General features: G+C 72.8%; 43 protein-coding genes and 1 pseudogene (2 of these 44 only partly in view). 16 read left to right on the top strand and 28 right to left on the bottom strand.

The features are described from left to right. A protein-coding gene (locus tag AB0I42_RS06150) for an MFS transporter (protein WP_357534656.1) crosses the window boundary here: on the top strand, positions 1–1,435 show its 3' portion. The gene continues 131 nt to the left of window position 1, outside the view; 1,435 of the gene's 1,566 nt are visible here — the last part of the coding sequence; its start codon lies off the left edge, out of view; its stop codon occupies positions 1,433–1,435. 170 nt (positions 1,436–1,605) lie between these two features. Here AB0I42_RS06150 and AB0I42_RS06155 read toward each other — a convergent pair whose 3' ends face one another. Both AB0I42_RS06155 and AB0I42_RS06160 read right to left on the bottom strand, forming a co-directional pair. Continuing rightward, positions 1,606–2,649 carry an NAD-dependent epimerase/dehydratase family protein gene (locus AB0I42_RS06155; RefSeq protein WP_357534658.1) on the bottom strand — a complete coding sequence of 348 codons (1,044 nt, stop codon included), beginning with the start codon at positions 2,647–2,649 and terminating at the stop codon, positions 1,606–1,608. Between the two features lie 61 nt (positions 2,650–2,710). Beyond that, positions 2,711–3,316 (bottom strand): TetR/AcrR family transcriptional regulator, encoded by a 606-nt coding sequence (locus AB0I42_RS06160; protein WP_357534660.1) that lies wholly within the window; start codon positions 3,314–3,316, stop codon positions 2,711–2,713. Between the two features lie 86 nt (positions 3,317–3,402). On the opposite strand from AB0I42_RS06160, the gene AB0I42_RS06165 reads away from it, so the two are divergent. Genes AB0I42_RS06165 through AB0I42_RS06175 form a run of 3 tightly spaced genes read left to right on the top strand, consistent with a single transcriptional unit; the run spans position 3,403 to position 6,222 of the window. After that, a complete protein-coding gene (locus AB0I42_RS06165; RefSeq protein ID WP_357534661.1) occupies positions 3,403–4,140 on the top strand; it encodes a DUF2306 domain-containing protein in 738 nt (245 codons plus the stop codon). After that, on the top strand, positions 4,137–5,348 hold the full coding sequence (locus tag AB0I42_RS06170; protein ID WP_357534663.1) for a serine hydrolase domain-containing protein: 1,212 nt from the start codon (positions 4,137–4,139) through the stop codon (positions 5,346–5,348). Before AB0I42_RS06165 ends, AB0I42_RS06170 begins: the two co-directional genes overlap by 4 nt. 19 nt (positions 5,349–5,367) lie before the next feature. After that, on the top strand, positions 5,368–6,222 hold the full coding sequence (locus AB0I42_RS06175; protein WP_357534665.1) for an SDR family oxidoreductase: 855 nt from the start codon (positions 5,368–5,370) through the stop codon (positions 6,220–6,222). Here the strand turns inward: AB0I42_RS06175 and AB0I42_RS06180 are convergent. From AB0I42_RS06180 to AB0I42_RS06195, 4 genes are all read right to left on the bottom strand, one after another. Next, positions 6,192–6,725 (bottom strand): hypothetical protein, encoded by a 534-nt coding sequence (locus AB0I42_RS06180; RefSeq protein WP_357534667.1) that lies wholly within the window; start codon positions 6,723–6,725, stop codon positions 6,192–6,194. The two genes, AB0I42_RS06175 and AB0I42_RS06180, sit on opposite strands and share 31 nt — an antisense overlap. 52 nt (positions 6,726–6,777) lie before the next feature. After that, complete coding sequence (locus AB0I42_RS06185; RefSeq protein WP_357534669.1) at positions 6,778–7,233, bottom strand: DUF4276 family protein; 456 nt, start codon at positions 7,231–7,233, stop codon at positions 6,778–6,780. 142 nt (positions 7,234–7,375) lie between these two features. After that, positions 7,376–8,584, bottom strand: a complete 1,209-nt coding sequence (locus AB0I42_RS06190) for an AAA family ATPase (RefSeq protein ID WP_357534670.1) — start codon at positions 8,582–8,584, stop codon at positions 7,376–7,378. Positions 8,585–8,756: 172 nt separating this feature from the next. Then, complete coding sequence (locus AB0I42_RS06195; RefSeq protein ID WP_357534672.1) at positions 8,757–9,599, bottom strand: alpha/beta hydrolase; 843 nt, start codon at positions 9,597–9,599, stop codon at positions 8,757–8,759. Between the two features lie 159 nt (positions 9,600–9,758). On the opposite strand from AB0I42_RS06195, the gene AB0I42_RS06200 reads away from it, so the two are divergent. Both AB0I42_RS06200 and AB0I42_RS06205 read left to right on the top strand, forming a co-directional pair. Continuing rightward, a complete protein-coding gene (locus tag AB0I42_RS06200; protein ID WP_357534866.1) occupies positions 9,759–11,204 on the top strand; it encodes an MFS transporter in 1,446 nt (481 codons plus the stop codon). Between the two features lie 5 nt (positions 11,205–11,209). After that, positions 11,210–12,166 carry a cation diffusion facilitator family transporter gene (locus tag AB0I42_RS06205; protein WP_357534674.1) on the top strand — a complete coding sequence of 319 codons (957 nt, stop codon included), beginning with the start codon at positions 11,210–11,212 and terminating at the stop codon, positions 12,164–12,166. Between the two features lie 198 nt (positions 12,167–12,364). On the opposite strand, the gene ligA is transcribed toward AB0I42_RS06205, so the two are convergent. After that, on the bottom strand, positions 12,365–14,536 hold the full coding sequence (ligA, locus tag AB0I42_RS06210; RefSeq protein WP_357534676.1) for an NAD-dependent DNA ligase LigA: 2,172 nt from the start codon (positions 14,534–14,536) through the stop codon (positions 12,365–12,367). Between the two features lie 350 nt (positions 14,537–14,886). Between ligA and AB0I42_RS06215 the strand changes: the two genes are divergently transcribed. Then, entirely contained in the window at positions 14,887–15,834 is a 948-nt protein-coding gene (locus tag AB0I42_RS06215; protein ID WP_357534677.1) for a hypothetical protein, read from the top strand. Here AB0I42_RS06215 and AB0I42_RS06220 read toward each other — a convergent pair. Continuing rightward, entirely contained in the window at positions 15,804–16,694 is an 891-nt protein-coding gene (locus AB0I42_RS06220; RefSeq protein ID WP_357534679.1) for a DUF817 domain-containing protein, read from the bottom strand. The genes AB0I42_RS06215 and AB0I42_RS06220 overlap by 31 nt on opposite strands. 103 nt (positions 16,695–16,797) lie before the next feature. On the opposite strand from AB0I42_RS06220, the gene AB0I42_RS06225 reads away from it, so the two are divergent. Next, on the top strand, positions 16,798–20,118 hold the full coding sequence (locus AB0I42_RS06225; protein ID WP_357534681.1) for a BTAD domain-containing putative transcriptional regulator: 3,321 nt from the start codon (positions 16,798–16,800) through the stop codon (positions 20,116–20,118). Here AB0I42_RS06225 and AB0I42_RS06230 read toward each other — a convergent pair. Beyond that, complete coding sequence (locus AB0I42_RS06230) at positions 20,105–20,752, bottom strand: hemerythrin domain-containing protein (RefSeq protein WP_357534683.1); 648 nt, start codon at positions 20,750–20,752, stop codon at positions 20,105–20,107. The two genes, AB0I42_RS06225 and AB0I42_RS06230, sit on opposite strands and share 14 nt — an antisense overlap. A gap of 428 nt (positions 20,753–21,180) precedes the next feature. On the opposite strand from AB0I42_RS06230, the gene AB0I42_RS06235 reads away from it, so the two are divergent. Beyond that, positions 21,181–23,193 (top strand): peptidase M6, encoded by a 2,013-nt coding sequence (locus AB0I42_RS06235; RefSeq protein ID WP_357534684.1) that lies wholly within the window; start codon positions 21,181–21,183, stop codon positions 23,191–23,193. 62 nt (positions 23,194–23,255) lie between these two features. On the opposite strand, the gene AB0I42_RS06240 is transcribed toward AB0I42_RS06235, so the two are convergent. The 14 genes from AB0I42_RS06240 to AB0I42_RS06305 all read right to left on the bottom strand — a co-directional run bounded on the left by AB0I42_RS06240 (position 23,256) and on the right by AB0I42_RS06305 (position 39,661). Then, positions 23,256–24,470: an amidohydrolase family protein gene (locus AB0I42_RS06240; protein WP_357534686.1), complete on the bottom strand. Its 1,215-nt coding sequence runs from the start codon at positions 24,468–24,470 to the stop codon at positions 23,256–23,258. 120 nt (positions 24,471–24,590) lie between these two features. Continuing rightward, the gene (locus AB0I42_RS06245; RefSeq protein WP_357534687.1) at positions 24,591–25,265 is read right to left on the bottom strand and encodes a GntR family transcriptional regulator; all 675 of its coding nucleotides are present in this window, start codon (positions 25,263–25,265) and stop codon (positions 24,591–24,593) included. 76 nt (positions 25,266–25,341) lie between these two features. Beyond that, positions 25,342–26,343, bottom strand: a complete 1,002-nt coding sequence (locus tag AB0I42_RS06250) for a 4-hydroxyproline epimerase (protein ID WP_357534689.1) — start codon at positions 26,341–26,343, stop codon at positions 25,342–25,344. Between the two features lie 22 nt (positions 26,344–26,365). Further along, a complete protein-coding gene (locus AB0I42_RS06255) occupies positions 26,366–27,256 on the bottom strand; it encodes a dihydrodipicolinate synthase family protein (protein ID WP_357534690.1) in 891 nt (296 codons plus the stop codon). Between the two features lie 123 nt (positions 27,257–27,379). Further along, positions 27,380–28,846 carry an aldehyde dehydrogenase (NADP(+)) gene (locus AB0I42_RS06260; protein ID WP_357534692.1) on the bottom strand — a complete coding sequence of 489 codons (1,467 nt, stop codon included), beginning with the start codon at positions 28,844–28,846 and terminating at the stop codon, positions 27,380–27,382. A gap of 120 nt (positions 28,847–28,966) precedes the next feature. Beyond that, positions 28,967–30,364, bottom strand: coding sequence for an NAD(P)/FAD-dependent oxidoreductase (locus AB0I42_RS06265; protein WP_357534693.1), 1,398 nt, complete (start codon positions 30,362–30,364; stop codon positions 28,967–28,969). Further along, positions 30,345–30,617: a (2Fe-2S)-binding protein gene (locus tag AB0I42_RS06270; RefSeq protein ID WP_357534695.1), complete on the bottom strand. Its 273-nt coding sequence runs from the start codon at positions 30,615–30,617 to the stop codon at positions 30,345–30,347. The genes AB0I42_RS06265 and AB0I42_RS06270 overlap by 20 nt, the downstream gene beginning before the upstream one ends. A 144-nt stretch (positions 30,618–30,761) precedes the next feature. After that, the gene (locus AB0I42_RS06275; protein WP_357534696.1) at positions 30,762–31,895 is read right to left on the bottom strand and encodes an FAD-binding oxidoreductase; all 1,134 of its coding nucleotides are present in this window, start codon (positions 31,893–31,895) and stop codon (positions 30,762–30,764) included. After that, the gene (locus tag AB0I42_RS06280) at positions 31,895–34,048 is read right to left on the bottom strand and encodes an alpha-galactosidase (RefSeq protein WP_357534698.1); all 2,154 of its coding nucleotides are present in this window, start codon (positions 34,046–34,048) and stop codon (positions 31,895–31,897) included. Before AB0I42_RS06280 ends, AB0I42_RS06275 begins: the two co-directional genes overlap by 1 nt. Then, positions 34,038–35,192 (bottom strand): oligopeptide/dipeptide ABC transporter ATP-binding protein, encoded by a 1,155-nt coding sequence (locus AB0I42_RS06285; protein ID WP_357534700.1) that lies wholly within the window; start codon positions 35,190–35,192, stop codon positions 34,038–34,040. The genes AB0I42_RS06280 and AB0I42_RS06285 overlap by 11 nt, the downstream gene beginning before the upstream one ends. Further along, complete coding sequence (locus AB0I42_RS06290) at positions 35,189–36,211, bottom strand: ABC transporter ATP-binding protein (protein WP_357534702.1); 1,023 nt, start codon at positions 36,209–36,211, stop codon at positions 35,189–35,191. The genes AB0I42_RS06285 and AB0I42_RS06290 overlap by 4 nt, the downstream gene beginning before the upstream one ends. 4 nt (positions 36,212–36,215) lie before the next feature. Then, complete coding sequence (locus AB0I42_RS06295; protein WP_357534703.1) at positions 36,216–37,160, bottom strand: ABC transporter permease; 945 nt, start codon at positions 37,158–37,160, stop codon at positions 36,216–36,218. Continuing rightward, the gene (locus tag AB0I42_RS06300) at positions 37,157–38,161 is read right to left on the bottom strand and encodes an ABC transporter permease (RefSeq protein ID WP_357534705.1); all 1,005 of its coding nucleotides are present in this window, start codon (positions 38,159–38,161) and stop codon (positions 37,157–37,159) included. Before AB0I42_RS06300 ends, AB0I42_RS06295 begins: the two co-directional genes overlap by 4 nt. A gap of 6 nt (positions 38,162–38,167) precedes the next feature. Next, the gene (locus AB0I42_RS06305) at positions 38,168–39,661 is read right to left on the bottom strand and encodes an ABC transporter substrate-binding protein (protein ID WP_357534707.1); all 1,494 of its coding nucleotides are present in this window, start codon (positions 39,659–39,661) and stop codon (positions 38,168–38,170) included. 545 nt (positions 39,662–40,206) lie between these two features. On the opposite strand from AB0I42_RS06305, the gene AB0I42_RS06310 reads away from it, so the two are divergent. Together AB0I42_RS06310 and AB0I42_RS06315 are read left to right on the top strand one after the other, a co-directional pair. Continuing rightward, positions 40,207–42,294: a M6 family metalloprotease domain-containing protein gene (locus tag AB0I42_RS06310; RefSeq protein WP_357534709.1), complete on the top strand. Its 2,088-nt coding sequence runs from the start codon at positions 40,207–40,209 to the stop codon at positions 42,292–42,294. Positions 42,295–42,565: 271 nt separating this feature from the next. After that, positions 42,566–43,375: a hypothetical protein gene (locus tag AB0I42_RS06315; RefSeq protein ID WP_357534710.1), complete on the top strand. Its 810-nt coding sequence runs from the start codon at positions 42,566–42,568 to the stop codon at positions 43,373–43,375. An 81-nt stretch (positions 43,376–43,456) separates the two neighbouring features. On the opposite strand, the gene AB0I42_RS06320 is transcribed toward AB0I42_RS06315, so the two are convergent. Then, complete coding sequence (locus tag AB0I42_RS06320) at positions 43,457–45,274, bottom strand: acyltransferase family protein (protein ID WP_357534711.1); 1,818 nt, start codon at positions 45,272–45,274, stop codon at positions 43,457–43,459. A 1,120-nt stretch (positions 45,275–46,394) separates the two neighbouring features. Between AB0I42_RS06320 and AB0I42_RS06325 the strand changes: the two genes are divergently transcribed. Further along, positions 46,395–47,117 carry a hypothetical protein gene (locus tag AB0I42_RS06325; RefSeq protein ID WP_357534713.1) on the top strand — a complete coding sequence of 241 codons (723 nt, stop codon included), beginning with the start codon at positions 46,395–46,397 and terminating at the stop codon, positions 47,115–47,117. Positions 47,118–47,165: 48 nt separating this feature from the next. Here AB0I42_RS06325 and AB0I42_RS06330 read toward each other — a convergent pair whose 3' ends face one another. Continuing rightward, the gene (locus AB0I42_RS06330; protein ID WP_357534868.1) at positions 47,166–48,758 is read right to left on the bottom strand and encodes an MFS transporter; all 1,593 of its coding nucleotides are present in this window, start codon (positions 48,756–48,758) and stop codon (positions 47,166–47,168) included. A gap of 177 nt (positions 48,759–48,935) precedes the next feature. Here AB0I42_RS06330 and AB0I42_RS06335 point away from each other — a divergent pair, with 177 nt between their 5' ends. Next, complete coding sequence (locus AB0I42_RS06335) at positions 48,936–49,589, top strand: TetR family transcriptional regulator (protein WP_357534714.1); 654 nt, start codon at positions 48,936–48,938, stop codon at positions 49,587–49,589. Between the two features lie 86 nt (positions 49,590–49,675). Here AB0I42_RS06335 and AB0I42_RS06340 read toward each other — a convergent pair whose 3' ends face one another. Continuing rightward, positions 49,676–50,548: a LysR family transcriptional regulator gene (locus AB0I42_RS06340; protein WP_357534716.1), complete on the bottom strand. Its 873-nt coding sequence runs from the start codon at positions 50,546–50,548 to the stop codon at positions 49,676–49,678. A gap of 160 nt (positions 50,549–50,708) precedes the next feature. Between AB0I42_RS06340 and AB0I42_RS06345 the strand changes: the two genes are divergently transcribed. From AB0I42_RS06345 to AB0I42_RS06355, 3 genes and pseudogenes are all read left to right on the top strand, one after another. Further along, entirely contained in the window at positions 50,709–51,770 is a 1,062-nt protein-coding gene (locus AB0I42_RS06345; RefSeq protein ID WP_357534718.1) for a bile acid:sodium symporter family protein, read from the top strand. Between the two features lie 36 nt (positions 51,771–51,806). Then, positions 51,807–52,577: an MBL fold metallo-hydrolase gene (locus AB0I42_RS06350; protein WP_357534720.1), complete on the top strand. Its 771-nt coding sequence runs from the start codon at positions 51,807–51,809 to the stop codon at positions 52,575–52,577. 65 nt (positions 52,578–52,642) lie between these two features. Further along, positions 52,643–52,960, top strand: a pseudogene (locus AB0I42_RS06355) (VTT domain-containing protein); the annotation flags it as partial. A 33-nt stretch (positions 52,961–52,993) separates the two neighbouring features. Here AB0I42_RS06355 and AB0I42_RS06360 read toward each other — a convergent pair. Continuing rightward, positions 52,994–55,549 carry an alkaline phosphatase family protein gene (locus AB0I42_RS06360; protein ID WP_357534721.1) on the bottom strand — a complete coding sequence of 852 codons (2,556 nt, stop codon included), beginning with the start codon at positions 55,547–55,549 and terminating at the stop codon, positions 52,994–52,996. Positions 55,550–55,660: 111 nt separating this feature from the next. Then, positions 55,661–57,671, bottom strand: partial view of a DUF4132 domain-containing protein gene (locus AB0I42_RS06365; protein WP_357534723.1) — the 3' portion only. Its footprint extends 1,658 nt past the window's final position; the window shows 2,011 of its 3,669 coding nt (coding positions 1,659–3,669); its start codon lies off the right edge, out of view — the gene reads right to left on this strand; it ends in the stop codon at positions 55,661–55,663.

Below are 57,671 nucleotides of genomic sequence, written 5' to 3' on the forward strand. Positions count from 1 at the left end.
GCTCTTCTTCGCCCTGCCGACCCTCAGCGCGGACCTCGAGCCCAGCGCCACCCAGGTGTTGTGGATCGTGCACGTCTACGGGTTCCTCATCGCGGGATTCCTGGTCACCATGGGGCGGCTCAGCGACCGGCTCGGCCCCCGGCGGCTGCTGCTGCTCGGGTCGACCGCGTTCGCCGCCCTGTCCGCCGTCGCGGCCTTCTCCGTCAGCGCCGAGATGCTGATCGCGGCCCGGGCCCTGCTCGGCATCGCCGGGGCCACCCTGATGCCCTCGCTGTTCTCGCTGCTGCGCCTCATGTTCCACGACGAGGGGCAACGCCGCCTCGCCATCGCGATCATGTTCAGCGCCTTCTCCACCGGCGGGGCGGTCGGCCCGCTCCTCGGCGGGGCGCTGCTGGAGTTCTTCTGGTGGGGGTCGGTCTTCCTCATCAACGTGCCGCCGATGCTCCTGCTGCTGGCCGCCGGCACCAGACTGCTCCCCGAACACCGGGAGCGGACCGCCGTACGGCTCGACGCGGTGAGTGTGGCGCTGTCCGTGGCCGGGATGCTCGCCGTCGTCTACGGGTTGCAGGAACTCGCCGCCGGGCAGGAGAGCGGCGCTGGACCGGTCTGGCCGGACCTGGCCGTCGTCGCGGCCGGCGTCGCCGTCCTGGCCGCCTTCGTCCGCCGGCAGCGCCGGCTGCGCGACCCGCTGTTCGACCTCGCCCTGCTCACCAACCGCCGCACGGGCACCGCACTGGCGACCCTGCTGCTCGTCGGTGTCGGCGTCGTCGGCACGTTCTACCTCTTCACCCAGTACCTGCAATGGGTCGCCGGGCTCTCGCCGTTGCAGGCCGGCCTCTGGACCCTGCCGTACATCGTGGTGAACATCGCCGGGGCGATGCTCGCGCCCGCCCTCGCCGCCCGGTTCGGCCCCCCGACCGTCGTCGCGGCCGGGCTCGCCGTCACCGCCGTCGGGGCGGCCCTGCTCGTCCTCGCCGCCGGTACGGGCACCTCGCTCGTGCCGCTCGTCGCCGCGATCTCGGTCGTCGCCCTCGGGCAGGGGGCGGCGACGGCACTGGTCAGCGACCTGATCATCGGCGGCGCTCCGGCCCGGCAGGCCGGCTCGGCGGCCGCCGCCCAGGAGGTGGGCGGCGAGTTGGGCACCGCGCTCGGGGTGGCCGCCGGCGGTGCCGTCGGCCTGCTCGTCTACCGTGCCACGCTGGCCGGCACCGGCTCGGCGCAGGTGCCGGAACCGGCCGTCCAGGCGGCCGCGTCCAGCGTCCACGAGGGATTCGCCGCCGCCGCCGAGCTTCCCGGTCTGCTCGGACCGGTACGCGACGCCGTCACCCACGGGTTGCAGGCGTACGCCGGAGTGGCCGCCGTCCTGGTCACCGTGGCGGCCGGGCTCGTCATCGCCGTCCTCGTCGGGCGCGCCGGCCGGCCCGGGCGTGACTAGCGCCCGGTCCGGCGCCGGCCCCGCCCCCCGACCGAGAAAGCCGGGGCCAACCCCACGGCATCCCGCCCGGGCGCAGCCGCTCCCGCCTCGTCGGGAGGTCCCGGCGCATCCGCGCCCACGTCGCGCGGGTCAGGGGCGTAGGGGAGCGGTGGCGAAACGGCCGGCGCGGGTCAGGAGCGTAGGGGAGCGGTGGCGAAACCGGTCAGCCCGGTGCCGGGTTCGACGGCCGCCCGGAAGCCGAGTTCGGCGGCGGCCCGCGCCGGCGAGGCGACCACGTGGCGTACGTCGCCGGCCCGGAACTCACCGGTCACCTCGGGCGGGGGACCGCCGGTCGCCCGGGCGAGCGTGGCCGCGACCGCCCCGATCGTGGTCGGCGAGCCGGAGGCGACGTTGTACGCCCGGAACCCGGGCCGGCCGGCCGCGAGCGCGGCCACGTTGGCGTTCGCCACGTCGCCGACGTGTACGAAGTCGCGGCGCTGCCCGCCGTCCTCGAAGACCCGTGGCGCCCGTCCGGCGGCGAGCGCCGACCGGAAGATCGCCGCGACCCCGCTGTACGGCGTGTCCCGCGGCATCCCCGGACCGTACACGTTGTGGTAACGCAGTGCGACGACGGTGCCGGCGCAGGCTTCGGCCCAGGCGGCGCACAGGTTTTCCTGGGCGAGTTTCGTGGCGGCGTAGACGCTGCGGGGTTCGAGCCGGTCGTCCTCGTCGACGAGGGTCGGGGTGAGCGGGGCGGCGCAGCCCGGACAGGCGGGCTCGAAGCGGCCGGCGGCGAGGTCGCCGGTACGGCGGGGCGGGGGACGCACGGGACCGTGGTCGGCGCAGGTGTACCCGCCCTCGCCGTAGACGACCATGGAACTGGCGAGCACCATTCGCCGTACCCCGGCCCGGGCCATCTGGGCGAGCAGCACGGCGGTGCCGAGGTCGTTGCAGCCGACGTACTCGGGCAGGTCGTCGAGGTCGACGCCCAGGCCGACCATGGCGGCCTGGTGCACGACGGCGCCGACGCCGGTGAGCGCGTCGCGTACGGCGTCGACGTCGCGCAGGTCGGCGGTCCGGACCGGGACACCGGCGACGGTGGCCGGCGGGGCGCCACGGTGCGCGGCCGGGTGGCCGGCGTCGAGGGCGGTGACCTCGTGGCCGGCGGCGAGCAGTGCGTCGACGACGTGGCCGCCGATGAACCCGGCGGCACCGGTCACGAGGACTCGGGTCACCTCATGACGGTAGGCCGCCGGGCCTGCCCGGGCCGGCGGATCGCCGGACCCGGCGGTGTCGTCAGTGTGCGTCCTGCTCACGCACGAAGGTGCGCAGCGTGTCCATCGCGAGCCGTCGCGGGGTGTCGTCCAGTTCGAGGTGCGCGAGCCCGCCGGCGATGACGATGCAGGACAGGCCGTGCACGGTGGCCCAGATCGTCCGGGCCAGGATCCGCGGCGGTACGTCGTCCCGCAGGGCGCCGGCGAACTGGGCGGACTCGACGACATCGACGAGCACCTGGAACGGCTTGGTGTTGGACTCCTTCACGCCGTCCGGCCCGGGACGGAACATGATGCCGAAGATGGCGGGGTTCTCGGTGGCGAAGCTCAGGTAGGCGAGGCCCATCAGCAGGAGCTGGTCGGCCGCGTTGTCCGACTCGCCGGCGGCGGTCCGCAGGGCGGTGTCGAGTTGGGCGTACCCCCCGTCGGCGACGGCCGCGAGGAGCGCGTCGCGGTCGGCGAAGTGCCGGTACGGCGCCGCGGTGCTCACGCCGAGGCGGCGGGCCAGGTTGTTGAGGCTGAAGCCGGCCTCGCCGGTCTCGACCAGCAGTTGGCGGGCGCCGTCGACCAGGGCTTCGCGCAGCGACCCGTGGTGGTACGAGGCGCGGCTCCCGGAGCTGGACGACATGTTGACGACATTAACATCAGGGCTTATGTTGATAACTCTTACATTGTAAGAGTCTCATACATGCGTTCCGCTGCCGAGGAGGCAGGATGCCCGACGCCACCCTCACCGTCCCGCCACCGACCGGCACCCCCCGCCGCCGGCCCCGGTCCCGCACCGGCTGGGCCCTGGTCACCCTCACCTCGCTCGCCGTCGCCGGGTACTCGCTGGCGCTGTACGCCCAGGGCACCCTCGAAGCGATGGCCGAAGCCGAGATCGGGCTCGCCGACAACTACGCGGCGACGCCGGGGCCGGTCCAGGCCGCCTTCTTCGCGCACGTCGTCACCGGCGCGCTCGCCCTGCTGCTCGGCCCGTGGCAGTTCTCCCACCGGCTACGCGGGCGGCACCGGCCGGTCCACCGCGGGATCGGCCGCGCCTACCTGCTGTCGGTCGCCCTGGCCAGCCTGACCGCGCTGGTCATGGCCCCGTTCAACTCCGCCGGCATGGTCGGCTTCTTCGGGTTCGGCACGCTCGCCGTGCTCTGGGCGTTCACCGCCTGGCGCGGCTACCGGGCGGTCCGGCGCCGGGATTTCGCCGAGCACGAGGCGTGGATGATCCGCAACTACGCGCTGACGTACGCCGCGCCGGCACTGCGACTGTGGCTGGCCGTCCTGATCTTCGTGCAGGTTCCCTTCGCCACGCCCGGGACCGACTTCCAGGCCCTGTTCGACAACGCCTACTACGCCGTCCCGTTCCTCTGCTGGCTGCCGAACCTCGTCGTCGCCGAGTGGCTGGTGCGGCGACGTGGACTGCCGCCGGCCGGGAATCTGGCAAGATCGGGTGGGTGAGGACATCGAGTGCCGCCGGCCTGTCGGCGGACCGGCTCGGCCGCCTGCGCCGGGTCCTGACCGGGCACGTCGAACGCGGCACCGTTCCCGGTCTGGTCGCCCTGGTGAGCCGCCGCGACGAGGTCCACGTCGAGACGATCGGCACCACCGCCGTCGCCGGCGACACCCCGATGCGCCGCGACACCATCTTCCGGATCACCTCGATGACCAAACCGGTCACCGCCGTCGCCGCCATGATCCTGGTCGAGGAGTGCGTCCTGCGGCTGGACGACCCGGTCGACCGGTGGCTGCCCGAACTCGCCGACCGGCGGGTGCTCAACCGGGTCGACGGCCCGCTCGACGACACCGGGCCGGCGAACCGGCCGATCACTCCGCGCGACCTGCTCACCATGCGGATGGGCTTCGGGCACCCGATGGTGGCCCCGCTGTCGACGCCGATCATGCGCGCCGAGGACGACGCCGGCCTGCGGACCTTCGGCCCGCCGAAACCGTCCACATCGCACCCGCCCGACGCGTGGATGCGCGAACTGGGCGCGCTGCCGTTGCTGCGCCAGCCCGGCGAGGCGTGGCTCTACGACACCTCCTACCACGTGCTCGGCGTACTGATCGCGCGTGCCTGCGGGCAGCCGCTGGAGTCCTTCCTGCGCGAGCGGATCTTCGAACCGCTCGGCATGCCCGACACCGGCTTCAGCGTGCCCGCCGACCGGCTCGACCGCTTCGCCGAGTGCTACGAGGCCGGCGCCGACGAGCTCACCCCGCACGACACGGTGGCCGACAGCCAGTGGAGCCGCTTGCCGGCGTTCCCGGACGCCGCCGGCGGCCTGGTGTCCACCGTGGACGACTATCTGGCCTTCGCGCGGATGCTGCTCGGCAACGGCCGCTACCGCCGTGGCCCGCGCATCCTCTCCCGCCCGTCGGTCGAGACCATGACCGCCAACCACCTCACCCCGGAGCAACTGGCCGGAGCCCACGCCTTCCTCGGCGACAACCGCGGCTGGGGCTTCGGCGTGTCCATGGTCACCGCCCGCGACGACATCTCCGCCGGACCCGGCCGGTACGGATGGGACGGCGGCTACGGCACCTCGTGGGCCTCGGACCCGCGTGAGGAACTCATCGGCATCGTCCTCACCCAGCGCCTCGCCACCGCCGAGCCGTCGCCCGTACACGCCGACTTCTGGACCACCGCCTACGCGGCCATCGACGACTGACCACCATGGAGTCCCACCCGTGATCGACCCAGGTGTCGCCGGACGTGTCGCGCTGGTCACCGGCTCCAACAGCCCGCTCGGCATCGGCGCGGCGATCAGCCGGGCCCTCGCCGCCCAGGGCGCGACGATCGCGCTGGCCTTCCAGCCGACACCGGCCCCCGGACCGGCCGGCGCCGACACCGACGTACCCGGCCCGGGACGCTACGCGGCCGCCACCGCGAGCGACGGCCGGACCGTCCTCGACGAGGTACGCCGAACCGGCGTACCCGCCGAGATCTTCGTCGTCGACCTGGCCGACCCGACGGCCTGTGTCGCGCTGTTCGACCGGGTCGAGGCGGCGCTCGGCCCGGTCGAGATCCTGGTCAACAACGCCGCCCACAGCGCCCCCGACACGTTCGTCCCCGACCGTGACCAGCTGTTCCACCGCGACAGCCCGGTGCTCGACGCGGCCAGCCTCGACGCCCACCTCGCGGTCAACACCCGGGCGCCGGCCCTGCTGATGGCCGAGTTCCACCGCCGCCACCTGGAACGGGCGGCGGACTGGGGGCGGATCGTCAACATCAGCACCGACGCGGCGCCGCAGTTCGCCGGCGAGGTCTCGTACGGCGCCTCCAAGTACGCCCTGGAGAGCCTGAGCCGGTCGGCCGCGCAGGAACTCGGCCCGGCGGGCATCACCGTCAACACCGTCGCCCCCGGCCCGATCCAGAGCGGCTGGATCAGCGACGACATGCGCGAACTGTGCGCCGCGAACCCGCTGCGCCGCATCGGCGAGCCGGCCGACGTCGCCGACATCGTCGTGTTCCTCGCCTCGCACCAGGCCCGCTGGGTCTCCGGCCAGCTCATCTACGCCGGCGGCGGCAAGCGGATGTACTGACGGCCGGGCCGGTTCCGGGTCCGCCGCAGGTCCCGGGCCAGATGCGACCGGTGCAGGCCGCCGCGCCGCAACCGCCGCCAGTCGGCGACCGTGTCGTGCATCAACTGCAGGTGGAAGTAGTTGACGTGCTCCAGCACGGCGAACACCGCGAACCCGAGCCCCGGCCACGACGCCCGCCCGGGGTCGGTCGCCACCGCGTAGCCGGCGAGCGCCAGCCCGGCGGCGAGCAGCGGCACGTTGACCACCCGGACGACCCGGAAGAACGCCAGACCGGGCAGCCGGCGGACGGCCCGGCGCAGCTGCCGCAGCTTGGCCGCCCAGTACGCGGTGCCCTCGGCCAGCAGCAACACGAACAGTGCGAACCCGGCCAGGTTCGCGGCCGAGCCGGGCAACCCGAGTACGCCGAACCAGATCACCGCCTGCAGCGGGATGTTCGCCGCCTCGAACACGGCCAGCGACCGCAACCGACGCTCGATCGCCGCCCGCTGGCCATGGGGATCCACTTCTCGGACGCTACCGCCCGTCAACACCCCGGTTGGTGGGAACCACCGGCCGTTACCGTCGACTGTCGCTGAGGAGCCGGGCCATGTCACGCCACAGCTTGTCGAACGACGAAGCGTGCTCCCGCGCCATCCCCAGGTCGAACTTCGCGGTCAGTGCGGCCTGGTCGACCGACGGCTTGTAGGACCTTCCGTCGGTACGACGTGCGCTCAGCCAGCCCTTGCAGTCACGTATCGTCTCGAGGTTGTCCGGCCGGCGCAGGTCCGGTCCGAGACCGCGTAGCCCCGACAGCGACGGGGCGGCGGCCAGGAACCACGCCTCGAACTCACGATTCGCCAGAACCGCGGCGATCGTCACATCCGGCCGTGCCCGGTTCGCCCGCCTGACCAGTTCCGGTCCGAGTGTCGCCGGGCAGTCGTCGTCCGCGTCGAGCAGCACCAGCACCCCGGCGGACTGGCCAACCTGCTCGACCAGGGTTTCGACGGCCCGTTCGATGCCGTCCGGTCGCACCAGGTTGCCCCGGCCGAGCCGGTACGGGGGCGGGGAGTCGATCAGACCCCGGGATCGATCTCGGCAACCAGCCGGCGGAGCAGCACCGGTAGGGCGGCGACCTCGCCCTGACCCTCGACTATGGCGGCGATCCGGACCGCTGTCACCGGTCTTCCCCGGCCCGCAGATCGACCGGGTAGCCCACGGCGGACGGCAGCATCTGGCCGCTCCGGTGCAGTTCGCTGATGCTCATCAGCCCCTTGCCGACGATGTTGTGGCCGGCCGCGTCGACCTTGCCGATGCGGGTGGCGCCGCCGACGTTGGCGACCGCCCGGATGTGGTCCAAATGGGCGTACTCACTGTCGAGCAGGTCGGAACTTTGGCTGGTGACGATGACCTGGGCACGCATCGATGCGTCGTCCAGGGCCTCGTAGAGGGCTCCCAAGCCGGCGGGGTGCAGTGCGGTCTCCGGCTCCTCGATCGCGACGAGCGTCGCCAGGCCGACGGACGCCGGAACCTGGAACAGCGCCGCCAGGACACCCGCGGCCCGCAGCGTGCCCTCCGACAGGGACTCCCGGAGGAACGTCTGCACGCCGGCATCGGAGCGAAAGCGGGCCTGCACGGTCGAGTAGCGGCCTTCGCGCCGCTCGTCGATACCGAGCGCCCCCGGCACGAGCGCCGACAGGTGCGCGTCCACTCGTTCCTTGCCGGCGGGATCCTCATGCTCGAGCGCGGCCAGGACCCGACCAAGGCGTTCGCCGGCTCGGCCGAGTTCCGTGAGGATTCTCCGGCTACCGCCCTCCTCGTCCACCGCACGCAATGCGACCGAGTCGAGGTCGTAGAACAGCATCGCCCACAGCGCGGTCTGCAACCGGAGAAACGGGCTGTCTTCCTGGGCACTCGACACCGGCAGTTGCAGTCTCGACGTCGGTTCTTTGGACGAGCCCAAGGTGACTTCGCGGTCCGGCAGGCGGATCCTCGCGGTTTCCTGTGTGACGAGCAGCGGCAATTCCTCGCGCGGGTCGGCCGCGATCTCGAAGCCGTAGGTCGCTGGAAGGGCGAGGTCACCCGCACGTCGCGGTGGGATCGTCAGATCGAGCTGAATCTGGAATGACTCGACGCTTCCACTGGTCGATCTGTGTAGCAGGGCGTCGAGGCCGCCTCGGTCGGTTATCGCGGCGGCCGGCGCCTTGTACATCACCTCCCGCACGAAGCGCAGCGCGTCGAGGAAGTTCGACTTTCCCGATGCGTTCGGGCCGAGCAGGACGGTCAGTGGTCCGAGTTCCACGTCGCAGGCCGCGATGGAGCGGTAGTTGCGGACCCGTACCCGCCGTACGAACGGTTCCGTCCGGGCCGGGACGGACCCGGTCATGGAACGTCCACCAGCCGTGCCGTGGTCACGGAAGATCTCCTCGTCGTCGCCGAACCTGCCCGGGCGCCATGCCCGTCGCCGCTGAGCAGGTCGGTGACCCGTCAGAGCAGACCGTAACGATACGGCTCGACCGGCTCACGGGCTCCAACGCGCCGATCGCGTCGGGGCCGACTCAGGTGAAGCGCTTGACGAAGGCGAGGGCGGTGTCGGCGACCTCCCGCCAGCCACGGTCGATGGTCAGCGAGTGTCCCCGGTTGGCCAGTTCGACGATCTCGGTGAGGCTGCTGTTGCGTTTCTGCTTCTTGTACGACGCGTTCGCGATCGCCCACGGCACCGTGTTGTCCCGCTCGCCGGAGATGATCAGCAGCGGCCCGCGTTCGGGATTGCGGCTGTTGACCTTCGCCTCGGTCCACGGGTTGAGGTTGGCGGTCGCCGCCTGGAACAGCGGCACCCCGGAGGCCGGCACCGCGTACGTCTCGTACAGTTCCTTCGCCTCGTCCTCGTCGACGGCGTTCGCGAACGCGTACCGGAACTGCTCGTACGTCAACGGCACCGCCCGGTTGTAGTTCGCCGGGTTGCCTAGCACCGGTGACGACGACTTCAACGCCGAGATGGGCAGCGGCAGCACCCCGCGGAACGGGGCCGGGTCGATGGCGACCGAGACCGCGGCGACGCCCCGGCCGGCGAGCAGTTGGGTCAGCAGCCCGCCGAACGAGTGCCCGACCACCGCCGGCCGGCGGGTCAGCCGCCGGACCACGTCCTCGAAGTGGTCGGCGACCTGCTTCACGGACTTGTGCGCGAACACCTCCGGGTGGGCGTTGGCCTCCTCGACGGTGTTGGGGTCGTCGGGCCAGCCGGGGGTCAGCGCCGTGTAGCCGGCCTCCTCGAACACCACCCGCCAGCGGTCCCAACTGCTCGGCAGCAGCCACAACCCGTGGACGAACACCACCGGCGTACGCCCCGACGTGTTCGCCTCTTCGATCTGCCGCTCTTCGCGATCGGTGATGGCCGCCATGGACGTCCTCCCGTGAAGCCTGGCCCCGCACGCGGCTACCGGCCCGTACCCGTAACCTACGCCGACCCGCGCGTCGGGTGGGCCGGTTTCGGCGCGGGCCGCGAGGGAAAGCGCAGCGCCGCGCACCGATCCGCGGTGCGTGGCATGCGGAAGGGCACCATGGCCGCCCCGATACCGACCGACGCCCACCCGGACCGGGCTGCCGACCGGCGGCGCTGGCGGGCCCTCTCGGTCGGTTTGGTCGCGGCGTTCATGACCCTGCTCGACGTCAGCATCGTCAACGTCGCCATCCCGTCGATGCAGGCCGCGCTCCACGCCAGCCCCAGCGACCTGCAGTGGGTGCTGTCCGGGTACGCGCTCACGTTCGGCCTGGTCCTGGTGCCCGCCGGCCGCTTCGGTGACGCCCGCGGCCGGCGCGGCGCCTTCGTCGTCGGGCTGATCGGTTTCACGGCCGCCAGCGCCGCCGCCGGCCTCGCCCAGTCGGCGACGTGGCTGGTCGTCGCCCGGCTGATCCAGGGCGTCGCCGCGGGCGTGGTGAATCCACAGGTCACCGGCCTCATCCAGGAACTGTTCCGGGGGCCGGAGCGGGGCCGTCCGTTCGGGGTGCTCGGCGCGACCATCGGCGTCTCCACCGCGATCGGACCGCTGCTCGGCGGCGGCCTGATCCATCTGGCCGGCCCGCACGAGGGCTGGCGGTGGGTGTTCTACGTCAACGTGCCGGTCGGCATAGTCGCCGCGATCCTCGGCTGGCGGCTGATCCCGACCCGGCACGGCGCCGTACCGGGATGGCGGACCCTCGACCCGGTCGGCGTGGCACTGCTCGGGGTCGGCGTGGTCGCGCTGCTGCTGCCGCTGGTGCAGGAACAGCAGTGGCGGGGGCCGGTGAAGTGGCTGCTGCTGCCGGTCGCCGCCGCCGTGCTCTTCGCGTTCGTGCGCTGGGAGATTCACCACCGTCGCGCCGGCGGGACCCCGGTCTTCGAACTGTCGCTCTTCCGGCTGCGGTCGTACACGCTGGGTACGGTGATCGCCCTGCTCTACTTCGCCGGGTTCACCGCGATCTTCTTCGTGTTCACCCTCTACCTGCAGACCGGGCTGGGCTACAGCGCGTTGCTGGCCGGCCTCGCCGTCACCCCGTTCGCCCTCGGCTCGGCGGCCGGCGCCATCGTCGGCGGCCGGCTCGTGAACCGTTACGGGCGGCCGCTGGTCGCTGTCGGGCTGCTGCTGGTGGTGCTCGGCCTGGCCGGCACCATCGTCGCGCTCCACTTCGTACCCGGCCACGACGCCGCGCTGGCGACCACCGCGCCGCTGCTCGTCGCCGGCTGCGGCAGCGGGCTGGTGATCACCCCGAACCAGACGCTGACCCTGTCGCAGGTGCCGGTCGGCAACGCCGGCAGTGCCGCCGGAATGCTCCAGACCGGGCAGCGTATCGGCTCGGCCGTCGGCATCGCCGGCGTCGGCTCGGTCTTCTTCGCCCGGCTGGCCGCCACCGGGTTCGAGTGGTCGATCGCGTTCCGCGACGCGCTGGCCGCCGCCCTGTTCTTCATGCTGGTCGCGCTTGCCGCCGCACTGGCCGACACCCTCGTCGCCCGCCGGTCCAGGAGTTAGCCGGGATGGCCCGGCCGGGGGAGGGGACGGAGAGCGCCGGTACGGTGATCCTCGCCGGCCTGGCGAATCTCGGGGTGGCGGTGGCGAAGCTGGTCGCCGGGCTGGTCTCCGGGTCGGCGGCGATGCTGTCGGAGGCGGCGCACTCGTTCGCCGACACCGTCACCGAGGTCCTGCTCTACACCGCCGTACGGCGCGGCACCCGGGGCGCGGACAGCCGGCACCCGTTCGGGCACGGCAAGGAGAGCTACGTCTGGGCGTTCCTCGCCGCGGTCTTCACCTTCGTCGGCGGCGCCGGCTTCGCCATCACCCACGGGGTGAACAGCATCCGCAGCGGCACTCCGACCAGCGACTTCACCCTCAGCTACCTGGTGCTGGTCATCGCCTTCGTCCTGGAGGCGATCTCGCTGGGCCGGGCCGCGCTCCAGGTCCGCCGGGCCGCGAAGCCGTGGGGCGTCACGATGCGCCGCTACCTGAGCCGTACGGCCGACACCGCCGTGAAGGCCGTCTTCCTCGAGGACAGCGCGGCGCTGCTCGGCCTGGTCCTCGCGGCCGCGGGGCTCGGCCTGACCCAGGCGACCGGCAACGAACTCTGGGACGGCGTGGCGTCGATCGCGATCGGGCTGCTGCTGCTGGTCGTGGCGACCATCCTGGCCCGTAGCAACATCACCCTGCTGGTCGGGCACAGCGCCCCGGGCCGGCTGCGGTCGGCGATCAGCACCGAGCTTTCCGCGATCCCGGTCGTCGACCGGGTCTCCACCCTGTTGACGATGCAGCTCGGGCCGCATGAGATCCTGGTCGCGGCGAAGATCGACTTTGCCGACGTGGCGACCGGCGCCGAGATCGAGGCCGCCGCCGACGAGGCCGAGCGGCGGCTGCTCGACGTCCACCCCAGCATCCGGTATGTCTTCCTCGACCCGACCGGATCCCGGGTCTCCCGCCGCGACACCGAAGAGGGCGGCTGACCGGCCCCTGACGCGACGGCTGCCGTCGGACGGCGGCTGCCGTCCGACGCGGCTGGAAGATCGTCTGCTGTTCCGGCAGTCGACACGCCGGACCGGGAACGCCTGGAACGCAGACGATCAACGGGTGGTACCGGTCAACGAGCAGGTGCCGCGCCGCTCGCGGCGCGGCACCTGCTCGACAGCGGGTGGTACGGCCCGTCAGGGCACGGCCAGGATCTCGGCCACGGTCGCCGCGTCGCCGGCCCGGTGGGCGGCCAGCAACTCCGCGAACCGGTCGGCCGGCATGATCCGGACGCCGAGGCTCTCGGCCTTGTCGGCCTTGGAGCCGGCACCGTCGCCGACGACGACGAGGTCGGTGCGGGCCGACACCGAGCCCGACGACTTCCCGCCGAGCAGTTCGACGGCCTCGTTGCCCTCGTTGCGGGTCAGGCCCGGCACCGACCCGGTGACCACCACCGTCATCGGCTTGCCGTCCGGCTTGCCCAGCGGCAGCACCGGCGCACCGGCGTCGGCCGTCGCGTCGCCCTCCTCGGCGGCCTCGGCCGCGCCCGGCGTCCACTCCTTCACCCCGGGCTCGGCCATGTTGACGCCGCGCTCGCGCAGCTTCGCGATCACCGGCGCCAGGTCGACGAGTTCGGCGTGGATCGTGACCGCCCGCTCCGGACCCACCCCTTCGACCTGCTGGAGGTCCTCGACGCTCGCCCCGGTCAGCGCGTCCATCGTGCCGAAGTGCCGGGCCAGCCGGCGCGACATCGACCGGCCGGTCATCCGGACGCCGAGGCCGGTGAGCACCCGCGACAGCGGCTGCGACTTCGACGCGGCGATGTTGGCGACCAGCTTGCCGGCTGACGTCTCGCCCATCCGGTCGAGCTTGACCAGCGCCTCGACGTCGAGGTCGTAGAGGTCGGCGGGGTCGGTGACCAGGTCGGCGGCCACCACCAGGTCGATGATCTTGTCGCCGAGTCCCTCGATGTCCATCGAGTCGCGGGCGGCGTAGTACGACAGCGACTCCCGCGCCCCGCACGCCCGGCCCTGGGTGCACCGCCACCGCTTCTGCGAACGGTCGATCTCGCCGCCGCAGCGCGGGCAGTGCGTCGGCGGCTCGAACGCCACCGCGTCCGCCGGCCGCTCGTCGAGCTTGGCGCCGGTGATCTCCGGGATCACGTCGCCGGCCCGCCGGACGAACACGGTGTCGCCGGGCCACACGTTGCGGCGTACGAGATCGCCGAAGTTGTGCAGCGTCGCCGAGGTGACCGTGACCCCGCCGACCTGCACCGCCTCGAGCACGGCCACCGGAGTGATCACCCCGGTCCGGCCCACCTGCACGTCGATGCGCAGCAGCTTGGTGGTGCGGGTGTCGGCCGGGAACTTGTAGGCCACCCCCCAGCGCGGCGCCCGGCTCGACGAGCCCGCCGCGTCCCGGTCGGCCGGCTGGTCGGCCTTGATCACCGCGCCGTCGACCCCGTAACCGAGGCCGCCCCGCTTGGTGTTGATCACCTCGACGGCGGCGACGATCTCGTCCACCGTGGCGCAGACCGCACCGACCGGCGACGCCGCCGTGGTCGCCACCCCGAGACTCTCCATGTGCGCCATCGCGGCCGAGTGCGCGACCGGCTCCCCGAGGTCGAGCCCGTGCACCGAGTAGGCGAGGAAGGACAGCGGAGCGTCGTACGTCCGGTCCTGGGCCCGCAGCGTGCCCGCCGCGGCGCTGCGCGGATGGGCGAACGCCGGCTCCCCGGTGCCGGTCCGCATCACCTGCGCCTTGGCGAAGTCGTCGTCGGTCATGAAGACCTCGCCCCGGACCTCCAGCGTCAGCGGCTCGCCGAGCCGCTCCGGCAGGCCGGCGGCCCGCCGGGCCTGTCCGGTCACGTCCTCGCCGGCCCGCCCGTCACCGCGGGTGGCGACCTGGGTCAGCACCCCGTCGACGTAGCGGGCGGCGATCGCCAGCCCGTCGATCTTCGGCTCGACCGTGTAGCCGCCGGCCGGCCGGCCGAGCAGCTTGTCGAGGCGGGCCGCCCACTTGCGCAGGCCCTCTTCGTCGAAGACGTTGTCGAGGCTGAGCATCGGCGAGCTGTGCACGACGTCGCCGACGACCGCCGCACCGGCCGCCACCACCTCGGTCGGCGAGTCGGTCGCCTTCCACTGCGGGAACGCCGCCTCGGTCGCGGCCACCCGGGCCATCAGCGCGTCGTACGTCGCGTCGTCCATCGCCAGGTCCGAACCGCCGTAGTAGGCGGCGGCCGCCGACCGGATCTCCTCGATCACCTCGGCGTAGCGCTCCGGGCTCTCGAACGGCTCGGCCCGGGCCGCGTCGACCACCGGGTCGACGTGGTCGACCAGCGTGCTCACGGCCTCGCCGGAACTCTCCATCGGGTGCCCCTTCTCGCCTCGCGGCCCGACCAGCGGCCGCCGTTCCGACCGGTGAGCTGTCGCACCGGCGCAAATGTCCGCATCGGCGACCGACTGGGCCCGGCGAGGTGCCGCCCGGCCCGGATCACCGAACGCCTTGGAGGCTAGCCGAGCGGTCCGACAGTTAGGCCATCGACAAGCTGGGGGTTCGCGCCGGAACAGGGCGGCCCCGACGGCCGGCGGCGCGGCGGCGCACGCCGGTGGCGGGCGGCCTGGGGCACAATGACGCCGACGACCGGGCCGGTGGGACGCCGGCCGGCGCGACGACCGCCGGGCGGCCGGCGGCAGGGACGTGAGGCGGCGTGGTAGGCGTGACAGGACAGCGGCGGGAGTTGACGGCTGCCGGCCGCAGGGTGCACCGGCTGCTGGCCGCGCCGACCGTTGCGGGCCATGTCGCGCTGGCGTTGCGCCGGCCGTCGCGTCAGGTAGCGGTCAAGGCCTGGATCGTGGCGATGCGCCGCACGTTCGGGCGCGACGCGACCCACGGCCGGGCCGAGAAGTACGTACGGGAGGTGCTGCACAGCCCGGCGAGATCCTTCGCTTCCTTCCGGGCGCGACGGCGGCCCGGACCCGACACGCCGTCCCGACTCGTCGTGGCCGCCCTGGAGAACGGGGCGCCGGCCCTGTCCGCCTGGTCGGCGCTCGGCAGCGACCAGGGCTGGGCCGTCACGCTGCTGACCGGCCTCGCGCAGACCCGCTTCGCGGCCGGGGCCGGGTTGACGGAGCTGGTCCACGCCGCCGAACTGAGGGTCGACCGCGAACGCCGCATAGCGGGGCACGGATCGCGGTTGACGCCGGCCCCGGGCGTCCGGCCGGGTGCGCCGAGGACGGTTCTCGGCCAGGACCTCAGGGCCGGGGCGATGTTCGACCCGGCGCGCCCGGGAGACCTCCCGAAGGAACCGAGCGCCGAGGCCGCGGTGGCCTTCTGGAGAACGGCTGCCCTGGCCGCCCTGGACCGGCGGTTCGCACCGGACCCGCCGGCGGAAGCCGTCGCGGTCTTCGCCCGCCGGGTCGCCGTACTGGCGACGGACCCCCGGCTCGACGAGGCCACCGCGCTCGCCGTCGTACGGGCCGCGTTGGAAGGGCGGCCGGAGACACCCGCCGGGCTGAGCCCGGATCTGGTGCACCAGGCGATGGCGGTGGTGTTCGTCCAGGCGGTGGAGGATCTCGCCTGGTACGAGCGGGAGATCGACGACCTGCTGTGCGGCGTCGAGCGGGAGGTGGCGGGTCAGGGCTTCCGGTTGCTGCCGATGCCCTGAGACACGTCGGCCGGCCTTCGGTCACGACGCGCCGTGCCCGCCCCGGCCCGGCGCTGCGGGAAGATCCGCCCCCGGGCCGGGGCCGGGCGGTCGAAGTCGGAGCCGGCCTCACCCCGACTTCGCGCGTCCAGCCGCTTCAGCGACGCCACCAGCACGAAGCTGACGCTGACCAGCAGCGCCCACGAGCCGAACTTCGACAGGTGCACCATCCGCCAGATGTCGCCCTGGTCCGGGTACTGCCAGGCGCCGAGGAACGTGGCGGCGTTCTCGGCCAGCCACAGGAACAGGCCGATGAGGACGAACGAGACCGAGAGCGGCATCCGGTAGCGCACCGTGCCGACCCGGTACGACACCGTGGTCCGCCACGTCGTCGCGACCAGTGCGAGCGCGCCGAGCAGGCGCAGGTCGGGCAGCCAGTGGTGGGTGAAGAAGTTGGCGTAGACGCCGGCCGCCGCGATCGAGGTCGGCACCGGCCGGTAGCCGGTGAGCGCCAGGTCGAGCCGACGCCAGGCCTGGCACATGTAGCTGCCGACGGCCGCGTACATGAAGCCGCTGTAGAGCGGCACGCCACCGATCTTGGTGTAGGCGTCCTCCGGGTACGCCCACGAGCCGGCCCGGACCTTGAACAGTTCCAGGGCCAGCCCGACGAGGTGGAACACTCCGATGACCAGCACCTCGCGGGTCGTCTCGACGCGGGCCAGCCACAGTACGGCGGTCAGCAGCAGGCAACCGATCAGCAGCAGGTCGTACCGGGGGATCGGGGTGGTCCAGACCTCGGTGACGGCGAGCATCCCGAACAGCGCGACGGCGAAGACGCAGCTCAGCGCCTGTTGTATCCCGAACCGCACCAACTGTCGCATCCGTCGTCCTCCGATCCGACGCTCCCGGACACCGCTCCGCGGCTTCCTGTCGCCTCCTCGACAATCGAGATCATGGCATCTGCCGGCGACTATGCTGCGCCTCATGGTGCGGGTAGGAGTGCTCGGCCCGCTACACGTGACGGTCGGCGGGACGGCGGTGGATCCGGGAGGTCCCCGGCAACGGGCGGTGCTGGCCCGGCTGGTCCGGGCCGGCGGCCACGTCGTCTCCACCGACCGGCTCATCGACGACCTGTGGCGCGGTGAGCCGCCACCGAAGGCGCTCGCCGCGCTCCAGGTCTACGTGTCGCACCTGCGACGGCTGCTGGAGCCGGACCGGCCGCCGCGTACCCCGGCCGGCGTCCTGGTCAGCGTCGCCCCCGGGTACGCGCTGCGTCTCGAACCGGACGACGTCGACGCCTGGCGGTTCGAATCCCTGCTCGCCGACGCCGGCCAGGCCCGGGCCGAGCACCGGCCGGACCGGGTCGAGGAGCTGGTCGACGCCGCGCTCGGGCTGTGGACCGGACCGGCGTACGCCGAGTTCGTCGACGACCCGTGGGCGGCCGGCGAGGCGAACCGGCTCGACGAGTTGCGGGCCGGCGCGGTCGAGTTGCGCGCGCAGGCGGCGCTGGACCGGGGACGGCACCTGCAGGTCGTGCCGGCCCTCGACGCGCACGTCCAGGAGCACCCGCTGCGCGAGGAGGGGGTCCGGCTGCTGGCCCTGGCCCTGTACCGGGCGGGCCGGCAGGGCGACGCGCTCGGGCTGCTGCGCCGCACCCGGCAGCGGCTCGTCGACGAGTTGGGGGTGGACCCCGGCCCGGCGCTACGCGCCCTGGAGACCGACGTCCTGGCGCAGGCGCCGCATCTGGCCGGGCCGGCACCGGCCCTGCCGCCGGCCGAGCCGCCGGCCCGGGGCGGTGTGCCGGTCGGCCGTACGGTCGGGGAACTTGACGGGCGGGACGTCGAGTTGGCCGCGTTGCTGGCGGCCGGCGACCAGGCCGCCACCGGCGGGTTACGGGTCCGGTGGGTGGGCGGTGAGGCGGGGGCGGGCAAGACCGCGCTGGTCGAGGCGGTCGGTAGCCGGCTCCGTGACCGCGGCTGGCAGGTGGCCGTCGGGCGGTGTCCCGAGGTGGAGGGCGGCGCCCCGCCCGCGTGGGCGTGGAGCGAGGTGGTGCGGGGGCTGAGCCGGAGCCACCCGATCGGTGACCGGCTGGCCGACCGGCTGGCGCCGCTGCTGGGCGACGGCCCGCCGGGCGGTGGCCAGTTCTGGCTGGCCCGTGCCGTCGGCGCCTACCTGGCCGAGGTCGCGGCGAGGGGACCGCTGCTGGTGCTGCTCGACGACGTGCACCGGGCCGACTGCGAGACGCTGCAGGTGCTGCGGATGGTCGCCGCCGAGCAGACGACCGTTCCGATGCTGGTGGTCGGCACCTACCGGCCGGCGGAGTTCCACGCCGACCTCGATGCCACGCTGGCGGCGCTGGCCGGGCCCCGGTCCGACGTCCTGGACCTCGGCGGCCTGGACGAGGCGTCCGTCGGCCGGCTGCTGCGCCGGTACGTCGGTGCCGCCGTCGACCCGGAAACGGTACGGGCGGTGACCGAGCGCACCGGCGGCAACCCGTTGTTCGTCTGCGAGACCGCCCGGCTGATCGTCGCCGAGGGGCCGGCCGCCGCCGTGCAGGTGATCCCGTCGGGCATCCGTAACGTGCTGCGGCGGCGGATCTCGCGGCTGCCGGCGAGTGCGGTGACGGTGCTGCGCGGCGCGGCCGTGATCGGTCGGGACGTCGACGTGGACGTGTTGCTGGCGGCCGACCCGGCCGGTGAGGACACGGTGTTCGACGGCCTGGAGGCGGGCGTGCTGACCGGGTTGCTGGTCGAGCCGGCACCGGGCCGGGTGCGGTTCACGCACGCGTTGATCCGGGACGCGCTCTACGAGGACACGCCCCGGTTGCGGCGGACCCGGATGCACGGCCGGGTGCTGTCTACATTGGAGCAGCAGCGGCCGGATGACCTGGCCGCGCTCGCGTACCATGCGCTCGCCGCCGGGCCCACGGCGGTGGACCGGGCCGTCGGGTACGCCGCCGGGGCCGCCCGGCGGGCCGCCGGCATCAACGCCCACCTCGAGGCGGCGGAGCTGTGGGCCGGGGCACTGGCCGCGCTGGACCAGGTCGCCGACGCGGACCCGGCGACCCGGGTCGACCTGTTGTGCGGGTTGGCGTCCGCGCAGTCCCGGTGTGCCGACTCGCGGGGGGCCCGCGCCACCCGGCAGCGGGCGGTGGCGGCGGCGCGCCCACTGGCCGACCCCGTCGCCACCGCCCGGGCCCTGGTGGCCATGGACGCCCCGGTGACCTGGACGATCCGCGAGGCCCGCGCGGTCGACGTCGACCTCGTGGCCACGATCGAGCGGACCCTGGCGGCCCTGCCGGCCCGATTCGACGTGCTACGGAGCCGACTGTTGAGCGCCCTGGTCTTCGAGATCGAGGGCGACGACCCGGACCGGGCCGACCAGGCGTCGACGGAGGCCCTGCGGCTGGCGCGGGCGGTCGGCGACCTGGCGGCGCTGTGCGTCGCGCTGAACGCGCGGTACTTCGTCGACCTGGCGCCCCGCCGGTTCCACCGGCTGCCGGCGCTCGGTGCCGAACTGCTCGAGGTCGCCCGTGCCGCCGGCCTGCCCGGCTACGAGTCGCAGGCGCACCACATCCTGTTCCAGGTCGCGCTGGACAACTGTGAACTGGCCGTCGCCGGCCGGCACGTCGACCAGGCGATCCGCTCCTCCACCCTCGGCCAGCTCGGCCCGACGCTCGCCGTGATGTCGCTGTTCGACGCGCTGCGGGCGCTGGTCGCCGGCGCGTTCGACGAGGCCGAACGCGGCTTCACCGAGACCGCCGAACGGCTCGACCGGGCCGGCGTACCGAACGCCCTCGCGGTCGGCGTGGCGGCGCGGTATTTCACCCGGCTCGCCGCCGGCCGGGTCGAGCAGTCGCTGCCGGAGCTGGCGCCCCTGTACGCCCAAGTCCCCCAGTACACCCACGACCTGATGGCCGGCGCGCTGCTCGCCGCCGGTCGGCCCGCCGAGGCCCGCGCGGTGTGGCGTCCGGACCTGCCGGTACGCGAGGACTACTACTGGCTGCTCTGGACGGGGCTCCGGGCCCAGGTGGCGGTCGCCTTCGCGGACCAGGCCGTCGCCGACGACTGCTACACCGCGCTGCTGCCGTGGGCCGGCCGGCTGGCCGGGCTGTCCAGCGGCTCGGTCACCGGTGGGCCCGTCGACCACGCCCTCGGCGAGCTGGCGGTGCTGCTCGGCCGGCCGGAGCGGGCGGCCGAGCACTTCGCTGCGGCCGGTGAGCTGGCGACCCGGCTCGGCGCCGACCACTGGGCCGAGCAGGCCGCCACCGCCGCGGCCGCGATCGCCCCGCTCAGCCGAAGATGAGCCGTTCCCGGCGGCGGTAGCCGGGGCGCACCAGCGCGACCATGATCCGCAGACCCGGGCCGGCCATCCGGTACAGCTCGGCGAGTTCGTCCGGGGCCGCGAAGCGTTCCATCCGGGGCAGGTCGAACCGGATCTGGGAGCCCTTTCGGATCTGGTCCTCGACGGCGCGCCAGTCGGCGCCGGACACGTACCGGTCGATGATCGGGAAGATCGTCCGTTCCTCGTCCTCGATGTGCTCGTCGAGCAGGTCGCGCAGCGTGCCGAGCAGGGTGGCGAGCCGGCCGGCCGCCGGCCGGTCGCCCGGTGCCGCGGCCAGCGCCCGCGCCCCGGCCCGCACCTGGTCGAGCAGCGGGTCGAGGTGGGAGTGGTCGTCGGAGAGGGCGGTCAGGTCGACCTCGGCGCCGGCGCTGCGTTCCAGCACCGGCCACAGCAGCCGGTCCTCGTTGGCGTGGTGGTGGTGGATGCCGTCGCACAGCGTGTCGACGTATCCGGCGATGGCCCGCGCGCGGGCGGCGTCGCACGGGCTCGCGCCGCGGGCGATGCGTTCGACGGTGTCGGCGAGGCGGCGGGCGTCCCCGCGCATGGCGCGGTGGACGATCCGGAAGGCGACCAGGTTCGGGCGGTCGGCGGTCATGGGCTTGCTCCGGGTGTCGTACGGTCTCGGGTCACCCCTACGGTCCGGTGGCCGACTTAACCGGTGCTTGGCGCGGACTTGTGGACGGTGGCCCGGCCGGGTTCGTTCATCTGTCGGACGGTACGACCGTCGCGGTACGGCATTCGGTCGGTCGCCGGACGGTATCGAAGCGGATCTCGACAGAAGTTCTCCACGCGCGGGCGGGCTTTCGGCACTTGTCCGAAGACCTGCCGCTCGCCCGTTCCCTACCGTTCGTGATCGAAGCGGGCCTTCGGTGGCCCGCCGGTCGCGCCCCCGTACGGCCGACCCGTCGCCCGTACGACGGTCCGCCGGCCGAACAGCCGTTCCGGCGTCGACCCCCGCCGCCCGCGTTCGGTGTGTCCAGTATCAGGAAGGTGCTGTTGATGGCGAATAGAGCCAGAAGGCCGGTGTTCCGGCACAGGAAGGTGTTCACCGCGGTCGCCGCCGCGGCCGCGGCGGTCATGCTCGCGGGTCTCACCGCCGGGCCGGCGCAGGCCGACACGTCGGGCGGCGGGCCGTTCTCGGCGATCGACCCGCAGAACTGGCAGGACCAGGAAGACATGACCTGGGACGACTACCAGCCCGTCCCGGGCGTCGACTGGGGCGACCCGAACCGGCAGCCGACCCAGCGCAAGCTGAAGATCGCCCTGGTCGCCGTCGACTACGCCGACCAGCCGTTCGTCATCACCCAGCGGCGTGGCACCGACGCGTTCCGCAACCCGCAGGTCAACCCGGTGGCGCGCGAGGACGTTCCGCAGTTCTACACGGACTTCTGGGGCACCCCGAACGAGATCAACCGCGGGCACACCGTCAACAAGTACTGGATGGAGCAGACCGGTGGCCGGGTCGGCGTGGAGTTCACGCCGTTCGGGCCGTACCGGATGCCGCGCAACCAGTTCGAGTACGGCCTCAACGACATCGGCCAGAACCAGTCCGGTTGCCCGTCCGGCTTCACCTGCAACGGCCGGTTCGAGACCGACGCCGACACGCTGTGGCGCGCCGACGCCGGCCAGGACATCCGCTCGCAGTTCGACCTCGTCCTGCGCATCTACGCCGGCTACGACGAGACGTCGGTGTGGCAGGAGTTCGGCGAGATGATGTTCCAGAACAAGGAGGACGTCCCGGACGCCTGGGGCCCGCCGGACCCCAACCTGCCGAACTGGGTCGTCAGCCGCTACGTGCCGTGGACCTCGTGGAAGGCCGGCGCCCAGCAGTGGGGCTCGTCGAGCATGCGCCAGGGTGAGAGCTCCGGCACGATCACGCACGAGATCGCGCACACGTTCGGCATCGCCGACAACAACAACAACCCGTACGTCACGCCGTACCGGCGGGTCGGCTCGGGTCCGTGGGACCAGATGGACCGTGGTTCGTTCAACGGTCCGGGCGGCCCGCACGCCCGGTGGGTGGTGCCGGCGGCCCAGGGCGCGGCGATGCCGGCCGGGCAGACCCTGCGCAGCAAGCTGAAGCTGGGCCACATCGACGAGGACCAGGTCGTCCGGCTCTCCCGGGAGGCGCTGGCCACGACCGGTGTCGCGGTCATCGACGTCAAGGCCCGCACCGCGGTGCCCGGCGCGAAGGACGTCCAGGGCGTACGGATCAGCATGAACCGGGACAACACCCCGGCCTGTGACATGAACGCCGACCCGCTGTGCGCCGGCCAGTCGGTGTACGACCACTACACGCTGGAGACCATCCAGCGGATCGGTTCCGACTCGTTCACGCCGGACAACGGCGTCATGATCGCGAAGAACAAGACGGCCGAGAGCAACACCTGCGGCTACACCTGCTTCACCTGGGTGGTCGACGCCAACCCGCAGGACATCAACATGGTCGACTACTACAAGCCGGACGGCACGCCGGTCAAGCGGACGATCGCCGACTACCGGCAGCTCAACGACGCGCTGTTCAAGGCCGGCACCAACTCCGGCAGCGAGTACGAGTACGTCGACCAGGCCAACCGGCTGCACTTCTACGTCATCAACAAGAAGACGGACGCGGACGGCGTGCTGACGTACACCCTGGCGGTCCGCTCGCTCGACGGCGCCGGCAACAGCGTGCGCGGCGTGAAGGTCGGCAAGAACGCCACCGTCGCGGGCAACCCGACCAAGCGGGGCGCGACCTGCACCTTCGAGGTGACCAACACCGGCACGTACGTCGCCGGCGGCCAGGCGCACCCGGAGAACGTCGGCGCCTACCTGCAGTCGGACGTCTACCGGCTGTCGGCCCAGGTCATCGGCAAGGGCTGGCGGGTCGACATGCCGACCGAGGTCGTCACGGCGAAGTTCGGCAAGACGGTCAAGACCAAGGTCTGGGTGGGCGCCACCGACGCCGCGGTGTCGGCCGGCGTCGTGAAGCTCACCGCCACCTCGGAGAGCGACCCGACCAAGAAGGCGACGGCGAACTGCCGCGTCGAGAAGTAACCACCACCATCACCACGAAGGGCGCCCCCGGTTCCACCGGGGGCGCCCTTTCGTCGTCCGGTCTACAGCCCGCCGGCCATGACCTCGCCCGCGCGCATCACCAGGCGCACCGTCTCCGGGTGCGACAGCACGGCCGCGTCGGCGAGCGGGTCGCCGTCGACGACGATCAGGTCGGCGTCGAAGCCGGGCTCGACCAGCCCCACCCGGTCGGCGATGCCGAACAGGTCGGCGTTGACGACGGTGGCCGACCGGATGACGTCGATCGGCTCCTGCGCCTTGGCCCGGATGCCGAACTCCCGGCTCTGGTGCACCTGGGCCGGGCCGAGCAGGTCGGTGCCGAACCCGATCCGTACGCCGGCGTCGGCGGCCAGGTTGACCGCGTCGAGGCCGGCGTCGATGACGTCGACGACCTTGCGCCGCTGGTTCTCCGGCATGCCCAGCTCTTCACCGAGTTCGAAGATCTTCTCGTACGCGACCAGCGTCGGCACCAGGAACGTCCGGTGCTGCGCCATCAGGGCGGCGGTGTCGGCGTCGATGAGGTTGCCGTGCTCGATCGAGCGGACCCCGGCGCGTACGGCGCGGGCCACCGAGTCGGCCGTGTAGGCGTGGGCGAGCACGTACGCCCGCCGGGCCCGGGCCTCCTCGACGGCGGCGGCCATCTCCGCCTCGGTGTACTGCAGGGTCCAGATCTCGTCGGTCGGGGACGAGATGCCGCCGGACGCCATGATCTTGATGTGGTCGGCGCCGCGCTTGAGTTCGTCGCGGGCCGCCTTGCGGACCTCGTCGACGCCGTCGGCGATCCGGGAGAACGGGCTGTGGTGGTGACCGGGGCAGCCGATGTCCGACGGCCACTCGTCGCCGTGCCCGCCGGTCTGCGACAGCGCGCGGCCGGAGACGAACATGCGGGGGCCGCGGATCAGGCCGAGTTCGACCGCCCGGGCCAGGCCGCGGTCGCTGCCGCAGGGGTCCCGTACGGTGGTGAAGCCCCGGGCCAGCGCGTCCTCCAGGGCCCGCCGGGCGTACTGCGAGAGCAGCGTCATCGGCCAGTCGAGCAGCGAGCCGATGTGCATCGAGGCGATCATCGGGTGGAAGTGGGCGTCGAGGAGGCCGGGCATGACGACCCGGTCGCCGACGTCGATCGTCTCGGCGCCCTCGGCGGTGGCGTTCGGGCCGATCTCGGTGATCCGGCCGTCGGTGAGGACGACGCGGCTGCCGCTGCGGTAGTCGCCCGTGGTCACGTCGAGGACCCGGGCGTTGATCAGAACGGTGGACGCCATGCGGCATCCTTTCCCCGCGATCTTGCACTTGTCGCCCGACAAAGTGCGCAAAAGGGGGAGATAACTGCAAGATCGCGGAACGGAGAGGGGTGGGGGGAGAGGGGGAGAGGGGGTGGGGATTTAGGAGGGGCGGCCGGCCCACTCGCGGCGGACGCGGCCGATGTGCGTACGCATCAGGTCTTCCAGATCGCTGGCCTTGCCGGCCTGGATCAGGTCGCACATCTGCACGTGCTCGAGAGCGTTACGGACCAGTTGTCCGGCTTCGGCCAGGCTGGCCAGCCCGTAGAGGCGGCTCTGCGACCGCAGGTCCTCCACGATCCGGACCAGCCGGTGGTTGCCACCGGCGCCCAGCAGGCGCCGGTGGAACTCGTGGTCGGCCCCGATGTACCGGATCAGGTCGCCCTCGGCCGCCGCCGCGACGATGTCGCCGGCCAGTGACTGCAACGTCGTCAGCAACTCCGGGGTGATGTGCCCGCACGCCTCGCCGGCCGCCGGCGGCTCGAGCAGCTCCCGGATCCGGGTGATGTGGTCGAGGTCGGCCTCGGACACCGCCGTCACCTGGAAGCCCTTGTTGCGTACCGGATTGACCAGCCCCTGCTTGACGAGATCGAGCATGGCCTCGCGGACCGGGGTCGCCGAGACCCCGAACCGCTCGGCCAGGTCGGGCGCCGAATACAGCTCGCCCGGCTTCATCTCGCCCGACACGATCGCACCCCGAAGTGCGTCGGCCACTTTCTCGCGCAGGCTCATCCGCCGGGCGAAGGTCGGAAGAGTCAACTTTGAGGAGTCGGCCATCTGTGTCGTCTCTCGCTAGTCGTCGTGCGGCATGCGTGCCGGGCCGGAGAGCCCGCGGGACCGCTGGTTGCCAATCCTAGAGAAGGAAACCCTCCGGGAAGGGGTCCCTCGGGTCGAGGAAGTACTGCGCGGTTCCGGTGATCCAGGCCCGGCCGGTGACGGTGGGCAGGATCGCGGGACGGTCGGCCACCGTCGTCTCGCCGATGATCCGGCCGATGAACCGGCTTCCGATCAGCGACTGGTTGACGAACTCGTCGCCGGGCCCCAGTTCACCACGCGAGTGCAACTGTGCCATCCGGGCCGACGTGCCGGTGCCACAAGGCGACCGGTCGAACCAGCCCGGGTGGATCGCCATGGCGTGCCGGGAGTGCCGCGCGGTCGAACCGGCGGCGACCAGCTGCACGTGGTGGCAGACGTTGATCTCGGCGTTCTCCGGATGGACCGGCCGGTCCTGCTCGTTGATGGCATCCATGATGGCCAGTCCGGCGGTGAGCAGTTCCTGCTGCTGCGCCGGATCGACCTTCAGCCCCAACTGCTCGGCTTCCAGGATGGCGTAGAAGTTCCCGCCGTACGCCAGGTCGTAGGTCACCGTGCCGAAGCCCGGCACGGTGACCTGAGCGTCCAGGCGGTCGGTGTACGACGGCACGTTGCGGATCGTCACCGACTCGGCGACGCCGTCGGTGGTGGCGACCTCGGCCACGACGAGCCCGGCCGGGGTGTCGAGCCGGATCGTGGTGACCGGCTCGGTCACCTCCACCATGCCGGTCTCCACCAGAACGGTCGCCACCCCGATCGTGCCGTGCCCGCACATCGGCAGGCACCCGGAGACCTCGATGTAGAGCACGCCCCAGTCGGCGTCCGGCCGCGTCGGCGGCTGGAGGATCGCGCCGCTCATCGCCGAGTGCCCACGCGGCTCGAACATCAGCAGCTTCCTGATGTTGTCGGCGTTGGCCAGGAACCACTGGCGGCGCTCGAACATCGTCGCGCCGGGCAGGGTGCCCACGCCGCCGGTGATGACCCTGGTCGGCATCCCCTCGGTGTGGGAGTCCACCGCGTGGAACACCCGCTTCGACCGCATCGGAACCTCTTTCCCCGCCGTGTCAGGCGTACTTGGCGGCGGCCCGCTCGGTGAGCTCGCGGATCTCCGCCTCGTCGCGGGGCAGCAGCGGCTGGCGCGGCGGGCGGCACGGGCCACCGTACCGGCCGACGACGTCCATGGACAGCTTGATCGCCTGGACGAACTCGGTGTGGAAGTCCCACCGCAGCAACGCGTGCAGGTCGCGGTAGAGCGGCAGGGCCACCGACAGGTCGTGCCGCAGCGTCGCCTCGTACAGCTCGACGCAGGCGCGCGGGAAGGCGCTCGGGTAGCCGGAGACCCAGCCCTTGGCCCCGGCCAGCCCCACCTCGAGCACCGAGTCGTCGGAGCCGATCAGCACGTCGAGGCCGGGCGCCAGTTCGGTGATCTGGTAGGCCCGCCGGGCCTCGCCGGTGAACTCCTTGACGCCGACGATGAGGCCCTCGTTGTACAGCTCGGCGAGCAGTTCCGGCCGCAGGTCGATCTTCGTGTCGAGCGGGTTGTTGTACGCCGACACCGGCAGCCCGGCCTTGGCCACCTCGCGGTAGTGCTCGATGACCGCCCGGTCGTCGCCCCGGTAGGAGTTCGGCGGCAGCGCCATCACCACCTGCGCACCGGCCTCGGCGGCCTGCTCGGCCCAGGCGCGGGCCTCGCGGGCGCCGTACGCGCCGACGCCGGGCATGACGGTGAAGCCCTCCGGCGCGGCTTCGACCGCCACCTGGACCATCCGCGCCCGCTCCTCGTCGGTGAGGACCTGGTATTCACCCAGGGACCCGTTCGGGCACACCCCGTGGCAGCCGTTGTCGGCCAGCCATTTCACGTGCTCGGCGTAGCTGTCGTAGTCGACCGTCAGGTCGGCACGCAGCGGGGTCGGCGTCGCCACGAGGACGCCGTGCCAAGGCTTCCGGTCTTCCACGCTCGTCTCCTTCGGTGCAATGGTGTCATGGGCCGTCGGCCTCGTCGCCGACGCTCGTCGTACGGCGGGCCGGGCCCGCCCGGCGGCCGGTCGGCCCGGGTGGGCCGGCCGTGCCGTCGTGTCTCAAATGGTCAGTGTCCCGTCGATCCGGCGCGGGATGCCGGTCGGGTTTCCGTCGCGCAGCTCGGCCGGCAGGAGGTCCGCCGGCGCGTCCTGGTAGCTGACCGGCCGCAGCCAGCGCCGGATCGCGGTGGCACCGACCGAGGTGTGTCCACTCAGGGTGGTCGAGGGGTACGGTCCACCGTGGTGGGTCGCCCAGGCGACCGCGAGGCCGGTGGGGAAGCCGCCGAAGAGCAGCCGGCCGGCGCGGCGGCGCACCACGTCGTGCAGCCGGTCGCGCAGCGCCGCCTCGTCGGCGGTGACGTGCAGGGTGGCGGTCAGTTGCCCGTCGAGCCGGCGCAGCGCGTCGACCAGCTCGTCGACGTTGTCGTAGCCGATCACCAGGGCGGTGGGGCCGAAGCACTCCTCCAGCAGGTCCCCGGTGAGGTCGGCGGCGGCGACGGTGAACAGTGCCGGGCTGGCCTCGTCGGGGCCGGCGGTCGCGCCCTCGCCCAGCAGGGTCAGCCGGGCGTCGTCGCGGCGCCGGCCGGTCTCGCGGACGTACGCGTCCTTGATCGCGCTGTTGAGCGGGCGGCCGGGGCCGGTGGTGGCGATGGCGTCGGCGACCGCCGTGCGCAGCTTGTCGCCGTCCGGGCCGGCGGGCACGAAGAGCAGGCCCGGCTTGGTGCAGAGCTGGCCGAGGCTGCCGGTGACCGAGTTGACGTAGCCGGTGGCGATGCCGGTCGGGTCGGCGGCCGCGGCGCCGGGCGAGACGACCAGCGGGTTGAGGCTGCCGAGTTCGCCGTAGAAGGGGATCGGCCGGGGGCGGGCGGCGGCGAGGTCGGCCAGGGCCCGGCCACCGGCGATCGAGCCGGTGAAGCCGACCGCGGTGACGTCCGGGTGGTTCACCAGGTCGACGCCGGCCTGGTGGCCCTCGACGAGGCCGATCACCCCGGCGGGCAGCCCGGCCGACTCGACCGCGGCGCGGATGACCTCGTACGACCGGCGGCTGGTCTCCGGGTGCGACGGGTGGGCCTTGACCACGACCGGGCAGCCGGCGGCCAGGGCGGAGGCGGTGTCGCCGCCGGCGACGCTGAACGCGAACGGGAAGTTGCTGGCGCCGAAGACACCGACCGCTCCGAGCGGGATCAGCATCCGGCGCAGGTCGGGGCGGCGGCCCAGGGGGGTGTCACCGGCCGGGTCGATGGTCGCCTCGACGTACGAGCCCTCGCGCAGCACGGTGCCGAACAGCCGGAACTGGTAGGCGGCCCGTCCCACCTCGCCTTCGAGGCGGGCGGTGGCCAGGCCGGTCTCCCGCTCGGCGACGGGGACGAGGTCGGCCCGGGCGGCCTCGAGGCGGTCGGCGATCGCGTCGAGCACCTCGGCCCGGCCGGTGCGGCCGTGCCGTTCCCACGCCTCGAAGGCGTCGTCGGCGGCGCGGACGGTGCGGTCGACGTCAGGCATGGCGGTCCTCTCGGTGGTGCCGGCCAAGTGGGAGATTTCGGGCCGGGTCAGGATCAGTGCCTGACATTCGGCCCCAGTACGACATTACCATAATCGGTGACATGTAAAATGTCACTGAGGTCACTGACAGAAATTGCCTGGCCACGGTCAGGTTCCCGGCTCCTGGGACAGCAGACCCAACGTGATCGGTACGGCGACCGGCCGCTCCGCGGCCGAACCCGGATTGGCCGGCCGGCCGCACTGTGCCGCCACCAGGCACGCCGTCGCGTAACCGCAGACCCGGCCCTGGCACCAGCCCATCCCGGCCCGGCTCAGCAGCTTCGCCGACCGCGCGTCGGTGGCACCCAGCTCGTCGGTCGCCTCGCGCAACCGCCCCGCGGACACCTCCTCGCAGCGGCACACCAGCGTCTCGTCGGTCAGCCACTCCCGCCAGCCGTCGCGTACCGGATGGGTGTGGTGCATCGCGGCCGCGAACGCCCGCAGCCGGCTCCGCTGCCCGGCCAGCCGGCGCGGCACTCCGCCGTCGCCCGCCGCCCGGCCGGTCGCCTCCCCGGCCGCGGCCCGGCCGGCGACGGCACCCTCGACGGTGGCCAGCGCGGCCCCGCCGACCCCGCACGCCTCCCCGGCGACGTACACACCGGGCACCGACGACCGCTGCGCCGCGTCGACCTCCACCACCACCGACCCGTCGACGTCGACCCGGGTGGCACACCCGACCGCCAACGGCAGCTCCAGTTGCGGCGTGAAGCCCCAGCCGACCGCGACCGCGTCACAGTCGACCCGCCGCTGCGAACCGGCGACCACCCGCCAGTCCCGGTCGAGGCGGGCCACGGTCACCGCCGTCACCCGGTCCGTGCCGTGCGCCGCGACGATCGCGTGCCGCGACCGGTACGGCACCCGGTACCGGGCCAGGGCCGCCGTGTAACCCGCCCCCTCGGTCAGCTTGCCGGCCACCGGCAGCACCGCCGGAAGCCGGCGCACCCAGCCCAGCGGCGAGTTCGCCTCGAACACCCCGGCGACCTTCGCACCGCGTGCCGCCAGCCCCGACGCCACCGGAAGCAGGAACGGCCCGGTCCCGCCCACCACGACCCGCCGGCCGGCGAGGACCTGGTTGCCCTTGAGCAGCGCCTGCGCCCCGCCCGCCGTGTAGACGCCGGGCAGGTCCCAGCCGGGAAACGGCAACTGCCGGTCGTACGCGCCCGGGGCCAGGACCAGCGTCGCCGCCGCGATCTCGACCTCGGTGCCGGCCGCCACCGCCCGTACGACGAAACCGGCGGCCACCTTCTCGATCGTCCACACCTGATGGCCGAAGAAGGTGGTCGCCGCGTCGGTCGCCCGCACCTGGGCCCGGAACGTCCGCAGCCCGTGGTGCAGGTCGGCGACCGCGTCGAGGTCGCCGGCCGGATGCCGCCAGTACTGCCCACCCGGCTGCCCGGCCCCGTCGACCAGGGCGACCCGGGCCCCGGCGGCGACCGCCGCCGTCACCGCGGCCAGCCCGCCCGGGCCGGCCCCGACGACCGCGATGTCAAACCGCGAGCTGGTCACGGCCACCACCCTCCTGGGTACGGACCGCCATCCCCGGCTGCGCCGGGACCAGACAGGCCCGCTGGTTCGGTACGCCGTCGATGGTGATCAGGCAGTCGAAACAGACCCCGATGCCGCAGAAGACGCCCCGGGGACGGCCCTCGACCCGGGTGGTGCGCCAGGACCGGATTCCGGCCCCGACCAGGGCGGCACCGACGGTCTGCCCGGCGGTGAAACCGACCCGCCGGTCGTCAAAGGAAAACTCCTCGGTCACGCGGCACCTCGCTTCGCTCGGCGGCCGCATGACTGCGGGCTGAGCCGGTCGATTCCCTCGCGTTGCTCGGTCATGCGGCACCTCGCTTCGCTCGGCGGCCGCATGACTGCGGGCTGAGCCGGTCGATTCCCTCGCGTTGCTCGGTCATGCGAACCGCTCCGGTCGGAAGGGGGCCAGGTCGAGTTCGGTGTCCCGGCCGGTCAGCACCTGCGACAGCAGCAGCCCGGTCGCCGCGGACAGGCCGATGCCGGCCCCCTCGTGGCCACAGGCGTGCAGCAGCCCCGGCGCCCGCGGGTCCGGGCCGATGACCGGCAGGTGGTCGGGGCAGTACGGCCGGAAACCGCGGTAGGCCCGCATCACCGACACCCCGGCCAGCACCGGGAACAGCCCGATCGCCTTCGCGGCCACCGCCCGCAGGGCCGGCACCGACAGGGTGCGGTCGTACCCGACCCGTTCCCGGCTCGACCCGATCAGCACCGGCCCGGCCGGCGTCCCCTCGACCACCGGCGACGTCTGGAGATCGGCGTCGCCGCTGGCGACGTCGGAGACGTACTCGGCGGCGTAGACCTTGTGCCGCACGATGCGCGGCAGCGGCTCGGTCACCAGGATGAAGCCGCGCCGGGGCAGCACCGGCAGGTCGATCCCGGCCAGCCGGGCGATCTCGCCGCCCCAGGTGCCGGCCGCGTTGATCACGGCGCCGGCGGCGAGGTCGCCGTCGCCGGTGCGTACGCCGGTCACCCGGTCGCCGTCGCGCAGCAGGCCGCGCACCTCGACCCCGGACCGCAGTCGCGCGCCCTCGGCCCGCGCGGCGCGCAGCAGCCGGGCGGCGGCCAGCGCCGGCTGGACCTGGGCGTCCTGCGGGTAGTACGCGCCACCGGCCAGCGCCGGGTTCAGGTGCGGCTCGTAGTCGGACAGCCCGTCCGGCCCGATCATCGTGACCTCGACGCCGGCGCCGCGCTGGTCGTCGGCGAGCGTCCCCAACTGGTCCAGGGTCTCCGCCGCCGACGCGACGACCACGCCGCCCTTCGGCTCGTACTCGAAGCCGCCGACCTGTTCGCCCAGGTCGCGCCAGAGGCCGGAGGAGAGCTGGGCGAGCCGCAACTCCGCGCCGGGCGGCTTGTCCGAGACCAGGATGTTGCCCTCGCCGGCCCCGGTCGTGCCGCCGGCGACCGGGCCCCGGTCGACGACGGTGACCCGCAGCCCGGCCCTGGTGGCGTACCAGGCGCAGGCGGCGCCGACCACGCCGGCGCCGATCACCAGCACGTCAGGGGCGGTCATCACACACCTCCGTCGGCGGCCGGCCCGACCGCGTCCAGCCGGACCAGCAGGGCCTGCTCGGGGGCGAGCACCGGTGGGTGCAGCCCGACCGTGCCGAGCACCCGCCCGCCGACCTCGACCGGGCCGGAGCCGTACCACGCCGGGTCGATCCGGCCGGTGGTCGCCGGCCGGCCGAACTCGGACAGGACGGTGACCCGGTAGACCCGGTCGGGGTCCAGGCCGGGCATCCGCCACGGTGCCGGTACGGCGTCGACCGACGTGGCGAGCTGCACGTAGGCGAAGACGGCGGTGGCCCGGTCCGGGGCGACGACGCCGTGCACCCAGGCGGCCGGGTCGGGGTGGTCGGCGCGGACGACGGTGCCGCCGTGCAGCACCGGCCGCAGGTCCTTGTAGCCGGCGATCGCGGTCCGCAGCGCGGCCCGTTCGTCGGCCGTCGCGGTCGTGACGTCCCACTCCAGGCCGAAGTGCCCGAAGACGGCGGTCGCCACCCGGAACGACAGGTCGTGGGTACGGGCGGTGGTGTGCGAGCGCGGCGGGCCGACGTGCGCGCCGACCAGTTCGGGCGGCACGAACAGGCCGGTCCAGCGCTGGATCGCCTGCCGCTCCAGGGCGTCGTTGCAGTCGCTGGCCCACACCCGGGCGGTGTGCTCCAGGACCTCCAGGTCGATCCGGGCGCCGCCGGACGAGCAGCTCTCGATCTCCACGTGCGGGTGCCGGCGGCGTAGTTCGGCCAGCAGCCGGTAGACCGCGCGGGTCTGCTCGCGTACGGCGGCCCGGCCGTGGTGGCCGGCGTCGACCAGGTCCCGGTTGTGGTCCCACTTCAGGTACGCGATCCGGTACGCGCGCAGCAGGTCGTCGAGCCGTTCCAGCAGGTACGCGTACGCGTCCGGGTGGGACACGTCGAGCACCTGCTGGCGGCGGCCGGGCGGCGGCAGCACCCCGTCGGCGGGGCGCAGCACCCACTCCGGGTGGGCCCGGAAGAGCGCCGAGTCGGGGTTGACCATCTCCGGTTCGACCCACAGGCCGAACTCCATGCCGAGGCCGGTGACGTGGTCGATGAGCGGGTGCAGGCCGTCCGGCCACACGTCCGGGTCGACGTACCAGTCACCGAGGCCGGCACTGGAGGTGCGGCGGCCGGTGAACCAGCCGTCGTCGAGCACGAACCGTTCCACGCCCAGGTCGGCGGCCACGTCGGCGAGGCCGCGCAGCCGGTCGGCGTCGTGGTCGAAGTAGACCGCCTCCCAGGTGTTGAGCACCACCGGGCGCGGGGTGTCCGGATGCCCCGGCCGGGACCGCAGCCAGCCGTGGAAGGCGGCCCCGATCCCGTCCAGGCCGGCGCCGCTGTACGCCGCGTACAGCCACGGCGACTCGTACGACTCCCCGGGTGCGAGGATCACCTCGCCGCTGAGCAGCAGTTCACCGCCGCCCAGCGTGGACCGCCGCTCGGGCAGCCGCTGGGCGTACGTCACGTGGTTGCCGCTCCAGGCCACGTGCACCGCCCACACCTCGCCGTGCCGGTGGCCGAAGCCGCGGGTGCCGGCGACCAGCCCGATCGTGGCGTCGTGTCCGGTCCGGCCGCGCCGGTTCTCCCGTACCCAGGTACCGTGGTCGAACGCCCGGCGCTGCGGGTGGCGTTCGCGGGCCCAGCGTCCGGTGAAGTCGAGCAGTTCGTCGGCGTGCGCCGGCACCGGCACCGCCACCTCGAGCGCGTCCACCGTGTACGGCGTGCCGCCGGTGTTGGTGACGGTGTGCCGGAGCCGGGCCAGGCCGGACGGGGCCAGCTCGACGTGCGTGACGAGTTCGAGCCCGGTGCGTTCGTCCAGCGCGGTGAAGGTGGCGGCGTCCGCCGTCACGCTCGTCGCGGTCAGCGTGAACGCCGACGACCAGGCGGTGCCGGCCCGGTGGCCGCGCAGCCCGGGCCGGCCCATGTGGCCGGTGCCGGCCTCGGGCAGGACCGCCACCGGCACCGTCGGGTCCGGGGTGTTGATCGCCGACGGCTCGTCGGGTCGCCGGGCGACGTACGCCGCGTCGGCGTCGCCGAGTTCCGGTCCCCAGTGCCTGATCTCCGGCAGTCCGGGGCCGGTCGCGTCGATGACGAGACTGACCCCGGGGCGGCGCAGATGGACGGTGCCGGATGTGTGCTCAGAGGGCATTCGGTCGTATCCCGCCTTGCACGCCCGCTGCGCGGTCCGGACCTCCCTTGGCCAGGTTGGCGGCCTCCACCGGCTCCTCGATCTCGTCCGGCTGCTCGGCGACCTTGACCGGCGCCGGGTCGGCGGCGGCGCCGTCGGTCCGCGGCTGGATCCGGCCGGCCTCGATGTCCTCGGCGAAGTGGCAGGCGACCTTGTGCCCGGAGGCGAGCTCGCGCAGCACCGGCCGCTCGTCGTCGCAGCGGCTGGCCTGCCGCCACGGGCACCGGGTGTGGAAGCGGCAGCCGCTGGGCGGGTTGGCCGGCGACGGCAGGTCGCCGTGCAGCAGGATGCGCTTGCGGGCCACCTCGACCGACGGGTCCGGCACCGGGACGGCGCTCATCAGCGACCGGGTGTACGGGTGCATGGGCGTACGGTAGAGGGTCTCCGACGACGCCTGCTCGATGATCGTGCCCAGGTACATGACGGCGACGGTGTCGCTGATGTGCCGGACCACCGCCAGGTCGTGCGCGATGACCAGGTAGGTCAGCGAGAACCGCTCCTGCAGTTCCTTGAGCAGGTTGATCACCTGGGCCTGGATCGACACGTCGAGCGCGGAGACCGGCTCGTCGGCGATGACCAGCTGCGGGTTCAGCACCAGGGCGCGGGCGATGCCGAGCCGCTGCCGCTGGCCGCCGGAGAACTCGTGCGGGTAGCGGTTGACCACCGACGACGGCAGGCCGACGACGTCGAGCAGTTCGCGGATCCGCTTGGCGTGCCCGGCCGCGCCGCCGGGCATCTTGTGCGCCCGCAGCGGTTCGGTGAGCAGCGACTCGACGTTCTGCCGCGGGTTGAGGCTGGCCATCGGGTCCTGGAAGACCATCTGGAAGGTGCGCCGCAGCGACCGCAGCGGCCGTTCCTTCAGCGCCAGCAGGTCCTGGCCGTCGAGGGTGACCGAGCCGCTGGTCGGCTCGGTCAGCCGCATGATGGCCCGGCCGAGCGTGGACTTGCCGCAGCCGGACTCGCCGACCAGGCCGAACGTCTTTCCGGCGTCGACGTCGAGGTCGACGCCGTCGACGGCCTTGACCGCGCCGGTGGTCCGCTGGAAGAGCGTGCCCGCCTTGATCGGGAAGTGCACCTTGAGGTCGCGTACCTCGAGCAGGCTCACCGGACACCGCCTTTCGCCTTGCTGACGCTGGTGGAGGAGGCCGCGACGTTGACCGGCCGGATGCAGCGGGCCCGGTGCGGCGAGGTCACCGACACGTCGGTCACCGCGGGCGGGCCGGCCAGGCAGGCGTCGACCGCCCGGTCGCAGCGGGGTTGGAACGCGCAGCCGCGGTCCCAGGGAACCAGGTCGCGTACCGAGCCGCGGATGGTGTGCAGGGCGGCGCCGCGGTCGTCGTCCATGCGGGGGATGGAGCGCAGCAGGCCGTCGGTGTACGGGTGCGACGGCCGCCCGAAGAGGTTGGTGGCGGTCGCCGACTCGACGACCCGGCCGGCGTACATGACGTGCACCTCGTCGCACAGGCCGGCGACGACGCCCAGGTCGTGCGTGATCATGATCAGGCCGCAGCCGCTCTCGCTGACCAGGTCGCGCAGCAGGTCGAGGATCTGCGCCTGGATGGTCACGTCGAGGGCGGTGGTCGGCTCGTCGGCGATCAGCAGCCTGGGCCGGCAGGCGATCGCGATGGCGATCATGACGCGCTGCCGCATGCCGCCGGACAACTGGTGCGGGTACTCGCCGAGACGGCGGACCGGATCGGGGATGCCGACCCGGCGCAGCAGCGACTCGGCCTCGCGGCGGGCGTCCACCTTGGACGCCTGCGAGTGCCGGGTGATCACCTCGGTGAGCTGGCGGCCCACGGTGATCACCGGGTTCAGGGACGTCATCGGGTCCTGGAAGATCATCGCGACCTCGCTGCCCCGTACGTCGCGCATCTGGCGCGGCGTGAGGGCGGTCAGGTCCCGGTCGCCGAGGCGTACCTGGCCGGTGACCTTGACGCCGCGGCGGGGGAGGAGGCCCATGATCGCCAGCGAGGTCACCGACTTGCCGGAGCCGGACTCGCCGACGATGCCGACCGACTGGCCGGCCGCCACGTCGAGGGTGAGCCCGTCGACGGCCCGCACCGGTGGGTGACCGGACCGCTGGAACGTCACGGTCAGGTCGCGTACCTGGAGGAAACTCATCGGGTCACCGCCGCATCTTCGGGTCGAGGGCTTCCCGCAGCGACTCGCCGACCAGGGTGAAGCCGAGCGCGGCCAGGACGATCGCCAGGCCGGGGTAGAACGCCAGCATCGGGGCGGCGGCGAGGGTGCTCTGCGCGTCGTTGAGCATCCGGCCCCACTCGGGGGTGGACGGGTCGCTGCCGGACAGGCCGAGGAACGCCAGGCCGGCCGCCTCCACGATCGCCAGGGCCAGGGTCAGGGTGCCCTGGACCAGGATCGGGGTGAACGAGTTCGGCAGCACGTGCCGGAAGACGATGCCCGCCCGGGAGATGCCCAGCGACTTCGCCGCCAGCACGTAGTCGGCGGTGCGTTGGCCGAGCATCTCGCCGCGCAACAGACGGGCGAAGATCGGGACGTTGACCACCGCGATGGCGATCATCACCGAGGTCAGGCTCTGGCCGAGCATCGCGGCGACCGCGATGGCGAACAGCAGGCCCGGTACGGAGAGCATGATGTCGACGAACCGCATGACGACCGTGTCGACCCAGCCGCCGAACGCGCCGGCCAGCAGGCCCAGGAAGACACCGGCGGTGGCGCCGAGGGTCAGCGACACCACACCGATCAGCAGCGACTGCCGGGCGCCGTGGACGAGCCGGGAGAACACGTCACGGCCGAGCGGGTCGATGCCCAGCCAGTGTTCGGCCGACGGTCCGGGGTAGACGCCGGGGCGGACCTCGGACAGCCAGGAGTTGTCCTTCGGCGAGTACGGGGCGATCCAGGGCGCCAGGATCGCGACCGTCACGAAGATCGCGATCAGGACCAGGCCGACGATCGCCATCGGGTTGCGGAAGAACCGGCGGGCGGCCTCGCCGCGCAGGCCCCGGGCCGGCGGGCGGGAGTCGGACTTGTCCGACCCAAGCTTCTCCGGCGCCTGTCCGGCGGGGACGGCACCGGCCTCGGTAACACTCATGAAACCCTCACCCGCGGATCGAGCAGGCCGTACACCAGGTCGACGATCATGTTGACCACGACGTAGATGACGGCGATGACCAGGATGAATCCCTGAATGGTCGGGAAGTCACGTTCGACGATGCCGTCGGCCATGAACTTGCCGACGCCGGCGAACGCGAACACCGTCTCGGTCAGCACCGCGCCGGCGAGCAGCACACCCAGTTGCAGACCGATGACCGTGGTCACCGGCAGCATCGAGTTGCGCAGTACGTGGCGGCGGGTGATCGTGCCGGCGAGCAGGCCCTTGGCCTCGGCGGTGCGTACGTAGTCCTCGTTGAGGACGTTGAGCACCGAGGCGCGGGTCATCCGGACGATCACCGCGAGCGGGATCGACGCCAGTGCCAGGGCCGGCAGGATCAGGTGTGTGATCGCGTCCCAGCTGGCGCCGAGGTCACCGGTGATTATCCCGTCCAGGACGTAGAAGCCGGTGGGATGCTCGGTCCGGGCCCGGGCGTCGGCCCGGCCGGCGGTCGGCAGCCAGCCGAGCTGCACCGCGAAGACGAACTTGAGCAGGTAGGCGAGAAAGAAGATCGGTACGGTCACGCCCAGCAGCGACCCGGAGACGACCAGGTGGTCGACCCAGGTGCCGTGCCGGCGGGCGGCCAGGTAGCCGAGCGGGATGCCGATCGCGACCGCGATCAGCAGCGCGCAGAGGGCGAGTTCGATCGTCGCCGGGAACCGGCGCATCATCTCGTCGACGACCGGCTGGCCGGTCTGGAGTGACGCGCCGAAGTCGAGCCGGACCGCCCGCCACAGGAACTGCAGGTACTGCTCCCACAGCGGGCGGTCCAGGCCGAGCTGCACCTCGATGTCCCGGACTGCCTCCGGCGTCGCCCGTTGCCCGAGCAGAGCCTGAGCGGGACCACCCGGCAGGGCGCGTACCCACGCGAACAGCAGGATCGAGAGCCCGAGCAGGATCGGGACGAGTTGGATCAGTCGTCGGAAGACGAAGCGCAGCACGTCGGTTCAGCTCCCGAGGTCGATGAGCTTGAAGTACTCCAGGCTCACGGGAGACGGGGTGTAGCCGGTGACGTCCTTGGCCAGGGCGAGCAGCGGCTGGTTGTGCACGAACGGCACACCGGGGATGTACTCGAACAGGAGCTGGTTGACTTCCTCGTACAGCGCCTGGCGGGCGGCCTGGTCGGTCTCGGCCAGCGCCTGGTTGAGCTTGCCCTGGATGTTCGGCTCGTTCAGGGCGAACTGCGGGTTGTTCTCGCGGAAGAAGGTACCCACGAAGTTGTCCGGGTCGGCGTAGTCACCGCTCCAGCCCAGCAGGAAGAGCTGGCCCAGGTTGTCGCTCTGGATGTTCTGCAGGTAGTCCGGGGTCCACGGCACCGTCTTGGGGACGATGGTGAAGCCCACCTTCTCCAGGTCGGCGGCGAAGGACTCGTAGACCGCCTGCGGGTTCGGCATGTACGGCCGGGAAACGTTGGCCGGGTACCAGAACTCCAGCGTCAGGTTGGTCTCGCCGGACTCGGCGATGAGCTGCTTCGCCTTCTCCTCGCTGTACTCGTAGCCGGTGATGGAGCTGTTGTAGCCCCACTGCGACGGCGGCAGGAACTGGTTGGCCACCTCGGCGCCCTGCGGGTACTGGGCGTCCAGCAGACCCTGGCGGTTGAGAGCGTGCGCGATCGCCTGCCGGATCTTCTGGTTCTTCAGCAGCGGGATGTTGTTGTTGAAGCCGACGTAACCGACGTTGAACGCCGGCCGGGAGACGACCTGGGCGGCCGATTCCACGGCGGCGACGTCGGCGGCCGCGACACCCTCGTACGCGTCGATCTCACCGGCCTGGAGGGCCTGGAGACGGGCGGTGGCGTCGGCGATCGGCCGGAAGATGATCTCGTCCAGCTTCGGCCGGCCCTCGTGGTACTCCTCGTTCGCCTCGAGGACGAGGCGGTCGCCCCGCTCCCAGCTCACGAACTTGAACGGGCCGGTGCCGGCGACGGTCGTGGAGCCGAAGCCGCCGCTGTAGGAGATCGAGTCACCCTGGACGGTGACGTCGGTGCCACCGTCGGTGATCGCCTTCGGGCTGGCGATCGAGAAGGCGGGCAGGACCAGGCCGGCGAGCAGCGCCGACGACGGCTGGGCCAGGTTCAGCGTGACCGTCGTGTCGTTGGTGGCCTCGCAGGACTTGTACCGGCTGGTCTCCGGGACCGAGTCGTTGTCCTTGGTGGCGAAGCCACCGAAGATCGTCTGCCAGTAGTACGAGATGTCGCCGTTCTGCTGGGCGCCCTTGAAGTTGTACCAGCGGTCGAAGTTGAAGCAGACCGCCGCCGCGTTGAACGCCTCGCCGTCGTGGAACTTGACGTTCGGCTTCAGGTTGAAGGTGTAGGCGAGGCCGTCGTCGCTGATCGTCCACTCGGTGGCCAGCGAGGGGACGACCTCGGTGCCGCCCGGCTCGAGGGCGACCAGGGTCTCGTAGATCTGGAAGATCGCCCGGAAGGACTCACCGTCGGACACGTAGGCCGCGTCGAGGGTCTTGGGGTCGTCCGATGCACCGAAGATGAAGGTCTTACGGTCACCGTCGCGATCGGAGCTGTCGCCCGAGCCGCTGCAACCCGCGATGAGGGCAGCAGTAGCCGTCAGAGCGACAACCGGGCGTAGTTTGCCGGTTATACGCATTCCGTTCTCCTTGGTTGTCCCAGCGTTGGGGGCGCGCCGCGGTCCGGTCGGGCGCCACCCCGCCCCGTGTCGACGCTCGCCGGTCGGTCGCCCTGGTTAAGGCGCCGGTAGCCGGTTTACCGCCGGCCGTGTGGAAGGACCTAACCATGTCAGAGCTCGTGTGCGATGTGCAATTGCACTATCGTATCTGAATCGTGATCGAGCCCTGGTTTGGCTCATCGATAGGGATTCTGAGCTGTCATGGAGGGGGATCACTACCTAGCTTAAAGGGTGTTGTGAGAGGTGGTGGGTGACACTACAATATTACTGCCTCGATCAAGTCTGCCTGAGGCTCTTGCGTGTCAACGGGGGCCACGCAACCACCACCCCCAAGAGGAGACCGTATGGCTCTGAACGGCAGATCCAGGCGTCGGCTCGGAGCGGTGACCATGGTCGCCGCCCTCGCGGTTGGCGCCATCGTCCACCCGCAACCCGCCATCGCGACGGTGCCCGAGTACAGCCCGAAGATCACCCCGCTCGACCCCCAGGACTGGGACAACCAGTACGACCTCACCTGGGAGGACTTCAAGCCGGTCCCCGGCATCGACTGGACCGACCCCAACCGGCAGCCGACCGTCGACAAGTGGAACGCCGCACTCGTCGTCCTCGACTACCCGAACATGCCGTTCCAGATCACCCAGCCCGAGGGCTCGACGATCTTCGGTAACCCGATCGGCGTCGGCGACATCCCGCGCGACGACGTACCCGAGTTCTACCGCGACCTGCTCAACAAGCCCGGCAAGCTCAACCACGGCCAGACGCTGAACTCGTACTGGATGGAGGTCTCGTACGGCAAGTACGGCGTCGACCTCACCTCGTACGGCTCGTACCGGATGCCGCGCAACCACTTCGAGTACGGCAACGCGCCGTACGGCGACGCGTCGAGCTGCCCGCCCAACTTCACCTGCAACGGCAACTTCGCCCGCGACGCCCGCGCCGCCTGGGTCGCCGACGTCGGTGAGGAGGTCGCCAACTCGTACGACCAGGTGTTCTACATGGGCGCCGGTCTCGACGAGTCGACCGCCTGGCAGGTCTTCGGCGAGATGATGTTCAACGGGCCGGAGGACGTGCCGGACGCGTGGGGACCGCCCGCGGAGTTCGACCCCGAGAACAAGATGCCCAACGCGATGAAGACCCGCTACATCCCGTGGACGTCCTGGGCGGCCGGCTCGTTCACCTGGGCCAGCGCCGGCAACCGCTCGGGCAACATGGCCGAGTCGTCCGGCACCGCCGGGTACGCCCACGAGTTCAGCCACATCCTCGGCATCGGCGACAACTACAACGGCGCCTTCGCCGTCCCCGCCCAGCGCACCTTCACCGGGCAGTGGGACATGATGAGCCAGGGCTCCTGGAACGGCCCGACCGGCATGCACACCCGCTGGAAGGTCCCGGCGGACGGCGGCTCCACCGTCGGCCCGCACCACAACATCCGTAACAAGCTCCAGCTCGGACTGATCTCCGAGGCCGACATCGTCGACCTGAGCCGGGAGGGCCTGAAGCAGTCCGGGCTCGTCGTGGCAAAGGTCCGCGCCCGCGCCGCCGGGCCGCTGACCGACGAGTTGCTCGGCGTACGGGTCACCCTCGACGGCGCCGCGCCGGTCGACCGGACCCCGTCGTGCCACCCGTCGACCGGCGGCGTCGACTGCGCCGGCAACAGCGACTACACGCACTACACGATCGAGACGGTGCAGCAGATCGGCGTCGACTCGTACATCCCCGGCAACGGCGTCATCATCAACAAGACCAAGCCGCGTGCCACCAACTGCGGCACCGCGACCTGCTTCGCCTGGACGATCGACCCCAAGCCCGAGGATATCGGGATGGTCGACTTCTACCAGCCGGACGGCACGCCGCGGATGGTCGTACCCGGTGACCCGCGCCAGCTCAACGACGCCACCTTCAACGTCGGCACCAACTCCGGCACCGAGTTCGAGTGGGTCGACCCGCACAACCGGCTGCACTTCTACATCATCGACCTGCACTACGACGCCGACGGCGTGCGGACGTACACCGTGGGTGTGCGCTCGCTCGACGGCGCCGGCCCGCACACCCGGGGCGTACAGGTCAACGACGGCAAGGCCGGCCGCCACAAGCCCGGCAAGGCCGCCCGGTGCACCTTCCCGGTCATCAACTCCGGCAAGCCGGTCGCGTTCGACCGCGCGACGCACCCCACCGACGTCAAGGACATGGCGCGGGCCGACATCTACCGGCTCAGCGTCACCACCGAAGGCAGCGGCTGGAACGCGGAACTCTACAACGAGGTCACCGCGATCCCGTTCCACAAGCGTGACAGCGTCACCGTCTACGTCGCGCGGGACCCCGGCTCGACGCCGACCGCGACCGTGTCGCTGACCGCCGTCTCGGAGAGCGACCCGACGGTGCGGGCGACCGCCACCTGCACGGTCAAGGTCTCCGACACCGGACAGCGCTGACCGCGCCCGGCGGGTGCCCGGTGACCCCGGGCACCCGCCGGCCACGATTTCCGTGACCAGGGAGTACGCCGGGCGGGTCGCCGGCGCGTCGGGCCGCGAAATCCCTGCGCACGCGGATCTATCCGGGACAGGGACGACGGTCGATGACCGAGCACAGTGGACTCTCCCGGGATCGTGCCGCAACCGGTCCGGGGCCGGGCGGCACCGGCCACCTTCCTCCTAGCGTTTCCCCTGCCACCGAAACGGGTGGGCAGAACTGAGAGGAAGAACGATGAAGCGACTGCTGGCGCGTACCGCCGTCGTCACCATGGCCGTGGCCTTCGGCGCCGCACTGGCCGCCCCGGCCCAGGCCGATCCCTACTGTGACCGGCCGATACCGCCGCCGGCCTGCGACCCCGGGTACGAGCCCGAGCCCACCGTGCGGGACAGCGCGGCCCGTGGCTCGCTCGACGGCGTGACCTACGTCGGCAACGCCGTCCGGGTCGGCGGCTGGGCGTACGACGCCGACAGCGGCAGCAGCCCGCTGCTGGTCGACATCTACATCGACGGCGTGTTCAAGCAGACGCTGACCGCCAACACCTACCGGCCCGACGTGGCGCAGGTCTACCCGGCGTACGGCGCCTACCGCGGCTACGACGCCACCATCCCGGCCGGGCTCGGCACCCACCAGGTGTGCGCGTACGCGATCAGCGTGGTCCCGTCCGGCGCCAGCCACCCGGGCAACCCGCAGCTCGGCTGCAAGACGTACACCGCGACGCTGGCCGCCCCGACCAACCTGCGCACCGTCTCCCGCAACGCCGACGGCACCGCCCAGTTCGCCTTCACCGACAACTCGGTCGAGGAGACCTCGTGGGAGCTGACCGTCAAGACGCAGCACTGGGGCAACCGCTGGGACCCGCGGCTCGGCGTGAACATCCCGTACGCCTACTACAGCACCCGGACCGTCACCCTGCAGCCGCACGCGGGCACCGGCGAGCGGACCGTCACGGTGCCCGGCATCGGTGCCAGCGACTGCGGCTTCACCCTGCGGGCCGCCGCCGGCACGTTCCGCAGCGCCCTGGCCACCAGCGGCTGGTGCTGACCCGCTGAACCCGTACGTCCCGGCGCCCCGACCCGAGGCGCCGGGACGTCGGCGTACCCGGTCGACACGGGCCGGCGACGGTCAGGACGGGCAGACGAAGCGGGCGTCGGCCCAGATCGCCGAGGCGCTGCCGGTCGCGCTGGTCGCCACCAGGTCGACGACGGTGGCGGCGGGGATGCCGATGTCGATCTGTTCGGCGGTGTCGACCCGGGTGCGTGGCCCCGACCCGTAGACGGCCTGCCCGTCGGCGTGCACCGTGAAGGTGACCTCGACGTCGTCGGCGTCCGCCTCGGCGACCGCGATCACCGCCCGCAACTGCTCGCACCCGGCCGGCGGGGTGACCCGCAGCCGGCTCGGCGCGGCCACCACGACCGCGTTGGGATAGGTGGCACCGTCGACGTCGACCGCACCGGGGCGGGTACGCGGCTCCGGTTCGGGCTGGTCGACGGCCGGTGTGCCGTCGACGACCAGCAGCATGTCCGACAGGTAGCGGGCGTTCTCGGCCTGGATCTGCTCGTTGCCCACCGGCCCGGGTACGACCCTGGCCGCCGCGACCGCCAGCCCGACCGACACGGCCGCCACCGAGGCGACCATGATCCGGTTCCAGCGTACGGCGGGGCGCGCCCCCGGCACCGCCGCGACCGGTGGTTCGGCCGGGACCGGCCCGGCCAGGGCGGTACGCCCGACCGGCGGCGCGACGAACGGCACCTCCGCGGCGGGTGCCCCGGCGGCCGGTGTCCCGACGGCGGGCGTCCCGGTGCCGGGCGTCCCGGCGCCGCGCGGCGCCGAGGGGCGGGGCAGCAGTACGGGACGCCGCCGGGCGGCCAGGTCCTCCACCCAGCCGAACAGGACGACCGCGATCCCGATCAGCAGCCAGACGAGCGCCAGCCGCAGCACGATCTCGGTCACACCCGGCTCGAAACCGCTCGGGGTGAACAGGAGCGCGGCCAGCAGGGCGGCCGGCATGTGCCACAGGTAGATCGTGACGGCCCGGCCGTTGAGCAGGTCCACCACCCGGTCCAGCGGCTTGATCCGTTCGAGCCATTCCAGCCGGGGCCGGAACCGCAGCACGGTGGCGACGAACGCGATCGACCACAGCGTCTTGCCGGCCGGGATGCGGTTGAGGTCGAACGTGCCGGTCGTGGTCAGCGCGGCGACACAGACCCAGCCGGCGCCGGCCACGGCGAGCACCCCGACCCCCATCGCGTACCGGCGGGCCGGGATCCGGCGCAGCAGACCGTCGTGGTGGGCGAAACCGAGCATCCACAGCGCGAGGTAGGCGCTGACATGGTCGGCCTGCTCGGCGAAGTAGCCGCCGATGGTCACCACGTCGAACAGCATCGCGACCGGCAGCAGGACGGCGCCCGCCAGACTCGGCCACGGCCAGCGGCGGAAGAGCGCCAGCAGGGCCGGCGACAGCAGCACCAGCCACAGGTACGTCGTGATGTACCAGAGCACGGCGACGAAGGTCCAGGCCCACGCGTCGCCGCCGACCGGCGGCACCCGGGCCGGGAACAGCCACCAGACCAGGTCGGCCCAGCCGAGCGTGGTCGGCGGCGGGGTACGCCAGCCGGCGTACACCAGCAGGCCGACGGCGACCACCCCGAACGCCCAGATCGGCGGCAGCAACCGGCGCAGCCGGGCACCGACCGCCCGCCGGCCGCCCCGGTCCAGGGACCGGGCCATGAGGGAGCCGCCGAGGGTGAACATCAGGCCCATCGCCGGGAACAACAGGGTCAGCCAGGCGCCGCCGAAGATGTGGTAGTAGACCACCCGTACCAGCGCGGCCGCCCGCCACAGGTCGAGGTAGCGGTCGCGGCCGCGTGCCACCGGCGACCGGTGGGCCTCGGCCTTCTCGCCGGGGGATGCCACGGCTGTCGCGTCTGGTGACGAGGTCATCGGTGCCTCCTCCACTGCCTCTTTTCGCGGAGCAGCCTGCCAGGGCGCGGGAGTGGCCGCCCGGCGCGCGACGGCGGCCGGTTTGACAGGCGGCCCCGTTCGGCTCGCTGTCGACCGGGGCGGCGGACGGCGGGACGGGGCACGACGATCCAGCGTACGGGGGCCGTCGGCATCCCGGCCACAAGCCGCTGACCTGCGGCTATGTCGTCACCGATGAGGTGGTCGGGCAGGGGGCGCGACGGGTCGTGGCGGGTCGGGGAGGTGGCCAATCTGGCGCTCACGGCAGCGTCGGTGGTCGATGGGTGGGACGACGGGACGGTCAGAGCGGCTAAAAGGTGCGATCCTTATCACATCAGCGTGGATCGCCCACGGCGTGGCGCGTCCGGGCGGTGGCGGCCGGCGAGGTCAGCGGGGTGGCGGGCCGGGCGTCCCGGTATACCCGGCACCTGCCCTGGTCCGAGCCGACGAACTGACCGGATCCGCCCCTGGGCACCTGCGGGTCGGGGCGGAGGAATATCCGACCGCAGTCCGGGACATGGCGCCGGCGGGAGGTGATTGCTGTCTCCGGTCGAGTGCCGGCGGTGTGGCGATCGTGAAGGCCGGAATGCGCAACCATGAGCGGGCGCGTTTCGACGCTTTGGGTGGCGTGCGGCAGCGTGGCCGCCCCCATCACGTTCCACAGTGGTCGCACCCGGGGTTCGGTGCGCACTCTGCGGCGGATGGCTGTTCGGCCGGGCCACCTCGCCGAGATCCATGGCGAGCGCGTCGGGTTGGGTCAGGACCACGACCATGGAACGGCCCCGGTCGACGTCCGGGCCGCCGGGACGGTCGCGGTCGGCGCGGTGTCACCCGGGTTCGATCCGGCGAGTTGGTGGGTCCGGCTGCGGGCGTTGGGGGTCCAACGTAGAGTAACTGTCACCATTCGGGGGTGCGACAGGGTCCGCGGCCGGGGCGCCACTCGCCCCGGTGGCACAGGTTACCGACGTCGGTGCTGGTCAGGGCTGACCGGGCGACGGTAATTTGTCCGCCGGCACTTATGTCAAAGGCTTTTTCCGGTGACCGTCGGCTCGGCCGGAGCCCGCGGTCACCTCATGCAGACTCAACGGAGGATCTGATTGCGGTGAGTTCCTACACCATCACCATCGCCCCGGACGACACGTCCCAGGCGACCACGACACTTCGCATCGACGTCACAGGCGGCGCCGCGCGCATCACCGAGCTGCTGGTCCGGCCGTCGGAGGGGGCTGGGCTGACCGCCAACCAGCTTCCCGCCGTCGACCTCGACCTGCTGCTGCGCGCGGTGAACCCGTCGGCGGCGACCACCGCGATCACGCCCGCCGCCGCGACGATCGCCGCGGAGCCGGCCGTGGAGCCGGTGCCCGAGGCGCCGGCCCCGGTCGAGGTGGACGCCGAGGTCGAAGCCGTGGTCGAAGCGGTCGAGGAGCCGCCGGCCGGGCCGGTGGCCGACGTCGCCGGTGCTCCGGTGCCGCGGCCGCGCAAGGCACCCGCCGCCCGCCGGGCGACGAAGAAGGCGGCCCCGGCCGCGCGTACCCGGAAGGCCGGCAAGAAGGCGGCGGACACCGCCGAGGAGGCGGACAAGGCCGGCCGGGCGGCGACGCCGAAGGCCGGTCGGGCCAAGGCGAAGAAGGCCGCGCCGGCCGCCAGCGGGCGCAACTACCGCCGCTCGCCGGAGGATCTGGCGCTCGTGTTGCAGCAGGCCGGCAGCGCCGGTGCGATCGCCGACCACTACAACGTGCCCCGGCACACGGCGCAGGCGTGGATCCGCACCCTGCGGCGCCGCGAGGAGCAGGCCGCGGCGGCGGCCACCGCCACCGCCGAGTAGTGACCGACCCGCCGGGTCCGGGGTCGTCGACCCCGGACCCGGCGACGGTCAGCAGCGGGTGTGCCGCGCGCTTTCGCGTGGGGTGCCGGCCGTGACCGGTGCCGCGGACTTGCCGGGTACGGCGGGCGCCGGCGGCGTGACCGCGTCGGTGGCGACCGGAGCGGTCAGGTCGAGGCTGGTACGCAACCGGACCGGCTTGAGCAGCAGCGCGGCGCCCACCCCGACGACGGCGATGCCGGCGCTGATGGCGAAGATCAGCCCGGTGGCGTCGCCGTAGGCGGCCTGGACCACCTCGCGGGCGGATTCCGGCAGCGCGGTCGTGTTGAGGCTGCTGGTGTCGGCGCCGGCGCCGGTCAGGCCGCCGCCGATGTTGGCGGTGACCCGGTTGGCCAGCACCGCGCCGAGCACCGAGACGCCGACCGTGCCGCCCAGCGAGCGGAAGAACGCCACCGCGGAGCTGGCCGCGCCGAGTTCGCGCAGCGGCACGGTGTTCTGCACCGCCAGCACCAGGTTCTGCATGGTCATGCCGACCCCGATGCCGACCAGTGCCAGCCCGACGCCGACGAACCACAGCGGTGTCTCGTGGTCGATGACCGCCAGCGTGGCGAACCCGCCGACCAGCACGACGGTGCCGGTCACGATGTACGGCTTGATCCGGCCGCTCCGGCTGATCAGTGATCCGCTGACCGTCGACGAGACGAGCACGCCGGCCATCATCGGGATGGTCAGCAGGCCGGCCTCGGTGGGCCCGTAGCCCCGGCCGGTCTGGAAGTACTGGCCGATGAAGACGGCGCCACCGAACATCGCCATGCCGACCGCGGTGCTGGCGACGATCGCCAGCAGGGTGTCGCGGCGACGGATGATGGAAAGTGGCACGACCGGCTCGACGGCCCGCCGTTCGACCTGTACGGCCCCGGCGAGGATGGCCAGCCCGCCACCGACCATCGCCGCGCTCTGCCAGGACAGCCACGCGAACGGCCCGCCGACGAACGACACCCAGATGAGCAGCAGGCTGACCCCGGCGGCGATGAGCCCGGCGCCCAGGTAGTCGATGCGGACGCCGGCCCGGGGTACGTGTGGCAGCCGCAGCGTCTTGTGCAGGACCGCGAACGCCAGGACCGCCACCGGGATGCCGGCGAAGAAGCACCACCGCCAGCCGAGCCAGGAGACGTCGACGATCAGGCCGCCGAGCAGCGGGCCGCCGACGGTGGCGACGGCCACGACCGCGCCGACGTAGCCGTTGTAGCGGCCGCGCTCGCGGGGCGGGATCATCGCGGCGATGACGATCTGTACCAGGGCCTGGAGGCCGCCGACGCCGATGCCCTGGAACGCGCGTGCGGCGATGAGCTGACCGGCCGTCTGGGCGAGTCCGCTGACCAGCGATCCGACGACGAACAGCACGATGGCGACCTGGACGACCTTCTTCTTGTCGAACAGGTCGGCGAGCTTGCCCCAGATCGGCGTGGTGGCGGTGGCGGTGAGCAGGGTCGCGGTGACCACCCAGGTGAACTGGGTCTGGGTGCCGTTGAGCGTGCCGATGATCAGGGGCAGCGCGGTGGAGACGACGGTGCCGCTGAGCATCGCCACGAACAGCACCAGCAGCAGGCCGCTGAGCGATTCGAGGATCTGCCGGTGGGTCATCGCGGGAGCCGGTGGTGGCGGTGCGGCGGGCGGTGCGATGACGGGTGTGGCGGCGGTGGAACTGGCGCTCATCCGCGCTGCCTCCATAACGGGTCGTGGCGGTCGGAACAAGGTTGCCACGATCTTGCCCAATGCGCAAAGTTGCTCAGTGGGCAGCTTTCAGGGAAGGTGGGTATCGTGCACGCCGTGGAGACCGGGCAGATCGCGAACGACGCCGGACGGCCGCGGCAGGCGTGCGACGCCCCCGCCGGCCCCGACGGCCAGGGGCTGCGCGACCGGAAGAAGGCCGCGACCAGCCTGGCGCTGCACCAGGCGGCGATGCGGCTGGCGATCGCGCACGGGCTGTCCGAGGTCACCGTCGAGGCGATCGCCGACGAGGCCAACGTGTCGAGGCGCACGTTTTCCAACTACTTCGCGAACAAGGAGGACGCGCTCCTCTACGAGGACCGCGTCCGGGTGCGCCGGCTACTCGACGAGGCCCGGTCCCGCCCCGAGCACGAGACGGCGTGGCAGGCGCTGCGCCAGGTCGCGGCCTCGCGCTACGCCGACTGGGACGAACTCGATCCGTGGTGGGCCGCCCAGACCCGGCTGATCCGCCTGCACCCGTCGCTGCGGGCCCAGCAGATGGCCGTACACGCCAACACCGAACGCGAACTCGCCCAGGAGATCAGCCGGCGCACCGGTGACCCGCTCGCCGCCCGGCTGATGGTGGCCGCGTTCCTGTCGGCACAGCGGATCGCCGTCGAGACGTGGCTGGAGGGCCAGGGGGCCCGTCCCCTGGCCGAGGTGATGGAGCAGGCCCTCGACCTGGTCGGCCGGAACTTCGAGTAGCGGCGTTCGCCGGCTCGGTCCGGTCGCGGGCGGTGCCGGCTCGGCCCGTGAGTGCGGTGCCGGCCCGGCCGGTGGGCGGTGCCGGCTCAGCCCGGCCCGGCGGCGCCGGCCGGGTCCGGTCCGGCCACGCCGAGAACCGCCGCCGACAGTGCCGCCACCGACGGGGTCGGCGGGCCGGCCCGGTGCAGCAGGATCACCTCGACCTCGCCCAGCGGCGGCAGGCGGTGGCCGGCGGGCATCGGCGCAAGGCCGGGCGGGACGAGGCCCCGGGAGTGGGCCAGCACCCCGAGCCCGGCGCCGGCCGCCGCGACCAGCCCGCCCAGGCTGCCGCTCACGCAGGCGAACCGCCAGCTCCGGCCGGCGCCACTCAGCGCGGCCAGGGCCTGCGCCCGGGAGATGCTCGGCGGGGGATAGGCCACCAGCGGGACCGGTTCGTCGGGGTCCAGCCGCAGCCCCGGCGCGCCGACCCAGACCAGCCGGTCCCGCCACACCAGCCGGCCGCGGGACTGCCCGGCGAGCCGCTTGGCGAACAACAGATCGAGTTCACCGGCGTCGAGCCGCTGGTGCAGCGAGCCGCTCAGGTCGACGGTCAGGGCCAGGTCGACCAGCGGATGGCTGCGCCGGAAGTCGCGCAGCACCTGCGGCAGGTGGGTCGCGACCAGGTCGTCGGAGACCCCGAGCCGCAGCCGCCCGCGTACCGGCTGGGTCGCGAAGTGCCGGCGGGCCCGGTCCTGGGCTTCCAGGATGTCGCGGGCGAAGCCGACCAGTGCCTCGCCGTCGACGGTCAGGTCGACCGCGTGGGTGTCCCGGGCGAACAGCGGCCGGCCCACCTCCCGCTCCAGCTTGCGGACGTGTTGGCTGACCGTCGACTGGCGTACGCCGAGCCGCTCGGCGGCCCGGGTGAAGCTCAGGGCCTGGGCCACGGCGAGGAAACTGCGCAACTGCACGGCGTCGTACATCAGCCGAAGGTTATCGCACCACGTGATGACAGTCAGTTGGCTGATCGCCTTTTCCGATCACCATCGCCGGCCGCAGAATAGGTGCCGATCCGCGAAGGAGCAGGTCGGGGCCGTGACGACCAGGGTTGGTACGCCACCGGCGCCGACCCGAGGAGAGGGGATGCGCGCAGTGCGGTGGCCACGGTGGCTCGTCATCGACCCGTTCATCGGCGCGATGCTCGCCCTCGTCGTGGTGGCGACCCTGCTGCCCGTACGCGGCACCGCCGCCGACGTCGCCGGCACGATCGCCAAGATCGGGATCGCCGTGCTCTTCTTCCTGCACGGTGCCCGCATCGAGCCCCGGGCCGCCCTCGCCGGTGCCCGCCACTGGCGGCTGCACATCGTCGTACTGCTGCTGACCTTCGCCGTCTTCCCGCTGCTCGGCATCGCCGCCGGCCTGCTCGTACCCACCCTGCTCACCAACGACCTGCACCTCGGGCTGCTGTTCCTGTGCGCCGTACCGTCCACCGTCCAGTCCTCGATCGCGTTCACCTCGATGGCCCGCGGCAACGTACCCGCCGCCGTGTTCAGCGCGTCGTTCTCCAACCTCGCCGGGATCGGGATCACCCCGCTGCTGGCCGCCGCCCTGCTCACCGGCACCGGCGGCGTCTCGCTGACCGGCGGCGCCATCGGCGCGGTCGTACTGCAACTGCTCGTGCCCTTCGCCGCCGGACAGTTCTCGCGGCGCTGGACCGCCGACTGGCTCGGCCGGCACAAGCGGTTGACCGGCATCGTCGACCGCTCCTCGATCCTGCTGGTGGTCTACACCGCGTTCAGCGCCGGGGTCGTCGCCGGTGTCTGGCAACAGGTCTCGCCCGGCCGGCTGGCCGGCCTGCTGCTCGTCGTCACCGCACTGCTCGCCATCGTGCTGGGCCTGGCGTACGGCGTCGCCCGGCTGTTCCGCTTCTCCCGCGAGGACCGGGTCACCATCGTCTTCTGCGGCTCGAAGAAGAGTCTGGCCACCGGCCTGCCGATGGCCACCGTGCTGTTCGGCGGGGCGAGCCTCGGGCTGCTCCTGCTGCCGATGATGCTCTTCCACCAGATCCAGCTGATCGTCTGCGCCGCCCTGGCCCGAGCCTGGAGCACCCACCCCGCCCCTGCCCCCGTCCACCCCACCCCCGACTCGTCGATCGAGGACTCGTCGCGGGTGGATTGCGACAAAACCCCCACGATTAGCCCTTGATCAACGCAAGCGGGCGGAGACCCGTACGGTGTCGGAGTGACAACCAGCGTCCACGTCACCTGGTGGGGCCACAGCACGGTCTGGATCGAGGACTCCGGCGTACGCGTGCTGACCGACCCGGTGCTCGGCAACCGGGTCGCACACCTGCGCCGGATGCGCGGCCCGACCCCCCGGCTGCCCGGCGCGCCCGACGCCGTACTCGTCTCGCACCTGCACGCCGACCACCTCGACCTGCCGTCGCTGCGCCGCATGCCGCCGCACGTCACGATCGTCGTGCCGGCCGGCGCCGGCACCTTCCTGCGCCGGGCGCTCGGCGCCGACGTCCGCCACGTCGAACTCGCCCCCGGCGAGGAGACCACCGTCGACGCCCTGCGCGTCCGGGCCGTACCCGCCGCCCACCACGGCGGCCGTGGCCCGTGGTCCCGGCACCGGGCGCTGGCCGTCGGCTACACCGTGCACGGCGCCGCCGACACCTGGTTCGCCGGTGACACCGGCCTGTTCGACGAGATGACCGAACTCGGCCCGCTCGACCTCGCCCTGATCCCGGTCGGCGGCTGGGGGCCGACCCTCGGCCACGGCCACCTCGACCCGGTCACCGCCGCCGAGGCCGTCCGGCGGGCCGCGCCCCGGCATGCCGTACCCATCCACTTCGGCACGTTCTGGCCGGTCGGCATGACCCGGGTACGGCCGTACATGTTCCACGAGCCCGGTGCCCGGTTCACCCGCCACGCCGCCGCGACCGCCCCCGGCACCAGCGTCACCGAACTCGTACCCGGCGCCAGCCTGACCCTGGACCCGCCCACGTGACCGATGTTCTCTACGGGCTGCCCTGGCTGCTCGCGGTGGTGGCGTTCGGCGCGGTCATACCGGTCGTGCCGACCGGCGCGGCGGTCAGCGCCGCCGCCGCGCTCGCCTTCCACGAGCACCCGCTGACCACTGTCGTCGTCGTGCTGACCGGCGCCGTCGGCGCGTACGCCGGCGACGCGGTCACCTACGTCGTCTGCCGCTGGGGCGGGGAACAGTTCGCCCGCCGGGTACGGTGGCTGCGCGCCGGCCACCGGCTCGACGAACTCGCCGAGCGGCTGCACGAGCGGGAGATCCCGGTGCTGCTGGTCTCCCGGCTGCTGCCCGGCGGGCGCATCCCGGTGCTGCTCACCATCGCCGTGACCGGCCTCGACTGGCGGCGGTTCGCGCTGGCCAACGCCCCCGCCTGCCTGCTGTGGTCAGCGGTGTACGCCAGTATCGGCGTCTTCGGCGGCGCGATCTTCCCGAAACCGTGGCAGAGCGTCCTCGTCGCGGTGATCGTGGTGCTGCTCGTCACCCAGTTGATCAGCCTCGCGCAGACCCGCCGCGGGCACTGACCGCTCGCGCAGCCCGAGCTGTTCCAGCCAGCCGACGAGCTGCCGGTGGACACTGTCCGGCCCGACCAGCTCCGGCTCGTCGATCCGCCACCCGATCGGGTGCAGCAGCACCGCGTCGGTCTGCCAGCCGCCCAGCCCGCCATGACTGCCGACCAGCTCCTCGAACGCCGCCACCTCGTCGGTGCCGGGGTCGATCGCGCTGATCAGCACCAGGTCGCCGACATGGTCGACCTCCTGGTGCCGCAGCAGATCGCCGCGGGCCCGCGGCCCGTAGCCCTTCAGCGGGTCCTCACCGGTGACCACGCCGTCCCGCAACCGGTGCTCGCCCCGGTGCCCGACCGCCACCGGCCCCCGCTCGCCGTCGGCGACGACCACCAGCCCGATGCCCGGATGGGCGGCCAGCCCGGCCACCAGCCCGGGGTGGGCCGCCTCGATCCCGGCCCGGTCCACCTGCCCCGGACGGTGGGGGAGGTAGATCATCGCCAGGTTGCCGGACGCCACCACCACCGAGTCGGTCTCCGGGCGGGCCGCCGTACGGGTCTCCGCCCCGGCCGGGCCCAGCGTCACCTGCCGGTCCGTGGTCCGTGACCGCATCGCCGCCCGGGTCGCCGCCGCACCCGCACCCGGCTGGCCGGCGAGCTCGGTGAGCAGCGTGTTGACCGGTCCCCACGTCTCGACCGCGCCGGTCGCCGCGGCGGCCCGCGGCGGCTGCTCCCGGTCGGCGCGGCCCGCCCACAGGCCGTCCCCGAGCCGGTGCCCGACCGGCCGGTGCCGCGGTCGGCGCGGCCGGGCGGCCCGCGGCGGCGGCGCCGACCCGACGGCCGCCCGGTCGGCGTCCGCGTCGACCGGCCGGTCCGTGGTCGTGCCCGGCGCCGGCTGGTCGACCTGGGCCGACCGGGTCACCGGCGCCGGCTCGGCCTGGTCGGTGTGCGCGATCGGGACCGGCCGGTCCGGTGCGGGCAGCCCCTCGGCGGGCTCCGGGGCCGGCTCGGGCGTGGCCAGCGTGCCGGTCAGCCGGCCGACGAGCTGGGTGAGCGTCTCGCCGTACCGCTGCTGGAACGTCGCGCCCTGGCTCTGCCCGTGGTCGGACAGCACCACCAGGTGGTAGTCACGGTCGGCCTCGACCGCCAGCCGCTGCAGCATGCCGAGCATCTGGTCCAGCTCGGTCAGCGCCTCGAGGGCCTCCGGCCGGGCCGGGCCGGCGTGGTGCGCCACCTCGTCGTAGTCGACGAAGTCGCAGAAGATCACCGGGGCGCCGCGGGCCATCTGCTCGGCGATCAGCGTGACGTTGAGGTCGCGCAGCAGGGCGGTCAGCGGTCGCAGCGCGAGGAACGCGCCGGCCCGCCCCACCCGTGGCCGGATGTCGCGGCGCCGCTGGATCCGGGCCTGGTGCACCTCCTTGAGCATCCGGCCGAAGCCGAGGACGATCGCGCGGGTGAAGCCGTACGGGCTGGTCATGAACGCCGCGTAGCCACGCGTCCGGCGCCCCGGCAACGCCGCCCGGCTGATCGTGAACAGCGTGATCGGCGCGTCGCCGGAGAAGACGTTGCTGATGCTCACCCCGCCGTCGCGCAGCAGGCCGTTGCCGTCCGACAGCCGGCGCTCCACCACCGCCGCGTCCCGCGGCCGGTTGGTGACGATCAGCCGTTCGGCGTCCTTCTCGTACCAGCGGAACGCCGGCACCGACCGGGCGTCGCCGTGCAGGATGCCGGCCTGGCCCGCCGGCGTGGTCGCCGGCAGCCCGGTGTGCCAACTCGTCAGGGTGTGGCTGCGCGACCGCAGCCACCGGCCGATGTTGGGCAGGTTGCCGGCCTGCACCGCCCACCGCAGCAGCGGCGTCGGCACCCCGTCGAGTTGCACCACCACGAGGCCCGGCTCGCCCCGCCCGGCCGGTGCCAGCCCGGACCGGGCCCGGACCCGCCGTACCCGGCCCATCAGCCGCAACGCCTCGGCGGTGAACGCGTCGTCGGTGCCGGCGTCGGCGAACCAGTTGACGACCGCGGCGAGCGCGACCGCGATCCAGGCCGCGGCGAACGCGGCCGGCAGCCCGGACAGGTGCGAGGCCGGGTCCAGCCGCAGCGCCACGTACATGACGATGGTCTGCACACTCGCCCCGACCAGCAGCGCGCCGAGCCCGCCGAGGATTGTCGCCAGCGCCAGCAGCAGCGGCCGCAGCAGCGCGCCGACCACCGCCACCAGCACGACCAGCCACAGCATCGCGACGACGCCGTTGACGTTGACCCCCGGCATCAGCCACAGCGTGCCGCTCAGCACGAGAAACGACGTGACCATGCTGCGGACGAGCTGCCGCAGCCGGGCCAGCGTCGGCCGCCAGCCGCGCAACTCCCGCAGGAGCTGCCGGATCAGCCCCGGACGGTCGGCGTCCGGGGTGGGCGCGGGGGTCTTACGTGACGTCACGCCCCACCATGACACAGCGCGACCCGGTCATGATTGACGACACCGCGAGCGCGGCGGGCGGTGTGATCACCAGCATCGAACTGGCGGATCCGGTTGCGCACGACACCCCCGTCACGGTTGGGCGGCGGTCAGTTCGGCCAGTTCGCGCAGCACCTCCGAGGCGGTGACCGGGTCGAGTACGCCGAACGGCAGCCCCTTCGTGCGCCAGCGGCCGAAGTCGCCGCGCGGTGCGTTGTTGATCCACACCTCGGAGAGCTTCTGCTCCTTCCATTCGGTGACCAGCCCGACGATGATGCCCGGGTCGAGGTCGACCACCAGCGTGCGGTTGCCGGGCAGGGGCCGTTCCATCCAGCACTGGACGCCGCCGTCCATCGGCTCGCCCCGGCTCCAGCCGCGCCGCTCGAGGGCGAGCACGGCCGTGGTGGGGACCGTGATGCCGGCCACGGTGGCCAGTTCGGTGGCCTTGCCCTGCTCGTCGGTGAGCCGGTGCACCTCGCGGCCGAGCTGCGGGAACGGCTGCACGATCTCGTAGTCGGCGAACAGCTCCGACCAGGCCGGCAGCGCCTCGCCCAGGTGCATCGGGTGGACGATGCCGACCGAGGCGTCGTCGGCGAGGGTCAGCGTCTCGTCGTCGGCGTCGGCCAGGGTGCGGTCCTCGGCCACCCGGAAGCCGGTGACCGTGCCGGCGTCGTCGTAGATCGCCCAGACCAGCCGGCGCACGATGTGCCACAGCAGCGGATGCCCGACGAACAGCTCCCGGAACTGGGCCCCGGTCCACCGCCGCTGGGTGACCATCGCCCGTTCCAGCCGGCGGATCTGGTCGGCGGCGATGGTCCGGACGTCCTTCTTCAGGCCGGCGAACCGCTTGTACGCCTCCGGGGCGAGCGACTCGTCGTCGCGTACGCCCGGCTTCGGCAGCTCCTTGCGCCGGTGCCCGGCGGTGTCGGCGACGTACGGCCGGAGCTGCTCGTCGAAGCCGACGACGAACTGCCGTGGCCCGTAGTCGAGGATGAGGCTGCCGTCGGCGTCGAGCCCGAGGTCCGGCACCAGCCGGTCGGCCAGTTCCTCCGGGCTCAGCCCCAGGTCTTCGGCCACCTCGGCGATCTTCTCGGCGGCCCGTTCCTTCAGCCCCTTGAACTTCACCTTCTCGGCGATGCTGTGCAGGTGCATCAGGGCGACGTCGGTGCCGATCGACGCCAGCACCGACAGCCCGGACACCGCCCGGCCGTGCGCCGCCTCGCCCGGCCAGGCCCGGATCAGCGGGGTGAGCCGGCGTACGGTGTCGTCGTCGCCGATCAGCCCCAGCCCGTCCAGCGCCCAGATCTCCTTTGCCGGGGCGCCGACCGACAGCCAGCGCTGGAACAGCCCCCAGCCGAACTCGGCCAGCGACACCGGGTCGCAGAGGTCGCGTACGACGTCGACCCCGGCGTACGTCTCACCGGGCCGGGACAGCGCCAGCGTCATCATCAGGTGGGTGACCGCCGTACGGGGCAGCGCGTGCCGACGGTCGCGCAGCAGCACCGGCGGCAGCATCATCGGGTCCGCCCAGGCCGGCACCACCGGCAGCTTCGGCGGCAGGACCGCCAGCGGGTCGGTGGCGAGCAGCGTGGCGATCGCGGCCCGGGCCGGCTCGCCGTACGTCCCGGCGGCCGCCAGCACCTGTTTCCCGTGGCCGGCCGCATTGATCGCCCACAGCGCGGCCTCGGCGTTGCGCCGGACGGGTCCGGCCTTGCCGAGCGCGTCGGGCACCAGGGCGCGCGCCGCCGCCGCCGGGTGTCGGGTCAGCCAGGCCAGTGCCGGTCGGCGGGCCGACTTCAGTCGTTGCAGCCACTGCGCGATCAGCGGGGCGGCGGCGCTGCTGGCGTACGGGGCGAGCAGTTCCGCGACGGCGGTCGGGGCGGTGGGGGCCATCCGTATGATCGCCGGCAGCGCGTCCAGTTCGTACCGGCCGGCGAGGACCCGGCCCCACTCGGCGGCATCCCAGTTGTGCGTGGGGTGCCAGCCGGCCAGCAGGGGGCGGACGATCTCCTCCGGGGCGCCGATCATCAGACCGACCCGCAGGTGGTGGCGGAGGTTGCCGGCCAGGTAGCCGTCGCGGGTCTGTTCCCAGGTGCTCCCCTTG

The organism is Polymorphospora sp. NPDC050346 (genome assembly GCF_040655695.1).
GTDB lineage: Bacteria > Actinomycetota > Actinomycetes > Mycobacteriales > Micromonosporaceae > Polymorphospora > Polymorphospora lycopeni.

Bases quoted from the DNA above. Each gene is read 5' to 3' on its own strand.
- AB0I42_RS06160 (WP_357534660.1), bottom strand. From the start codon at position 3,316: ATGTCGTCCAGCTCCGGGAGCCGCGCCTCGTACCACCACGGGTCGCTG.
- AB0I42_RS06165 (WP_357534661.1), top strand. From the start codon at position 3,403: ATGCCCGACGCCACCCTCACCGTCCCGCCACCGACCGGCACCCCCCGC.
- AB0I42_RS06190 (WP_357534670.1), bottom strand. From the start codon at position 8,584: ATGACCGGGTCCGTCCCGGCCCGGACGGAACCGTTCGTACGGCGGGTA.
- AB0I42_RS06195 (WP_357534672.1), bottom strand. From the start codon at position 9,599: ATGGCGGCCATCACCGATCGCGAAGAGCGGCAGATCGAAGAGGCGAAC.
- AB0I42_RS06200 (WP_357534866.1), top strand. From the start codon at position 9,759: ATGGCCGCCCCGATACCGACCGACGCCCACCCGGACCGGGCTGCCGAC.
- AB0I42_RS06205 (WP_357534674.1), top strand. From the start codon at position 11,210: ATGGCCCGGCCGGGGGAGGGGACGGAGAGCGCCGGTACGGTGATCCTC.
- ligA (WP_357534676.1), bottom strand. From the start codon at position 14,536: ATGGAGAGTTCCGGCGAGGCCGTGAGCACGCTGGTCGACCACGTCGAC.
- AB0I42_RS06220 (WP_357534679.1), bottom strand. From the start codon at position 16,694: ATGCGACAGTTGGTGCGGTTCGGGATACAACAGGCGCTGAGCTGCGTC.
- AB0I42_RS06225 (WP_357534681.1), top strand. From the start codon at position 16,798: ATGGTGCGGGTAGGAGTGCTCGGCCCGCTACACGTGACGGTCGGCGGG.
- AB0I42_RS06230 (WP_357534683.1), bottom strand. From the start codon at position 20,752: ATGACCGCCGACCGCCCGAACCTGGTCGCCTTCCGGATCGTCCACCGC.
- AB0I42_RS06240 (WP_357534686.1), bottom strand. From the start codon at position 24,470: ATGGCGTCCACCGTTCTGATCAACGCCCGGGTCCTCGACGTGACCACG.
- AB0I42_RS06245 (WP_357534687.1), bottom strand. From the start codon at position 25,265: ATGGCCGACTCCTCAAAGTTGACTCTTCCGACCTTCGCCCGGCGGATG.
- AB0I42_RS06250 (WP_357534689.1), bottom strand. From the start codon at position 26,343: ATGCGGTCGAAGCGGGTGTTCCACGCGGTGGACTCCCACACCGAGGGG.
- AB0I42_RS06275 (WP_357534696.1), bottom strand. From the start codon at position 31,895: ATGACCGCCCCTGACGTGCTGGTGATCGGCGCCGGCGTGGTCGGCGCC.
- AB0I42_RS06280 (WP_357534698.1), bottom strand. From the start codon at position 34,048: ATGCCCTCTGAGCACACATCCGGCACCGTCCATCTGCGCCGCCCCGGG.
- AB0I42_RS06290 (WP_357534702.1), bottom strand. From the start codon at position 36,211: ATGAGTTTCCTCCAGGTACGCGACCTGACCGTGACGTTCCAGCGGTCC.
- AB0I42_RS06295 (WP_357534703.1), bottom strand. From the start codon at position 37,160: ATGAGTGTTACCGAGGCCGGTGCCGTCCCCGCCGGACAGGCGCCGGAG.
- AB0I42_RS06310 (WP_357534709.1), top strand. From the start codon at position 40,207: ATGGCTCTGAACGGCAGATCCAGGCGTCGGCTCGGAGCGGTGACCATG.
- AB0I42_RS06315 (WP_357534710.1), top strand. From the start codon at position 42,566: ATGAAGCGACTGCTGGCGCGTACCGCCGTCGTCACCATGGCCGTGGCC.
- AB0I42_RS06320 (WP_357534711.1), bottom strand. From the start codon at position 45,274: ATGACCTCGTCACCAGACGCGACAGCCGTGGCATCCCCCGGCGAGAAG.
- AB0I42_RS06330 (WP_357534868.1), bottom strand. From the start codon at position 48,758: ATGACCCACCGGCAGATCCTCGAATCGCTCAGCGGCCTGCTGCTGGTG.
- AB0I42_RS06340 (WP_357534716.1), bottom strand. From the start codon at position 50,548: ATGTACGACGCCGTGCAGTTGCGCAGTTTCCTCGCCGTGGCCCAGGCC.
- AB0I42_RS06345 (WP_357534718.1), top strand. From the start codon at position 50,709: ATGCGCGCAGTGCGGTGGCCACGGTGGCTCGTCATCGACCCGTTCATC.